This is a genomic window from Streptomyces sp. NPDC058457 (genome assembly GCF_042720695.1).
In the GTDB taxonomy this organism is placed as follows: Bacteria; Actinomycetota; Actinomycetes; order Streptomycetales; family Streptomycetaceae; genus Streptomyces.
Map to the genome: position 1 here is coordinate 1 of NZ_JBHXLU010000036.1, position 57671 is coordinate 57671.

Annotated in this window: 38 protein-coding genes (1 of these 38 running past the window's edge); 26 read left to right on the forward strand and 12 right to left on the reverse strand. The window is 71.4% G+C overall.

Annotated features, from left to right (window positions below; translation table 11 throughout):
* The 13 genes from ACFWPS_RS26445 to ACFWPS_RS26505 all read left to right on the forward strand — a co-directional run.
* Window positions 1–4697: amino acid adenylation domain-containing protein (locus ACFWPS_RS26445; RefSeq protein ID WP_383708691.1), on the forward strand; the 4697-nt coding region annotated here is incomplete at its 5' end.
* A 90-nt stretch (window positions 4698–4787) separates the two neighbouring features.
* Window positions 4788–9305, forward strand: a complete 4518-nt coding sequence (locus ACFWPS_RS26450) for an amino acid adenylation domain-containing protein (protein WP_383708693.1) — start codon at window positions 4788–4790, stop codon at window positions 9303–9305.
* Window positions 9306–9343: 38 nt separating this feature from the next.
* Complete coding sequence (locus tag ACFWPS_RS26455) at window positions 9344–11149, forward strand: non-ribosomal peptide synthetase (RefSeq protein WP_383708694.1); 1806 nt, start codon at window positions 9344–9346, stop codon at window positions 11147–11149.
* The gene (locus ACFWPS_RS26460) at window positions 11146–11940 is read left to right on the forward strand and encodes a thioesterase II family protein (RefSeq protein WP_383708696.1); all 795 of its coding nucleotides are present in this window, start codon (window positions 11146–11148) and stop codon (window positions 11938–11940) included. The genes ACFWPS_RS26455 and ACFWPS_RS26460 overlap by 4 nt, the downstream gene beginning before the upstream one ends.
* Complete coding sequence (locus ACFWPS_RS26465; protein WP_383708698.1) at window positions 11910–13142, forward strand: cytochrome P450; 1233 nt, start codon at window positions 11910–11912, stop codon at window positions 13140–13142. Before ACFWPS_RS26460 ends, ACFWPS_RS26465 begins: the two co-directional genes overlap by 31 nt.
* 135 nt (window positions 13143–13277) lie before the next feature.
* Complete coding sequence (locus ACFWPS_RS26470) at window positions 13278–13487, forward strand: MbtH family protein (protein WP_383708700.1); 210 nt, start codon at window positions 13278–13280, stop codon at window positions 13485–13487.
* 11 nt (window positions 13488–13498) lie between these two features.
* Window positions 13499–14530, forward strand: a complete 1032-nt coding sequence (locus ACFWPS_RS26475; RefSeq protein ID WP_383708702.1) for a TauD/TfdA family dioxygenase — start codon at window positions 13499–13501, stop codon at window positions 14528–14530.
* A 35-nt stretch (window positions 14531–14565) separates the two neighbouring features.
* A complete protein-coding gene (locus tag ACFWPS_RS26480; protein WP_383708704.1) occupies window positions 14566–21663 on the forward strand; it encodes an amino acid adenylation domain-containing protein in 7098 nt (2365 codons plus the stop codon).
* On the forward strand, window positions 21660–22949 hold the full coding sequence (locus ACFWPS_RS26485; protein WP_383708706.1) for an MFS transporter: 1290 nt from the start codon (window positions 21660–21662) through the stop codon (window positions 22947–22949). Before ACFWPS_RS26480 ends, ACFWPS_RS26485 begins: the two co-directional genes overlap by 4 nt.
* Window positions 22950–22955: 6 nt before the next feature.
* Window positions 22956–23798, forward strand: a complete 843-nt coding sequence (gene ddaH, locus ACFWPS_RS26490; RefSeq protein ID WP_383708708.1) for a dimethylargininase — start codon at window positions 22956–22958, stop codon at window positions 23796–23798.
* Window positions 23799–23924: 126 nt separating this feature from the next.
* Entirely contained in the window at window positions 23925–24851 is a 927-nt protein-coding gene (locus ACFWPS_RS26495) for a hypothetical protein (RefSeq protein WP_383708710.1), read from the forward strand.
* A gap of 152 nt (window positions 24852–25003) precedes the next feature.
* Complete coding sequence (locus tag ACFWPS_RS26500) at window positions 25004–25732, forward strand: FadR/GntR family transcriptional regulator (RefSeq protein ID WP_383708712.1); 729 nt, start codon at window positions 25004–25006, stop codon at window positions 25730–25732.
* Window positions 25733–25899: 167 nt separating this feature from the next.
* Window positions 25900–27054, forward strand: a complete 1155-nt coding sequence (locus tag ACFWPS_RS26505; protein ID WP_383708714.1) for a DUF3103 family protein — start codon at window positions 25900–25902, stop codon at window positions 27052–27054.
* Window positions 27055–27166: 112 nt separating this feature from the next.
* On the opposite strand, the gene ACFWPS_RS26510 is transcribed toward ACFWPS_RS26505, so the two are convergent.
* Window positions 27167–28654 (reverse strand): FGGY-family carbohydrate kinase, encoded by a 1488-nt coding sequence (locus ACFWPS_RS26510; protein ID WP_383708716.1) that lies wholly within the window; start codon window positions 28652–28654, stop codon window positions 27167–27169.
* Window positions 28655–28956: 302 nt separating this feature from the next.
* Between ACFWPS_RS26510 and ACFWPS_RS26515 the strand changes: the two genes are divergently transcribed.
* On the forward strand, window positions 28957–31710 hold the full coding sequence (locus ACFWPS_RS26515) for a lectin (RefSeq protein WP_383708718.1): 2754 nt from the start codon (window positions 28957–28959) through the stop codon (window positions 31708–31710).
* 198 nt (window positions 31711–31908) lie between these two features.
* Here the strand turns inward: ACFWPS_RS26515 and ACFWPS_RS26520 are convergent, their stop codons facing one another.
* From ACFWPS_RS26520 to ACFWPS_RS26530, 3 genes are all read right to left on the reverse strand, one after another.
* Entirely contained in the window at window positions 31909–32505 is a 597-nt protein-coding gene (locus tag ACFWPS_RS26520; RefSeq protein ID WP_383708720.1) for a histidine phosphatase family protein, read from the reverse strand.
* Window positions 32506–32695: 190 nt separating this feature from the next.
* The gene (locus ACFWPS_RS26525; protein ID WP_383708722.1) at window positions 32696–33808 is read right to left on the reverse strand and encodes a sensor histidine kinase; all 1113 of its coding nucleotides are present in this window, start codon (window positions 33806–33808) and stop codon (window positions 32696–32698) included.
* The gene (locus ACFWPS_RS26530) at window positions 33805–34473 is read right to left on the reverse strand and encodes a response regulator (protein WP_383708724.1); all 669 of its coding nucleotides are present in this window, start codon (window positions 34471–34473) and stop codon (window positions 33805–33807) included. Before ACFWPS_RS26530 ends, ACFWPS_RS26525 begins: the two co-directional genes overlap by 4 nt.
* Window positions 34474–34733: 260 nt before the next feature.
* Here ACFWPS_RS26530 and ACFWPS_RS26535 point away from each other — a divergent pair, with 260 nt between their 5' ends.
* On the forward strand, window positions 34734–35786 hold the full coding sequence (locus ACFWPS_RS26535) for a serine hydrolase domain-containing protein (RefSeq protein WP_383708726.1): 1053 nt from the start codon (window positions 34734–34736) through the stop codon (window positions 35784–35786).
* 66 nt (window positions 35787–35852) lie between these two features.
* On the opposite strand, the gene mgrA is transcribed toward ACFWPS_RS26535, so the two are convergent.
* Together mgrA and ACFWPS_RS26545 are read right to left on the reverse strand one after the other, a co-directional pair.
* Window positions 35853–36896: an L-glyceraldehyde 3-phosphate reductase gene (gene mgrA, locus ACFWPS_RS26540; protein ID WP_383708728.1), complete on the reverse strand. Its 1044-nt coding sequence runs from the start codon at window positions 36894–36896 to the stop codon at window positions 35853–35855.
* Window positions 36897–37262: 366 nt separating this feature from the next.
* On the reverse strand, window positions 37263–38207 hold the full coding sequence (locus ACFWPS_RS26545) for a cupin domain-containing protein (RefSeq protein ID WP_383708730.1): 945 nt from the start codon (window positions 38205–38207) through the stop codon (window positions 37263–37265).
* 112 nt (window positions 38208–38319) lie between these two features.
* Here ACFWPS_RS26545 and ACFWPS_RS26550 point away from each other — a divergent pair, with 112 nt between their 5' ends.
* Together ACFWPS_RS26550 and ACFWPS_RS26555 are read left to right on the forward strand one after the other, a co-directional pair.
* Window positions 38320–39174: an NmrA family NAD(P)-binding protein gene (locus ACFWPS_RS26550; RefSeq protein WP_383708732.1), complete on the forward strand. Its 855-nt coding sequence runs from the start codon at window positions 38320–38322 to the stop codon at window positions 39172–39174.
* 2 nt (window positions 39175–39176) lie between these two features.
* Window positions 39177–39629 carry a nuclear transport factor 2 family protein gene (locus tag ACFWPS_RS26555; protein WP_383708734.1) on the forward strand — a complete coding sequence of 151 codons (453 nt, stop codon included), beginning with the start codon at window positions 39177–39179 and terminating at the stop codon, window positions 39627–39629.
* 806 nt (window positions 39630–40435) lie between these two features.
* Here ACFWPS_RS26555 and ACFWPS_RS26560 read toward each other — a convergent pair.
* Complete coding sequence (locus tag ACFWPS_RS26560) at window positions 40436–41554, reverse strand: fatty acid desaturase family protein (protein WP_383708736.1); 1119 nt, start codon at window positions 41552–41554, stop codon at window positions 40436–40438.
* A gap of 7 nt (window positions 41555–41561) precedes the next feature.
* Window positions 41562–42617 (reverse strand): ferredoxin reductase, encoded by a 1056-nt coding sequence (locus ACFWPS_RS26565; protein ID WP_383708738.1) that lies wholly within the window; start codon window positions 42615–42617, stop codon window positions 41562–41564.
* 87 nt (window positions 42618–42704) lie between these two features.
* Between ACFWPS_RS26565 and ACFWPS_RS26570 the strand changes: the two genes are divergently transcribed.
* Both ACFWPS_RS26570 and ACFWPS_RS26575 read left to right on the forward strand, forming a co-directional pair.
* Entirely contained in the window at window positions 42705–43844 is a 1140-nt protein-coding gene (locus ACFWPS_RS26570; protein WP_383708740.1) for a PucR family transcriptional regulator, read from the forward strand.
* A gap of 563 nt (window positions 43845–44407) precedes the next feature.
* A complete protein-coding gene (locus tag ACFWPS_RS26575) occupies window positions 44408–44746 on the forward strand; it encodes a thioredoxin family protein (protein WP_383708741.1) in 339 nt (112 codons plus the stop codon).
* 95 nt (window positions 44747–44841) lie between these two features.
* Here ACFWPS_RS26575 and ACFWPS_RS26580 read toward each other — a convergent pair whose 3' ends face one another.
* Complete coding sequence (locus ACFWPS_RS26580) at window positions 44842–45048, reverse strand: hypothetical protein (RefSeq protein WP_383708743.1); 207 nt, start codon at window positions 45046–45048, stop codon at window positions 44842–44844.
* Between the two features lie 156 nt (window positions 45049–45204).
* Window positions 45205–46170 carry a ketopantoate reductase family protein gene (locus ACFWPS_RS26585; protein WP_383708745.1) on the reverse strand — a complete coding sequence of 322 codons (966 nt, stop codon included), beginning with the start codon at window positions 46168–46170 and terminating at the stop codon, window positions 45205–45207.
* A gap of 69 nt (window positions 46171–46239) precedes the next feature.
* Between ACFWPS_RS26585 and ACFWPS_RS26590 the strand changes: the two genes are divergently transcribed.
* Window positions 46240–46869, forward strand: coding sequence for a TetR/AcrR family transcriptional regulator (locus ACFWPS_RS26590; RefSeq protein ID WP_383708747.1), 630 nt, complete (start codon window positions 46240–46242; stop codon window positions 46867–46869).
* A gap of 29 nt (window positions 46870–46898) precedes the next feature.
* On the opposite strand, the gene ACFWPS_RS26595 is transcribed toward ACFWPS_RS26590, so the two are convergent.
* Window positions 46899–47978 (reverse strand): IS630 family transposase, encoded by a 1080-nt coding sequence (locus tag ACFWPS_RS26595; RefSeq protein WP_383708817.1) that lies wholly within the window; start codon window positions 47976–47978, stop codon window positions 46899–46901.
* Window positions 47979–48495: 517 nt separating this feature from the next.
* On the opposite strand from ACFWPS_RS26595, the gene ACFWPS_RS26600 reads away from it, so the two are divergent.
* From ACFWPS_RS26600 to ACFWPS_RS26615, 4 genes are all read left to right on the forward strand, one after another.
* On the forward strand, window positions 48496–48822 hold the full coding sequence (locus tag ACFWPS_RS26600; RefSeq protein ID WP_383708749.1) for a hypothetical protein: 327 nt from the start codon (window positions 48496–48498) through the stop codon (window positions 48820–48822).
* A gap of 1934 nt (window positions 48823–50756) precedes the next feature.
* On the forward strand, window positions 50757–52772 hold the full coding sequence (locus ACFWPS_RS26605; RefSeq protein WP_383708819.1) for a discoidin domain-containing protein: 2016 nt from the start codon (window positions 50757–50759) through the stop codon (window positions 52770–52772).
* A 560-nt stretch (window positions 52773–53332) separates the two neighbouring features.
* Window positions 53333–54508 carry a cytochrome P450 gene (locus ACFWPS_RS26610; RefSeq protein WP_383708751.1) on the forward strand — a complete coding sequence of 392 codons (1176 nt, stop codon included), beginning with the start codon at window positions 53333–53335 and terminating at the stop codon, window positions 54506–54508.
* Window positions 54509–54650: 142 nt separating this feature from the next.
* Complete coding sequence (locus ACFWPS_RS26615; RefSeq protein WP_383708753.1) at window positions 54651–55103, forward strand: excalibur calcium-binding domain-containing protein; 453 nt, start codon at window positions 54651–54653, stop codon at window positions 55101–55103.
* Window positions 55104–55175: 72 nt separating this feature from the next.
* Here ACFWPS_RS26615 and ACFWPS_RS26620 read toward each other — a convergent pair whose 3' ends face one another.
* Window positions 55176–56510, reverse strand: coding sequence for an NAD-dependent succinate-semialdehyde dehydrogenase (locus tag ACFWPS_RS26620; RefSeq protein WP_383708755.1), 1335 nt, complete (start codon window positions 56508–56510; stop codon window positions 55176–55178).
* A 431-nt stretch (window positions 56511–56941) separates the two neighbouring features.
* On the opposite strand from ACFWPS_RS26620, the gene ACFWPS_RS26625 reads away from it, so the two are divergent.
* Window positions 56942–57064 (forward strand): hypothetical protein, encoded by a 123-nt coding sequence (locus ACFWPS_RS26625; protein ID WP_383708757.1) that lies wholly within the window; start codon window positions 56942–56944, stop codon window positions 57062–57064.
* Between the two features lie 80 nt (window positions 57065–57144).
* On the forward strand, window positions 57145–57671 hold the 5' portion of the coding sequence (locus ACFWPS_RS26630) for a TetR/AcrR family transcriptional regulator (RefSeq protein ID WP_383708759.1). The gene runs 97 nt beyond the window's last position; the window shows 527 of its 624 coding nt (coding positions 1–527); its start codon is at window positions 57145–57147; its stop codon lies beyond the right edge, outside the window.

The window sequence follows — 57671 nt, forward strand, 5'->3', positions numbered from 1 at the left end:
GGACCCTCACCTACGCCGAACTCGACGGGCTGACCGGTGCCCTGGCGGCGGGCATCGCCCCGGGCCAGGTCGTCGCGGTCTCCGGCCGGGACCGTCTCGACCACGTGATCGGGCTGCTGGCCGTGCTGCGGGCCGGCGGGATCCACCTGCCGGTCGACGCCGACGCCCCGGCCGAGCGCGCCGAGTTCATCGTCCGGGACGCCGGGGCGACGGCCTTCCTGACCGACGGCGAACTCACCGCCGGGGCCGCGGGGTCCGGCCCGGCCGGCGGCTCCGGCTACCTCGTCCACACCTCGGGCACCACCGGCCGCCCGAAGGGCGTCCACGTCGCCGCGTCCGTGCTGGCGGAGCACATCGAGGCCGCCACCGCCCGGTTCGGCATCACCCACCGGGACGTCGTCCTGCACATGGCGCGGCCGTCCGTGGACGTGGCGGTCGAACAGATCCTGACGTCTCTGACGACCGGCGCCTGCCTGGTCGTACCGGAGCGGGGACTCCTCGCTGCCGGTGAACTGCTCGCCCTGCTGACGGCCGAGGAGGTCACGGTCGCCAACCTGTCCGCCGGCTACTTCCAGGAGGTCGTCGCCGCCCTGCGGGCCGGCGCCCGCGTCCCCGGGTCGCTGCGGCTGATGATCTCCGGCAGCGACCGGCTGTACCCGGAGACCGCGGCCGCCTGGACCGAACTCACCGGCGTCCCGCTGCTGAACGCGTACGGCCCCACCGAGACGACGGTGACCGCCACCGTCCAGGACGTCCACGAGCTGACGGACCCGGCCGACGGCGAGCGCCGCGTCCCGATCGGCGAAGCTCTCGGCGACCGCGCCCTGTACGTACTGGACGACGCCCTGCGTCCGGTGCCCGACGGCACCGCCGGTGAACTCCACGTCGGCGGCCCGCTGCTGGCCTCCGGCTACTGGGGCCGACCGGCGGCGACGGCCGAGCGTTTCGTCGCCGACCCGTTCTCGGCCGTGCCGGGTGCCCGCATGTACCGCACGGGCGACCTGGTGCGGCGGGCCTCGGGCGCCCTGGAGTTCGTCGGGCGCACCGATCACCAGGTGAAGATCCGCGGCTTCCGCGTCGAGCCCGGCGAGGTCGAACAGGCGCTGGCCGCCCACCCGTCGGTCGCCGCCTGCGTGGTGACCGCCCACGACGGCCGGCTCGCCGCCTACGCCACCACCACCGCGCCGGTGCCGCCGGAGTACCGCGAGGTCCGCGCGTTCCTGGCGGACCGCCTGCCCGAGCACATGGTCCCCGGCAGCCTCACCGTCCTGGACGCCTTCCCGCTGACCGCGGGCGGCAAGATCGACCGCACGGCCCTGCCGCACCCCGGCGCCGGGAACACGTCGGTGCGGGACGGGTACGTCGCCCCGCGCACCGAGGCCGAGCGGCTGCTCGCCGGGGTGTGGTCCGACGTCCTGGGCGTGCCCGACGTCGGCGTCCACGACAACTTCTTCCACCTCGGCGGCGACTCGCTCACCGCGGTGCGGGTCGTCGGGCGGGTCGCGGACGTCTTCGGCGTGGTCTCCCCGTACGCGATCTTCGAGGCCCCGACGCTCGCCGAGTTCGCCGCCGTGGCCACCGCACCCGAGGGCGAACGGCTCCCGGCCCTGACCCGGTCGGGGCGCACCGAGGCACCGCTGTCGGCATACCAACGCGGCCTGTGGTTCCTCGACCAGTGGAACCCGGGCTCGGCCACCTACAACGTGCCCTGGGTGTTCCGCTTCGCCACGGACCCCGACCTCGGCCTGCTGCACCGGGCCCTGCAGACCGTGGTCGCCCGGCACGAGAACCTGCGCACCTGCTTCGTCCTCGACGACCACGGCCCCCGCCAGGTCGTCCGGGAGCGCGTCACCGTCCCGTTCACCGTCACCGAGGCATCCCGCGAGCGGACCGGCGAGCTGATCGCGGCGGCCGCCGTCGAGCCGTTCGACCTGGAGACCGGACCGTTGCTGCGCGCCCACGCCCTGCGCGTGCCGGACGGCGGGACCGTGCTCCTCCTGGTCATGCACCACATCGTCTGGGACGAGGGCTCGTTGTCGGTCCTGGAGACCGAACTCAAGGAGGTCTACGAGGCGTTGCGGGCCGCCCGCCCACACCGGCTGGCCGAACTCGACGCGCAGTACGCCGACTACAGCGCCTGGCAGTACGACGACGCCGTGGCCGCCGCCACCGAGGCCCAACTCGCCTACTGGGATGGGCAGTTGGCGGAAGTGCCGCAGACCGCCGCGCTGCCCACCGACCGGCCCCGCCCCGAACTCCAGGCGTTCCGGGGCGCCCACCACGGCTTCACGATGCCGGACGCGGTCGCGCGGGCGGTGCGCGAGCTGGCCCGCGAGGAGGACGCCACCCCGTTCATGGTGCTGCTCGCCGCGCTGGCGACCACGCTGCACCGGCGCTCGGGGGAGCGGGACATGGTCATCGGCTCCCCGGTGAACGTGCGCGGCCGGGCCGGGGCGGCCGGCCTGATCGGCTACTTCGTCAACCTGCTGCCGCTACGGCTGCGGGTCGATCCCGACCTGTCGTTCCGCGACCTTCTGCGCCACGTCCGGGACGTCTCGGTGGGCGCCTACCGCAACCAGGACGCCTCCTTCGACGCGATCGTCGACCGGGTCGTCACCGAGCCGCCCCGGGACCGCAACCCGCTCTGCCAGGTCCTGCTCGAACTGCATCCGCTGGACACCCGGCCGCTGGAGGTCGACGGCATCCCCGTCACCCGTGAGCTGCACATGCAGGGGGTCTCCCGGTTCGACCTGTCGGTCTCCGTCGACGACCTGGGCACCGGTTTCACCGGCCGGTTCGAGTACGACAGCGACCTGTTCGACGCGGAGACCATGGCGGCGCTCTGCGACAGCTGGCTGGGCGCCCTGGCCGCGGCCGTCGCCGCCCCCGCGCACACCCTGTTCGAGGCGGCCGCCGCCCGCACCCCGGACGCCACCGCCCTGATCGCCGGAGACGAGGAACTCACCTACGGACAGCTCAACGCACGGGCCAACCGGCTCGCCCACCACCTCGCGGAACAGGGCGCCGGGCGCGGCACGGTCGTCGCCGTGCTCGTCGAGCGCGGCTTCGACCTCGTCGTGGCCCTGCTCGCGGCGCTCAAGACCGGCGCCGGATACACCCTGCTGGACCCCGACTTCCCGGCCGAGCGGCTCGCCGGGGCCGCCACCGACAGCGGCGCCGGGCACCTGATCACCCATCGCGGACAGGAAATCCCCTTCGCCTGGCAGGGCGCCCACATCGACCTGGACGCCGTCGCCGGGGAGCTGGTCCGCCATCCGGAGCACGACCCCGGGCTGCCCGTCACCGGCGACGACCTGGCCTGCGTGATGTTCACCTCCGGCTCCACCGGCCGCCCCAAGGGCGTCGCCGTGCCGCACCGCGCCCTGACCGGCACCTACGCGGGCCAGGACTACGCCCGGTTCGGCCCGGACGAGGTCTGGCTCCAGTGCTCGCCCGTGTCCTGGGACGCCTTCGCGCTTGAGCTGTACGGCGCCCTGATGTTCGGCGGCACCTGCGTCCTCCAGCCCGGACAGCGGCCCGACCCGCAGACCGTCGCCGAACTCACCCGCCGCCACGGGGTCACCCAACTCCAGCTCTCCGCCAGCCTGTTCAACTTCCTCCTGGAGGAGTTCCCGGACACGTTCGCCGGACTGAGCACCGCCTTCACCGCCGGCGAGCGCGCCTCGGTGACCCATGTCGCCAAGGCGCTGGAGATGTTCCCCGGCCTCCGGGTCGCCAACGGCTACGGCCCAGTCGAGAGCCTCGGCCTCACGACCTGCCACACCGTGGTGCCCGAGGACGTCACGACCGCCTCCATCCCCATCGGCCGTCCGCTGCACGGCAAGGACGTCCTCGTCCTCGACGAAACCCTGCGGCCCGTCGAACCCGGCGTCACCGGCGAGCTCTACACCTCCGGTTGCGGCCTGGCCCTCGGCTACACGGGCCGGCCCGGCCTCACCGCCACCCGCTTCGTCGCCGATCCCGGCGGCTACGGGGTACGGCTGTACCGGACCGGGGACCTCGGGCGCCGCACGGCGGACGGCACGCTGGAGATCACCGGCCGGGCCGACGACCAGGTCAAGATCAGGGGCTTCCGGGTCGAACCGGGCGAGATCGAGGACGTCCTCACCCGGCACCCGGACGTCCGGGAAGCCGTCGTCACGGTGTACGAACCCGCCCCGGGGGACCGGCGGCTCGCCGCCTACATCACCACCGGCACCACCGTCTCGACTGTCACCACCGCCACCGCCACCGCCACCGCCACCACCGCCACCACCGTCACCGACGGCTCTGCGACCGCCGACCCCGATGCCCTCCTCCGGTACCTGTCCGGACGGCTCCCGGAGTACATGGTCCCGGCCACCGTCGACGTCCTGGACGCGCTGCCCCTGAACGCCAACGGCAAGGCCGACCGCCGCGCTCTGCCGGCTCCGGCTCCGGCTCCGGCCACCGCCACCGCAGGGGACGGAGCCGCCACCCTGGCCGGCAGGGAACGCCTGGTGGCCGACGTGATGCGGGAGATCCTCGGCCTGGACGAGGTGGGCCGCCACGACAGCTTCTTCCGGATCGGCGGCAACTCCCTGTCGGCCGTACGCGTCGCGATGCGCCTGTCCCGGGAGACCGGTACCCGCGTCCCGCCGCACCTGGTGTTCCGGGCCAGGACCGTGAGCGCGATCGCCGAACTGTTGCCGGCCTGAGCACACGGCACACCGCGTGTCCGACACGCGCCCCGTGCCGGTTCCACGACGGACCGTCACCCCGCCCCCGACAAGGAAGGCAGAAGGACAGTGAGTTCGCCCACGGACACGGCCCCGCCGCCGGTTCCCACCCCGCCGCCCGTTCCCACGCCGCCGTCGGCTCCGGCACCCGCCAGGACCGCACCGCTCTCGGGCCTCCAGCGCGGCCTGTGGTTCCTGGACCGCTGGCACCCCGGGACCGCCACCTACAACACCCCCTGGGTCTTCGAGTTCACCGGCCCCCTCGACACCGCGCTCCTGGAGCGCTCCCTCAACACCGTCGTCGCCCGCCACGAGGCGCTGCGCACCACCTTCGCCCTGGGGCCGGAAGGCCCCCGCCAACTCGTCCACCCCGGCCTCACGATCCCGCTGACCCTCGTCGACCTGCGGGACCTGCCGGCGGGCGAGCGGGAACGGCAGGCCGGGCAGCGGCTCGCCGCCGAGGCGTCGGCCCCCTTCGACCTCGCCGCCGGACCGCTGCTGAGGGCGACCGCCCTGCTGCGGTCGGACACCGAGACCACGGTCGTCCTCGTCGTCCACCACATCGTCTGGGACGGCTGGTCGGCCGACGTCTTCGAGACGGAACTGGCGGAGACCTACACCGCCCTGACGGAACGCCGCGAACCCCGGTTGCCCCACCTGGCCGTCCAGTACGCCGACTACGCGACCGGGGAACAGAGCCGCTCCTTCGAGGACCACCTGGCCTACTGGAAGGACCGGCTGGACGGCGCCCCCGGCCTGCTGGAGCTGCCCGCCGACCGGCCGCGCCCGGCGGAGCGCGGCCACCTCGGCCGCACCGAGCCCTTCGACCTGCCGGCCGGCACCGCGGCGCGGGTCCGCGCGCTGTCCGAGAGCGAGGGGGTGACGCCGTTCATCGTGCAACTGGCAGCCTTCGCGCTCCTGGTGAACCGCCACACCGGCGCCCAGGACATGGTGATCGGCACTCCGGTGACCACCCGCGACCGGCCGGAACTGGAGAACCTGGTCGGCTACTTCGTCAACCTGCTGCCGCTGCGCATCCGGCTCGGCGCCCGCACCACCTTCCGTGAACTCCTCGCACACGTCTCGGACGTCGCCTTCGAGGCGTACGGCTATCTGGACGTGCCGTTCGACACGATCGTCGACCAGCTCGCCCCGGACCGCTCCGCCGCCCACCCGCCGCTCGTCCAGGTCGTGTTCGGCTCCCACACCGAGAACCGGGCGCCGTTGGCGTTCGGGCCCGCCTCGGCCGACCGGCGGGTGCACTCCAACGGCACCAGCAAGTTCGACCTGACCTGGTCCGTCTACGACGACGGCGAGCTGCGCGGCGAGGTCGAGTTCAGCTCCGGCCTCTTCGACACCGCGACGGTACGCCGGATGACCGACGACTGGCGGGCCCTGCTGACCGCCGCCCTCGACGACACCGGCCGTACCGTGCGTGAACTGACCCGGGCGGCCGACCCGCAGCCGCCCGCCGCCCCCGTCCGCATACCCGAAGGCCGCGGCCTGCACCGGCTGTTCGAGGAGGCGGCCGACGCGCACCCCACCCGCACGGCCCTCACCCACGGCAACCGGTCCCTGACCTACACGGAACTGGACGAGCGGGCCAACCGGCTGGCCCACGCGCTCATCTGCCGCGGCGTCCGTCCCGGCGACCGGGTCGGCCTGCTCCTCGACCGCACGCACGAGATCCCCGTCTCGGTGCTCGGCGTGCTGAAGGCCGGCGCGGCCTACGTGCCGGTGGACCTGACCGCCCCCGCCGACCGGGCCGCGATGGTCTTCGGGGACACCGGGGTCCGGGTCGTCGTCACCGACCGTCCCGACCGCGTCCCGGACGGACCCTGGGAGCTCTTCGAACCGGCCCTCCGGGAAGCCGAGTTGGAGACCCTTCCCGCCACCCGGCCTGCCCTGGCGGTCCGCCCTTCGGACACCGCGTACATCATCTTCACCTCGGGCTCCACCGGCCGGCCCAAGGGTGTCGCGGTCGCCCACGAACACGTCAGCCGCCTGATGGATGCCGGCGCCCGGCACTTCTCCTTCGGCCCCGACGAGGTGTGGACCCTCTTCCACAGCTACGCCTTCGACTGGACGGTCTGGGAGTTGTGGGGCGCCCTCCTGCACGGCGGACGGCTGGTCGTGGTGCCGTACCTGACCAGCCGCTCGCCCGAGGAGTTCACGGAACTGCTGGCCGCCGAGGGCGTCTCGTTCCTGTGCCTGACCCCGTCCGCGCTCCGCCAGCTCGAACTCGCCCTGCGGCAACGGCCGCGCGCCCTGCCTGCGCTGAAACAGATCATGCTCGGCGGCGAGGCGCTCGACCCCGCCGTGGTCCGGCGCTGGAACGCCCTCGGCCCGCTGCCCCCGGCCCGGCTGTGCAACCTGTACGGGATCACCGAGACCACCGTCCACGTCACCACCCACGACCTCGGCCCCGCCGCCGACTTCGACCGCAGCCTGATCGGCACACCGATGCCGCACCTCGGCGCGATGGTCCTCGACGACTGGCTGCGGCCCTGCCCGGTGGGCGTCCCCGGCGAGCTGTACATCGGCGGCGGCAGCCTCGCCCACGGCTACTGGGACCGGCCCGGCCTCACCTCCGGGCGCTTCGTCGCCGACCCCTACGCCACCGCTCCCGGGGCCCGGATGTACCGCACCGGGGACGTGGCCAGGAGGCTGCCCGACGGCGGCCTGGAATACCTGGGGCGCGCCGACTTCCAGGTGAAGCTGCGCGGCTTCCGCATCGAACTCGGCGAGATCGAGAACGCCCTGGCCGCCCACCCCGACGTGGACACCTGCGTGGTCACCGTCCACCAGCAGCGGCTGGCCGCCTACGTCACCGGCCGCGAGCCGGGCGCGATGCGCGAGTTCCTGGCCCGTTCCCTGCCCGACTACATGATCCCGGCGACCGTCACCGTCCTGGACACCCTGCCGCTGACCGTCAACGGAAAGGTCGACCGCCGCGCCCTGCCCGACCCGAGCCCGCACGGCACCGCACCCACCGGCTCCGCGACCGGACACGTGGCCCCCCGCAATGACACCGAGCGGGACTTCGCCGCCGTCTGGTCACGGGTCCTGGGCGTCACCGGTATCGGCGCGCACGACGACTTCTTCCACCTCGGCGGCGACTCGATCCGCGCCGTGCAGCTCTCCGGAGAGCTGCACGAGGCCGGCTGGACGGTCACCCTGCGGGACATCTTCAACGCGCCGACCATCGCCGCCCTGGCGCCGCTGGCCCGCCCGGCGGCCGGTGCGGACACCGCCGACGGACCCTTCTCGCTGATCGACGCCGAGACCCGGGCCGAACTCCCGGCCGGCGTCGTGGACGCGTACCCGATGGTGTCGATGCAGCTCAGCATGGTCTTCCACATGGAGATCGCCGGATCGACCGACAGCTACCACAACGTCAACAGCTACCGGATCAGCGCACCGCTCGACGAGACGGCGTTCCGCCGGGCCGTGACGGAGGCGATGACCCGCCACCCCGTCCTGCGGACCGGCCTGGACATCTCCGGCTACGCCGAACCCCTCCAACTCGTGCACGGCGAGCTGGCACCGCCCGTCACCTTCGACGACCTGCGGGGGCTGGGCCCCGACGAGCGGGACGAGGCGGTCACCGCGGTCTTCGAGCACCACCGGCAGACCCCCTTCGACCTGCTGGAGCCGCCGCTGTTCCGGATCACCGTGCAGCGGTTGACGGACCTGTCCTTCCAGCTCACCGTCGCCGAGCACCACGCCATCCTCGACGGCTGGAGTTTCACCTCGCTCCTCGCCGAACTCCTCGCACGCCACACCGAGTTGTCGGCCGACCCGGACAGCGCCCCCGCCGCCCTGCCCGGCTCCCGCTACCGGGACTTCGTGGCCGTCGAACGGAAGGCGGCGGCCGACCCCGAATCCCTCGCGTACTGGCGCGGCAAACTCGACGGCGTCAGCGGCGAGCTGTGGGACGGCGCCGGCGAGACCCACGAACTGGCCCGCATCGTGGAGTGGGTGCTGCCCGAGGCCCCTGGCCAGTTGCGCCGCGTCGCCGACGCCACCGGCGTGCCCGTCAAGTCCGTGGCGCTCGCCGCCCACGTATACGCGCTGGGGGCGATCACTGGCCGCCGCCGGATCACCACGGGCCTCGCGATGAACGGCCGCCTCGAACGGCGCGGCGGTACCGAGGTGTACGGGCTCTTCCTCAACACCGTTCCCCTGGTCGCCGGAACCGGCGCGGACCACGACGATCCGCTGGCGCTGGTGCGCGAAGTGCACCGCGAGGAGCTGGACATGATGCCGCACCGCCGGGTCCCGATCGCCCGGCTGGCCCGGCTGATGACCGGCACCCGGCTGGACAGCCAGTTCGGCTTCCTGCGCTTCCACGCCCTCGGACACCTCGGCGACGCGCGGATCGAGGACGACCGGATCGGCTGCGAACCCACCATGCGCCACGAACCCAACAGCTTCGCCTTCGGCGCCTCACTGATCCAGGACCCCGTCTCCGACCGTGTCCTGCTGGCCGTGGACCACCAGCGGTCCGTGGTGCCCGACGCGCTCGCCGAGGCCTACCTCGACGCCTACGAGACAGCCCTCCACGCGATGGACGGGGCCCTGTGACCACCCGCGCAGACCGAGAAGAGAGCGAGACAAGCCCCATGACCGACACCCACGGCCCCCGTCCGGCGGACCCGCTGGCCCGGTTCCTGGCCGTCGCCGACGCCACACCCGGGCGCACCGCGGTCGTGGCCGCCGACGGTCGGCTCACCTACGCCGAACTCGACCGCCGCACCGCGGAGCTGGCGGGCGCACTGCGCGCCCACGGCATCGGCCGCGGCGACCGGGTGGGCATCCACCTGCGCCGCACCACCGACCTGCCGGTGGCGCTGCTCGCCGTGTGGCGGGCGGGAGCGGCCTACGTACCGCTCGACCCCGCCTACCCGCGAGAACGCCTCGCGTTCATGGCCGAGGACTCGGGCCTGGCCCTGCTGCTCACGGCCGAACCGGGCACCGTCCCGCTGCCCGACGGCGTGCCGGCCCTCGGCCCCGACACGATGGGGGACCTCGGCCCCGACACCCCGGTCACCGCGCTGGACGCGGCCTACGTCATCTACACCTCCGGCTCCACCGGCCGCCCCAAGGGCGTCGAGGCCACCCGCGGCGGCGTCGCCGCCCTCCTGGCCGGCCTGGAGGAACGAGGTATGTACCGGTCCGAGCCGGGCGTGGTCGGCTGGAGCGCGAGCGTGTCCTTCGACGCTTCGGTCCAGCAGTGGGCGCGGGTCTGCCGGGGCGACACCGTCGTCGTGGTCGACGGCACGACCCGCACCGACCCGGTCCGGCTGGCCGCCCTGCTCGACGAGCACGGCGTCACCGACCTGGACCTCACCCCCTCGCACTGGGAGTTGCTGCGCGAGCCGCTGGCCGCCCGCCCGGTCCGGCTGTTCATGGGCGGCGAGCCCGTGCCCCGGGCGATCTGGGACGAGATCACCGTCGGCGGAACCGACGCCCTCAACCTGTACGGCCCCACCGAGTGCACCGTCGACTCCACCGCCACCCGCATCGGCGGGCCCCGACCGCACATCGGCGACGCCCTGCCCGCCGTGACCCTGCACCTGCTGGACGGGGAACTGCGACCGGTGGCCCCCGGCGCCACCGCGGAGCTCTACATCTCCGGTCCCGCGGTCGCCCACGGATACGTCGGCCGCCCCGGCCTGACCGCCGAACGCTTCGTGGCCAGCCCCTTCGCGCCCGGAGCACGGATGTACCGCACGGGCGACCTGGCCCGCCGCGGCCCGGACGGCACCCTGGAGTTCACCGGCCGCGCCGACCGCCAGCTCAAACTGCGCGGTTTCCGCATCGAACCCGGTGAGATCGAGGGCGCCCTGACCCGTCATCCGCGGATCCGCGAGGCCGCCGTCAAGGTCCACGAGGCCGCCCCCGGAGACCAGCGGCTCATCGCCTACGTCACCACCTCCGGCACCCCGGACCTCGCCACCGACGACATCCTGGCCCACGCCCGCACCCTGCTGCCCGCCCACATGGTCCCGGCCGCGGCCGTCGTCCTCGACACGCTGCCGCTCACCCCCAACGGCAAACTCGACCACGCCGCGCTGCCCGCCCCGGCGCCCGCCGCCGCGTCCCGGCCGGAGCCGGCGGACCGGTCGGGGACCGGCACCGGTCCGGTCGGCACCGGCCTGGCGGAACAGGTCGCCGACGTCTGGCGGACCGTCCTCGGCCGCGACGACATCCGCCCCGACGACGACTTCCTCACCCTCGGCGGCCACTCGCTCGCCGCACTGCGGGTCATCCACATCCTGCGCCGCACCCTGAGCATCGAACTCCAGCTGCGCCACCTGCTCGACGCCCGCGACCTCGCCGACTTCACCGAGGCGGTCCGCACCGCAGGGCAGGCCCCGGCGCCCCGGCGGCCGGCCCTCGTCGGCGGCGCGGCGGCTGCCCGATGACCCCGCCACGGCCACGGATCGAGGGGGACTGGCTGCTGGTCCCCGCACCCCAGGACCACCGCCCCTACCGGCTGTTCTGCTTCCCGCACGCCGGCGGTGACGCCACCGCCTTCGCCCCGCTGGCCCAGGCGCTCGCCCCGGCCGCCGAGGTGTGGGCCCTGCGCATGCCGGCCCGCGGCGGACGCAGCCGCCACCCGATGCCCGCCACCTTCGACCAGCTGGTGCGGACGGTGAAGGACGCCCTCCTCCCGCACCTGAGCGGCCGCTTCGGGTTCTACGGACAGAGCTTCGGTTCCCTGCTCGCCTACGAGGTGGCACGCGCCCTGCCCGCCGGGCACCGCCCGGAGACGGTGGTCGCCGCCTCGGCGTCCGCGCCCGGCACCTGGTCCGCCCCGACCCCGCCGCAGCACGGCGCCGAGGATCTGCTGCGGACCTGCGGAATGGGCGAACTCGTCGCGTCGGAACCGGAGTTGCGGGAGCTGGCCCTGCGGGCCATCCGCAGCGACCTCACGGTGCGCGACACCTACCGGTACCGGCCCGCCCCGCTGCTCGACACCGCCCTGCACGCCGTCGCCGGCGACGCCGACCCGCTGCTCGACGCCGCCCTGCTCGCGGCCTGGGCCGAGCACACCTCGGGCGCCTTCGACCTCACGGTCGTTCCCGGCGGCCATCTGCTGGCGACCGTACAACGGCCCGGACCCGTGGGCCTGCTGACCTCGATCGTCGGGCACCGGCCCGATCCGACCACCAGGGAGCCCCGATGGCCACGAGCACAGCCCCTCGTCCACTGACCTCCGGCCCGGCGCCGGCCGCTCCCGTCGACCTGAGCGACCCCGCCCTGTGGACCCGCCCCGACCTGCCCGCCGTCGTCGACCGGCTGCGGGAGGCGGGCCCCGTCCAGCGCACCGGGACCGCCGACGACGGACCGGTCTGGTCGGTGCTCTCCTACGACCTGGCCGTCGAGGTCCTCAAGGACGCGGCCACCTACAGCTCGGAAGGCGGCTCGCTGCTCGGCGCCGGAGCCGGGAACACACCCGTCGGCGCGGGCCGCATGATGGCCCTGACCGACCCGCCCCGGCACCGTGAACTCCGGGCGCCCGCCACTCCGTTCCTCTCGCCCGGCGGGGCCCGCGGCGCCGCCCCCGGCATCACCGAGCTGTCCCGCCGGATCGTCACCGCGGCCGTGGAGCGGGGCGAGGCCGACCTCGTCGACGTCGTCTCCCCGCTGCCCCTGACCGTGATGTGCGACCTGCTCGACGTCCCGGACCAGGACCGCGAGATGGTCGTACAGGTCTGCGACGACGCCTTCCTCGGCCGCACCGCGCAGGAGCGCAGAGCAGGTCATCAGCGGCTCATCCCGTATCTCATGCACCAGGTCATGAAGCGGCGGGCCGACCCCCGTGACGACCTCATCAGCATGATGGCCACGTACCGGATCGGCGGGCGGTTGCTGCCCGTCGAGGACGTGGTCCTCAACCTGGACAACATCGTCGTCGGCGGCGTCCAGACCGTCCGCCACACCGCCGTGATGGGGCTGCTCGCGCTCGTACGGCACCCCGAGCTGTGGCACCGGCTGCAGAGCGGCGAGGCCGCGATGGGACCGGCCCTCGACGAACTGCTGCGCTGGACCTCGGTCGGACTGCACACCCTGCGCACCGCCACCAGGGACACCGTGCTGGGCGGCCACGACATCCGGCGCGGCGAACGCGTCGTCGTATGGACCTGGGCGGCCAACCACGACCCGGCCGCCTTCGACCGCCCGCACGACATCGTGCTCGACCGCAGCCCCAACCGCCACGTGGCCCTCGGCCTCGGCGCGCACTACTGCATCGGGGCCCCGCTGGCCAAGACGGAGCTGAGCGCACTCTTCACGGCCCTGCTGGACCGCGTCGAGCGGATCGAGCCGACCGGACCGGTCCAGTACAACCGCTCGATCATCAACTTCGGCCTGGACCACTTCCCGGTGCGCCTGCTCGCCCGCCGATCCCGCTGAACTTCCGCTCTCCTGCCGGAATTCCTGCCTGTCGGCCGTATAGGGCGCCGATAACTTCGAAAAGCCCGGACGGCAGTTCTACATCGCGGATTTCCGCGATTTCCGCCCCGCTCACGACGGAGGAAATAAGCCATCATGACGAATCCCTTCGAGGACGAGAACGGCGCCTACAAGGTGCTTGTCAACGACGAGAACCAGCACTCCCTCTGGCCCGCGTGGATCGACGTCCCGGCCGGCTGGACGGTCGCCTTCGGTGAGGCCGACCGGCAGGCCTGCCTCGCCTGGATCGAGGAGAACTGGACCGACATCCGCCCGGCGAGCCTGCTCGCCGCCCTCGGCCGCTAGGAGGCCCCGCCGTGTCGACCGCACCGACCGCACCGCGCTGGGAGACCGCTCCCGGCCGCCCGGCCCTGACCCGCGTGACCGGCGTCCACGACATGGACGCGGCCGTCGAATGGCTCCAGGACAACAGCCCGCAGCTGCGCGCGGCCCTCGCCGAGCACGGCGCGATCTTCCTCCGGGGCCTGCCGGTCACCGGCAGCGAGGACGTCGCCCGGGTCCGTGACGTGCTGCTGCCCGAGCCCACCCCCTACCGGGAGAAGGCCACCCCGCGCAGCGACTTCGGCCACGGGGTCTTCTCCTCGACCGACCTGCCGCCCCACCAGTCGATCCGCATGCACAACGAGAACAGCTACACGCTCACCTTCCCCGGCAAGCTTCTCTTCGCCTGCCTGACCGCCCCCGCCGAGGGCGGTGCCACCCCCGTCGTCGACTGCCGCAAGGTCCTGGCGAACCTGCCCGCCGCCCTCGTGGACCGGGTGCGCGCGGCCGGCTGGACGCTCACCCGGAACTACTCGGAGTACGTGTCCCTGGACTGGCGCACGGCCTTCGCGACCGACGACCCGGCGAAGGTCGAGGAGTACTGCGCCGAGAACCTCGTCTCCTGGGAGTGGCGGGAGGACGGGCGACTTCGGACCCGGCAGCTGCGCCCCGGCACGATCACCCATCCGGAGACCGGCGAGGAGGTCTGGTTCAACCACCTCGCGTTCTGGAACGAATGGTCGCTGGACCCGGTGATCCGCGAGGCCCTGACCGACGAGTTCGGCCCCGACGGCCTGCCCTTCAACACCGGCGTCGGCGACGGAGCCCCCCTCACCCGGGACGACGTGGACACCCTCAACGCCGTCTACGAGGCCGCCACCGTCCGCGAACCGTGGCAGCGGGGCGACGTGATGCTCGTCGACAACATCCTCGCCGCCCACGGCCGCGACCCGTTCCGCGGCGACCGCAAGATCGCCGTCGCCATGGGATCGCCGGTCGACGTCCTGGACTGCCGGCCCGGCGTGCCGCCCGCGGCCTTCCGCGCCGCACCTCTGCCCACCGCCTGACCAGCCCCCGTGGCCCGTGACGTAAGGACAGATCCGTGATCCCGGTTTCCTTCGCGCAGCAGCGTCTGTGGCTGACCGACCAGATCGAAGGGCCTGGCCCGCTCTACAACCTGCCGTTCGCGGTCCGCCTGCGCGGCGCACCGGACCCGGCGGCCCTGCGCGCCGCGGTCGTGGACGTCATCACCCGGCACGAGGCGCTGCGCACGGTCTTCCCGGCCGTGGCCGGCGTCCCCGTGCAACAGGTGGTGCCCGCCGGGCAGGCGGCGGCGGATCTCTCCTTCACGGTCGTCGACTGCACGGCCGACCCCGACGGCTATCCCGCGCGGCGCGACGCGGCGTCGGCCGAACCCTTCGACCTGCGCGGGGAACTCCCCGTCCGTATATGGGTGTTCGTCCTCGCGCCCGACGAGTACGTGCTGCTGACCGTGCTGCACCACATCGCCGGCGACGGCTGGTCGAAGGGGCCGTTCCTGCGCGACCTGGCCACCGCCCACACGGCCAGGCGCGCGGGCCGGGCCCCCGACTGGGAGCCGCTGCCCGTCCAGTACGCCGACTACGCCCTCTGGCAGCGCGAGTTGCTCGGCAGCGACAGCGACCCGGACAGCCTGATGGCACGTCAACTCGACTACTGGCGGGACAAGCTGACCGGTCTCCCCGAGGAACTGACCCTGCCCACCGACCGGCCCCGCCCCCGCGCCCTGGGCGGCGCCGCCGACGCGCTGCCCCTCAGCTTCGACGCGGACCTGCACGCCGGACTGCTGGAGTTGGCGCGCACCCACCGGGTGACCCCGTTCATGGTGCTCCAGGCGGCCCTGGCCGCGCTGATCTCCCGGCTGGGCGGCGGCACCGACGTGCCGGTCGGCTCGGTCGTGGCGGGCCGCTCGGAGGAGGCCCTCGACGACCTGGTCGGCTTCTTCGTCAACACACTGGTGCTGCGCACCGACGTCTCCGGCGACCCCTCCTTCACCGAACTCCTCGCCCGGGTCCGGGAGACCCACCTGGAGGCCCACGCCCACCAGGACGTCCCCTTCGAACGGCTGGTGGAGGAACTCAACCCGGTCCGCTCGACGGCCCGCCACCCCCTGTTCCAGGTGATGGCCGTCCTCCAGAACAACGAGAACGCCGCCCTCGGCCAAGCAGGCCCGGACAGCCTTGACTTCACGCCCGAACCGCTGGGGATCAGGGTCGCGAAGTTCGACCTCAACATCGGAATGGAGGAGAACCACACCCCGGACGGCACCCCGGCCGGGATCACCGGCTCCATCGAGTTCGCGGCCGACCTGTTCGACCCCGGGACGGTCGCGGCGTTCGCCGCCCGCTGGGAACGGCTGCTCAGGGCGGCCACCGCCGACCCGGACGCACCGGTCGGCCGACACGACCTGCTGGGCGAGGAGGAACGGGCCCGGATCCTGGGGGAGTGGAACGACACCGCACGCCCGGTGCCGGGCGACGGCACCCTGACGGAGGCGTTCACCCGGCAGGTCGCGCGCACCCCGCACGCCGTCGCCGTGGTGTCGGACGAAGTCACCTACACCTACGCGCAGTTGCAGACCCGCGCACAGAGCCTCGCGGCCCGGCTCACCGCGCTGGACGTGGGCCCCGAGACGCCCGTGGCGATGCTGCTGGAGCGCTCGGCCGAGGTCGTGGTCGCCACACTGGCGATCGTGCTGGCGGGCGGGGCGTACGTGCCGTTGCACGCCTCCCAGCCGGCGGACCGGCTGGAGCGGGTGCTGGCCCAGGCCGGGGCTCCGGTGCTGCTGACGGACCGCGACGACCTCGGCTTCGTCCCGGACGCCCTGGTGATGCGGCCCGAGGGCGACCCCGTGCCCGGATTCGAATCACCGGCGGCCCACCCCGACCAACTCGCGTACGTGATGTACACCTCCGGCTCCACCGGGCAGCCCAAGGGTGTCGCGGTCCGCCACCGCGACGTCGTCGCCCTCGCCACCGACCACCGCTGGCACGGCGGGAACCACCGCCGCGTCCTGCTGCACTCACCGCACGCCTTCGACGCCGCCACCTACGAACTGTGGGCGCCCCTGCTGTCCGGCGGCACCGTCGTCGTCGCCCCGCCCGGCCACCTCGACCCCGCCGTCCTGCGCGACACGATCGAACGCCACGCGGTGACGGCGGCCTGGCTCACCAAGGGCCTGTTCGACGTCGTCGCCGAGGAGAGCCCGCACTCCCTCGCCGGCCTGCGCGCCGTCACCACAGGCGGCGACGCGGCCGCCCCGGCCCTGCTGCGACGGGTCCTCGACGCCTGCCCCGGCCTGGTCCTGGGCAACGGGTACGGCCCGACCGAGACCACCACCTTCGCCACGTTCCGCCGGATATCCGAGGAGGACCTCCGCAGAACCCGGGTGCCGATCGGCACCCCTCTCGACAACATGCGCGCCTACGTCCTGGACGGCGGCCTGCGCCCGGTGCCGCCGGGCGTCCACGGCGAGCTGTACGTGGCCGGAGCCGGCCTCGCCCGCGGCTACGCGGACCGACCCGCCCTGACCGCCGAACGCTTCGTGGCCTGCCCCTTCGAGCCGGGCGAGCGGATGTACCGCACCGGCGACCTGGTACGCCACCGCGCGGACGGCACCATCGAGTTCCTCGGCCGCACCGACCACCAGGTCAAGATCCGCGGCTTCCGCATCGAACCCGGCGAGATCGAGGCCGTACTCGCCCGGCACGAGGGCGTCGGCCAGGTCGCCGTGGTGGTCCGCGAGGACGACGGCGAGAAGCGGCTGGTGGCCTACTGCACCCCCGCGGGCGAACGGCAGGACCTGGCAAGCGGGTTGCACCGGTACGCCGTCGACTCCCTGCCGGGCTACATGGTGCCGCTCGTGATGGTCCTCGACCGGCTTCCGCAGACCGCCAACGACAAACTGGACCGTGCCGCCCTGCCCGCCCCCGAACTGGGCGGACCGGCCGGCGGACGCGCCCCTCGCACGCCCCACGAGGAGATCCTGTGCGGCCTGTTCGCCGAACTCCTGGGCCTCGCCTCGGTGGGCGTCGACGACGACTTCTTCGCCCTCGGCGGCCACTCCCTGACGGCCACCCGCCTGGTCAGCCGCATCCGCACGGTCCTGGGAGCCGAGATCCCGCTGGCCGAAATGTTCCAGGCACCGACGCCCGCAGGCCTCGCCGACCGTCTCCCCGACGGCACCAAGGGAACCAAGGGCACCACATGCACCCCGGCCCGCCCGGTACCCCGGCCGGCCGAACGGCCGGAGCGACTTCCGCTCTCCTTCGCCCAACAACGGCTCTGGTTCATCGGCCAGGCCGAGGGCCCCAGCGCCACCTACAACGTCTCCCTCGCCCTGCGGTTGCGCGGCACCCTGGACGCCACGGCTCTGGAGGCCGCCCTGCGAGACGTCGTCGGCCGCCACGAGGCCCTGCGCACCGTCTACCGCACCATCGGCGGCATCCCCTGCCAGCACGTCCTCGACGAGCCGCCCGCCGGGCTGCTGACCGTCGCGGACATACCCGTCGCCGTCGCCGCGGGCCATGTCTTCGACCTCGCCACGGACGTCCCCGTGCACGCCCACCTGATCCCCGGCGGACCCGGCGAACAGATCCTCGTCCTGGTCGTCCACCACATCGCCGCCGACGGGGCCTCCCTGCGCCCGCTGTTCGACGACCTCACCACCGCCTACCGGGCCCGCCGCGCGGGCACCGTCCCCAACTGGCGGCCGCTGCCGCTGCAGTACGCGGACTACGCGCTCTGGCAGCGGGAACTGCTCGGCACAGACCAAGACCCCGACAGCCTCCTGACCCGCCAGCTCGCCTACTGGAAGCACGCCCTCGCCGGACTCCCCGACGAACTCGGCCTGCCCACCGACCGGCCCCGCACGGCGGTACCCGGCCACCTCGGCGACACCGTCCGCTTCGAACTCGACCCCGCCCTCCACACCCGTCTCACCGAACTGGCCCGCACACACGGTGCCACCCTGTTCATGGTCCTCCAGGCCGCGTTCGCCACCCTCCTGCACCGCTTCGGCGCCGGTGACGACATCCCCATCGGCACCCCCGTGGCCGGCCGGGCGGACGGCGCCCTGGACGACCTGGTCGGCTTCTTCGCCAACACCCTTGTCCTCCGCACCGACCTGTCGGGCCGTCCGAGCTTCACCGAGCTGCTGACCCGCGTCCGCACCGCCGACCTCGCCGCCTACGCCCACCAGGACGTGCCCTTCGAACGCCTGGTGGAGGAGCTCAACCCGGTCCGCTCCCCGGCCCGCAACCCCCTGTTCCAGGTGATGCTGGCCTACGACAACACCACCGAGGCGGACATCGCCTTCCCCGGGGTGCACGCCGAGCACGAGACCACCGACTTCACGACCTCCCCCTTCGACCTGTGCCTCAACGTCACCGAACGCCACGGTCCCGACGGCGCCACGACCGGACTGGGCGGCGCGCTCGAATACGCCACCGACCTGTTCGACCGCGAGACCGCCGAGCGGCTCACCACCGCCCTCACCGCCGTGCTGAGCCAGATCGCCGAGGACCCCGGCCGTGCCGTCGGAAGCCTGGACGTCCTGACGGCGGACGACCGTACGGCGCTGGAGCGCTGGAACGCCACCGCCCTCCCCGCCTCTGCGGCCCTGCTGCCCGAGCTCTTCGCGGCACAGGCCGCCCGGACCCCCGACGCCATGGCCCTGGTCAGCCGTGACACCTCGCTGACCTACCGGGAACTGGACGCCCGGGCCGACGCCCTGGCCCGGCGGCTGGCCGCCGCCGGTGTCGGACCCGAGGAGGTCGTCGCCCTCGCCCTGGACCGCTCGGCCGACTCGATCGTGGCGCTCCTGGCCGTGCTCAAGGCGGGCGGCGCCTACCTCCCGCTGGACGCCGACTACCCGGCAGACCGCCTCACCCACATGCTCCGCGACACCGCCCCGCTGCTCGCCCTGACCCACGCCGCCTGGCCTCTGCCGGACATCCTCGACGGACTGGCCCAGCTGCCGATCGACGAGCAGGACTCCGTGACCGGCCACCCGGGCCCGGCCGCGCCCCGGGCCGGCGCCCGCAACGCCGCCTACCTCATCTACACCTCCGGCTCGACCGGCCGGCCCAAGGGCGTGGTGATCGAGCACCGGGGCGTCGCCAACCTGTACGCCTTCCACCGGGCCACCACCATCGCGGAGGCAGAACGCGCCCATCCGGGACGGCGGTTCAGGTTCGCACTGACCGCCTCGCTGTCCTTCGACACCTCGTGGGAGGGAATCCTGTGGATGGTGGCCGGGCACGAACTGCACCTGCTCGACGACGACTGCCGACGCGACGCCGCCGCCGTGGTGCGCTACGTGGCCGAGACCGGGATCGACGCCATGGACGTCACCCCCACCTACGCCGAGCAACTCCTCGAGGAGGGGCTGCTGGAGCGGCGCCGGCTCCCGGTCCTGATGCTCGGCGGCGAGGCAGCCGGACCGGCCCTGTGGACCGCCGTGCGCGAGACCCCCGGAGTGACCGGCCACAACCTCTACGGCCCCACCGAGTACAGCGTCGACGCCCTCCACGCCCGGCTGGCCGAACACGAAACCCCGCTGATCGGGTCGCCGTTGACGAACACCCGGGCCCATGTGCTGGACGAGGGTCTGCGTCCGGTTCCGGTCGGTGTGGCAGGCGAGCTGTACCTCGCCGGCGCGGGCATCGCGCGCGGCTATCTGAACCGCCCCGGCCTCAGCGCCGAGCGGTTCGTGGCCGATCCGTTCGCGGCGGGGGAGCGGATGTACCGCACCGGCGACCTGGTGCGCCGCCGCCCGGACGGCGAGGTGGAGTACCTGGGACGCACCGACCACCAGGTCAAGATCCGCGGCTTCCGCATCGAACTGGGCGAGGTGGAGGCGGTGCTGGCCCGCTGCCCCGGAGTGACCCAGGCCGTGGTCGTCGCCCACGAGGGGCGGCTGGCCGGCTATGCGACCGGCGAGGCCGACGGCACCGCCGTACGGGAGTTCGCGGCGGGTGTGCTGCCCGGGTACATGGTCCCGGCGTCGGTCACGGTGCTGGACGCGCTGCCCCTGAACGTCAACGGCAAGCTGGACCGCCCGGCGCTGCCCGCACCGCGCTTCGCGGGAACGGCAGCCGGACGGGCGCCCGCGAGCCCCCGCGAGGAGACCCTGTGCGGCCTGTTCGCCGACGTGCTGGGCCTGGAGTCGGCCTCCGTGGACGACGACTTCTTCGCCCTGGGCGGCCACTCGCTGCTGGCGACCCGGCTGCTGAGCCGGATCCGCGCCGTACTGGGGGAGGACATCGGGATCCGCGCCCTGTTCGAACACCCCACCCCCGCCGGCCTCACCCGCCACCTCGACACCGAGCGCGGACCGCAGGACTCCCTCGGGATCCTGCTGCCGCTGCGGACCGGCGGCACCGCGACCCCCTTGTTCTGCGTCCACCCGGGAGCCGGCATCAGCTGGGTCTACTCCGGCCTGCTGCGCCACATCGACACCGCCCACCCGGTCTACGGCCTCCAGGCCCCCGGCCTGCGGGGCGCCACCCCCGGCAGCGTCGGCGCACTGGCCGCGACCTACCTGCGGCACATCCGGTCCGTCCAGCCCCGGGGCCCCTACCACCTGCTCGGCTGGTCCTTCGGCGCCGTCGTCGCCCACGAGATGGCCGTACGGCTCCAGGCGGACGGCGAAGAGGCCGGGTCCCTGATCCTCCTTGACGGCTACCCGCCGACCCCGGCCCCCGATCGCCGCGACACCGCGGGCCCAGAGGAACGGCCGGACCCGCTCGCGGCGCTACTGGCCTCACTCGGCTACGCCACCGACGGCCAGGCGGCCGGCGAGGACAGCGAGGGAGGCGAGGACGGCCATGGCGGCGATGGGGGTGTACCGGAGGCCCTGCGGGCCATGCTCGGCGACGCCGCCGACGTCCTGCCCCGGGTCTTCGCCGACCACGACAGGCTGCTGGCCGCACACGTGCCCGGTGTCTACCGGGGCGATGCCCTGTTCATCGGCGCCGCGCTCGACAAACCCGCCGACTGGCCGTACGAGAGCGCCTGGCGGCCGTACGTCACCGGCCTGATCGAACACGATCTGCTCGCCTGCGAGCACGGCGCGATGACCCGGCCCGGTCCGATCGCCCTGATCGCGGAAGCGGTCGCCAAGAGACTCCGCACCGCACAGCCGGGAGAACACCGATGAGCCGCGCGTACGCCGATCCCGCCGCACCCGGGCGGGAGGACGAGCGGCCCGCCCGCGGCCGCCTGGGCCTGTGGGCCGAACGGAACTTCCGCAGGCTGTGGCTCGGTGAGACCGCCAGCGGCCTGGGCACCGCGGTCGGCCATGTGTCCCTGTCCCTGGTGGCGGTGGTCACGCTGCACGCCTCCCCGTTCATGATGGGCGTGCTGACCGCGGCGGCCTGGACACCGTGGCTGCTCATCGGTCTCCCGGCCGGCGCCTGGGTGGACCGCTGGCCCCGCCGCCGCACCATGCTGGTCTGCGACCTGGCGCTGATGCTCCTGTTCGGCAGTGTTCCCGCGGCCGCCTGGCTGGGCGTGCTCACCCTCACCCAGGTCGTGCTCGTCGCCCTGCTCTCCGGCGCGGCGAAGGTGTTCTTCAGCACCGCCTACACGGCGCTGCTGCCCGCCCTCGTGACCGACGACGACATGCTGGAGGCCAACGCCAAGCTGCACGGCGCCGAATCGGCGGCGGACGTCGCGGGACCCGGCGTGGCGGGCCTGGTCACCCAGGCCTTCGGCGCGGTCACCGGGGTCTTCCTCGACGCGGTGACCTACCTGGTCTCCGCGCTCTGCCTCGGCGGGATCGGCGTACGCGAGAATCCACCGGAGCCGTCCCAGCGCAGGGCGCTCCGGCGGGAGATCGCCGAGGGCGTCCGGTTCGTGGCCCGCGACCCGTACCTGCGGACGCTGGCGGGCTTCGGTGCCCTCGCCAACCTGGCCCTCAACGGCATCCAGGCCGTACAGACCGTCTTTCTCGTACGGGACGTCGGCCTCCAACCGGGCGCCGTCGGCACCGTGTTCGCGGTGGTGAGCGTCGGCGGCCTCGCCGGGGCGGCCGTCGCCGGCCGGATCGCCCGGTGGTTCGGCACCGCCCGCGGACTGCTGGTGTGCATGCTGGTCGTGGCGCCCTTCATCTTCCTGCTGCCCTTCGCGGGACGGCAGTTGCCGCTCATGGTGAGCGCCCTCGCCTGGGGTGTCGCGGTGTGCGGCGTGGTCGCGGGCAACGTCATCGTCGCCGGGTTCTACCAGACGTACTGTCCCTCCCACCTGCTCGGCCGGGTCCGGGCGAGCGCGTCGACCGTCAACTACGGGGCGATCCCCGTCGGCGCCCTGCTCGGCGGCTGGCTGGGCGGCGCCGTGGGCAGCAGACCCACCATCTGGATCATGTCCGCCGTGCTGCTGACCGCCGCCCTCGTCCTTCTCGCGAGCCCCCTTCGCACCCTCCGCAACCTTCCCCGGATGTCGTAAGGACTGATGACCGCCATGGAACTCCGCACCCAGCGTTCCGCCCGCCCCCGGCACTACCTGATGTGCCGCCCGACCCACTTCGAGGTCACGTACTCGATCAACCCGTGGATGGACCCCGCCAAGCCGGTGGACACCGAACTCGCCGTCACCCAGTGGGAACAGCTCGTCGCCCTGCACCGCGAGCTCGGCCACCACGTCGAGTTCATCGACCCGCTGCCCGGCTACCCGGACATGGTGTACGCGGCGAACGGCGCCACCGTGGTGGACGGCAGGGTCCTCGGGGCCAGGTTCCGCGACGCCGAGCGGGCGGCCGAGGGACCCGCCTACCTGGCGTGGTTCCGCGAGCGCGGCTACCGGGTGCACGACCCGGTCCACGTCAACGAGGGCGAGGGCGACTTCCTGCTCGCCGGCGGCCGGCTGCTCGCCGGCACGGGCTTCCGCAGCACCCCCGAGAGCCACGCGGAGGCCGAGGAGTTCCTCGGCCGCCCGGTCGTCGGCCTGGAGCTGGTGGACCCGCGCTTCTACCACCTCGACACGGCCCTGACCGTCCTCGACCACGACGAGATCATGTACTACCCGGGCGCCTTCGCCCCGCACAGCCTGGCCGTCCTGCGGAGCCTGTACCCCGACGCGATCCTGGTCGACGAGGCCGACGCCGAGCACTTCGGCCTCAACGCGGTCAGCGACGGCCGCCACGTCATCCTGCCCGAGTCGGCCGCCGGGGTGGCACGGCGCCTGCGCGACCGCGGCTTCGAACCCGTCGGCCTCGACCTGTCCGAACTGCTCAAGGGCGGCGGCAGCGTGAAGTGCTGCACCCTCGAGATCCGCGACCGTCCCGCACTCGACTGACATGCGACGGACACCCAGGTACCGGACAGATGGCGGGATCGAGCGTCCATCCGCTGTAGATCGCCTCCCGGTTTCATCGACCGACGAGGGTCTCCGACGGGGGCGCCCGGAGAGGAACGGCCAGGCATGACGACCGAGGAGTTCACCCACCCCCCCACCGAGGAGGAGGCCCGTGCCGCCTTCGTGTCCCGGGCGGCCGGGCCGGCGGCGGACGCCGGGGAACTGATCGACCGGGCGGCGGCCCTGCTCCCGCCCGCCGTCACCGGTGGCCGGGCGGCCCGGACCGGCGGCGACGAAGAGGACCTGAGCGCGGTGCTGGCCGCGCTGGCGGGACACCTGGCCGGCCGGTCCCGCCTCGGCGCGGTCGCCCCCCGGTCCGCGGTGTGGGGGCTGGACCTGGACACCGGCGTCCTGCTCCGGGTCCCGGCCGGGCGGCTGGCCGTCCCGGCCGGCCGACCGGGGCACCCGCCGATGGGAGTGGCGGCGGGCCTCACCTGGGTGAGCGCCCTGGAGGCCGGCATGACCGCGCACTGCGAGGCCCTGCTGGCCCGGCTCCTCGCCGAGCCCGGGACACGCGTGCCGCGCCTGTGCCTTGCGGGCCTGTGCGACGGCCGCTGTTCCCCCGACGACTGCGCGAAGAGCGCCACAGGCGCGGCACGGCGGCTCTACGCGGCGGGCGAACCCGTCGCCCACGACCTGTCCGGCCTGCTCTCCCTGCCCGGCTGCGCGATCCGGGTGGGCTCCCGCCCGGACACGGTCGTCGCCACCGGCGCCAGCCGCGCCGAGGCCGTCCGCCGCGCCATCGCACGCGCCCTGCGGGCCCTGACCGCCGCCGCGGACCCCGGCCCTCGCACCCTGCCAGCGATCGGCCCGGACCAGGAACTCCCGCCGCCCGGAGCCGGACCGTCCAGCCCCGTCCACTGGTCCCGGCCCCTCGACGCCCTGCGCGCCCAGGGCCTCACCCCGGTAGCGGTACTGCTGGACCAGGACCCCCGCGTCAACGAGGTACTCCCGTACCTCGTGCACGTCGTGCTGCTCGACGGCCCTCGATGACGACGGGAACTCTCCGGTCGCGGACCGTGCACAACTGCCCTGCGCCATCAGGTAATTGACGGCGCGGTCGGGGTACTGCTTCACTGGTCCGGTGGCTGAGCCACTGGACCAGTGAGCCGCCGAACCACCGACCGAAGCCTGGGAGATCCTCCGTGGCCGTCGAGAACATTGCGCGCCGAACCGTGGTCGACCTGCTGGAAGCACGGCTGCGTGACGACATCCTGAGCGGCACGCACCGCCCCGGAACCCTGCTGCCCCCCGAGCGGGAGCTGGCCGCCGGGTACGGAGTCACCCGCACGACTCTGAAGCACGCGCTGACCCGGTTGGAGCAGGCGGGACTGCTGAGCACCCGGCACGGCATCGGCACCCGCATCCTGGACTACCTGCGGATCGGTGGCGCCGACCTGCTTCCGATGCTGGCCGCACAGGACCCCACGTGGCTGCGGGAGGTCTTCGAGGTACGGCGGCACATCGGCACCCTGATCGCCGGCCGCGCGGCCGACCGGCGCACGGAACGGCAGGCCCGGCGGCTGGAGCACCTGCTGCGTCAGGTCGCGGACGGCCCGCACGCCGACGCCGTCCAGCTCGCCGACGTGGAAGTGCACCGCGAACTGGCGCGGGCCACCGGGAACCGGGTCTATCTCCTCCTCACGAACACGCTGTTCAACGCCTACCTTCCGGTACGGGCCTCGCTGCGGGCGCCGTTCGAGGACGCGGCGCGGGCGACGGACCGGCTCGCGCCGGTGGTACGGGCCGTGGTCGACCGGGACGCCGAGGAGGCGCGGCGCGCGGCGGCGACGTATCTGGCCGACACGGAGAAGACCATGCTCGGTTCGCTGAGCAGCCCTCACGGGCGACCGACCCCTGACAGCCCCCGGTAGCCGGGTTTCCCGGCCCCGGCGAGGCCCCGATCAAGCGCGGACGCATGTTCATTCCACGTTTGTCGTCATGTCATGAACAGGACAATGTCGGCCTCGATCCGGGCCCAGCCCCCTATGACGGCCGCCCGTTCACCGTGGGCGCGGCGGCGACCGACAACACGAGGAGCATGGTGAGCAGATCACGCAAGAGACGCGGCGTCCTCATCGGCGTCATGCTGTCCGCGGTCATCGGCGGCACCGTCCAGCCGGCGATCGCCGCGCCGGTACGGGACGCGGGGGACCAGGCCACGCCGTTCCGGAAGTCTCCGGTGCAGTCGACCGAGCAGGAGATCGCGCGGGCGCTGTCCGCCTCGCTGCGCGACCCGCGGTGGCGCGAGCAGGTCCGTGCGGCCGCGCTCGGCACCGAGGACGTGGACCTCCAGGCGCTGGCGGCCAGGACCGCCGCTCCGCAGGGCAGGAACCTGTTCGCCTCCGTCGCAGCCGCGGACCGCCGCATCGCGGGCCTCAAGGGCCTGCCCGCGTCGACCGGGTCGCTGCTGCGCCTCCGGCTGGGCGCGCCGTCCATGCGGTCGCACCTGGACGCCGCAGCCACCCCCTGGATCGCCGTCGCCGCGGCCGACGACGACGCCGAGAACATCACGGCGTACGACAGTCAGGGCCACGCCCACGCCGTCGACACCGCGCGCGTCCCCGACCGCCCGCTGTACATCCTGGACATCGACGTCACCAAGGCCCACCGGGCCGGCCTGAAGGTGCTGCAGAAGGCCCTCGCCGACAAGGGTTTGACCTCCCTCCCGCCGAAGGCCGCGAACAGCGCCGCCGCCGGCGCGGCCGGCTGGTGGGCGACCAAGGTCACGGCCGTCGAGGTGAGCGACGACCAGGAGCCCTGGTTCAAGGGCGCCGCCGAGATGTTCTCGCTGGTGACCGGCTTCGGCCAGGACGGCACGGCACGCGTCGACTCGGTCGACATGCCCTACCTGGACTACGACGGCACCGTCTACTACCCGAACCAGATCCTGGTCAACTGGTCGAACTACAAGTACAACCTGGCCGACGTCGTCATGATGGAGGACGACGACGGCACCAACTACCGTGCGCTGGCGCAGGCGATCACCACGGCGCTGCTCACCGTCACCGACCAGGGCACGTACATCCCGCTGGTGAACGCGGTCCTGAGCGCGATCCCCGACAGCTGGTTCACCGACGACCCCGACTACGTGGAGTCCTGGTACACCCTCGCCCAGAACTCCTCTGGCCGGCTGAACGGTGCCTCGGGCAACGGCTGGATGACCGTCGAGCCCTACTTCGTGGAGGAGTTCTAGACCCCGCACACGAGAGCGGACCGGCCGCCGCACGCCGATGAACGCGCCGGTCCGCGCCGAGGACGCGGCCGTCCGGGCGCACGCCCGGACGGCGCGCAGGGTGTACGTGACGTCACTGGGTACCTTCGTCACCGCCGCTGTTCTGGTCGTGGGCCAGGGCGTGGGTGACCGCGGTGGTGCTCTCGTACAGGATCCGGTACTGGGTGAACCGGCGGTCGTAGACACCCGCGTTGGCGGGATCGGGGCGGACCACCGATTCCGCCGGATTCCAGTCCGTGATGTCCGGTCGGCCGATCAGCCCGGCGGCGAGGAAGGCGGCACCGTAGCTGGCACCGATGGTCGTGCGGGTGACGATCTGTTCGAGACCGGTGACATCGCTGACGATCTGAGGCCACAGCCCGCCCCGGGTACCGCCGCCGACCGCGACGATCCGCCGGATGTCGGCGCCGGCCGCGAGCATCGTCTCGACGTTGTGCCGGACACCGTAGGCGGTGGCCTCCAGTGCCGCCCGCATCAGGTCGCCCCGGGTGTGACCCAGCGTCAGGCCCGCGATCACGCCCCGGGCGTCGGGGTCCATCACCGGTGTGCGTTCTCCGGCGAAGTACGGCAGCATCACCAGGCCGTTTGCACCCGGGGGTGAGGCGGCCGCCTCGTCGAACAGCACGCCGGGGCCGACGCCGCCGAAGAGGTGCCCCAGCCAGTCGGTGACGGCTCCGGAGGTGGCCATGCCGCCTGCCAGGCAACGGGTGCCGGGCAGGGCGCCGACCGTGGACCACATCGACGGGCTGGTCACGAGCCGGTCGACGGTGTTCACGAGGAACATCGTGGTGCCGTACATCAGCATCAGGTCGCCGACGCCGTGTCCGCCGACGCTGACGGCCTCGCTCCAGGCGTCGATCGTCCCCACGATGACCGGTGTCCCGGCCGGGATGCCCGCGACGGGCGTGTTCACCCGGCCGGCCTCCTCGCCCGGCCAGCGCAGCGGGGGGAGTTCGATGCCGGGTGCGATGTGCCCGGCCCATTCGGGGATCCAGCGCTGCTCGTGGATGTCGAACAGCGGGGTGCACTGGCTGGCGGAATGCAGGTCCAGCACATAGGTGCCGGTCAGCCGGTGGGCGAGCCAGGACGCGGGCATGAGGAGGCGGCGGGCGCGTGTCCACGCCTCGGGCTCCCGCTCGCGGATCCAGGCGAGTTTCGGCCCGACGGCCTGGGACGACAGCATCGACCCGCACCTGCGGAAGATGGTGTCCGGCCCCAACTCCCGGTTCAGCCGCGTGATCTGTTCCTCGGCGCGGGTGTCCACGCCGTACAGCACCGCCGGACGCACCGGCTCTCCCGCGTCGTCGACCAGGAGGGTGCACGGGCCCATGCCGCTGACTCCGACGGCCCGGACGGTGATGTCGTCGCGGTCGAGCAGTTCGGCCGCGAGCGAGACGAACTCGTCCCACCACACGCGTGCGTCCGTCTCGACGTGCCCCGGCCGGGGACGGTCGACCACGTGACCGCGTACGGCCTCGCCCAGGATCCGGCCGGCGGTGTCGACCACCACGCCCTTGGTGCTGGAGGTACCAACGTCAACTCCGAAGACGACGTCGATCATGCACTGCCTCCCTATCCGTTGCAGTCGTTGACATGCCCCTGCCTTGTGGCTAGCTTCACGAACAGTTCCCCCCTGTACTCCCCGGGCGCTCACATCTCAGGGCCCCATCCAGGCGTTCGCATCTCAGGCACCTCGTCTCCACGGTTGGACAACGTTGTCAGCCTTTGGTGATCAAGACATCTCGGCACGCCGTTCATCACCCGGGGCCGCGTTCTCGACGCGGAGACAACGTTGTCGGACCTCCATTTCCGAGTAGAGGAGCAAACCCCGTGCTCACACGACTGTCGAGACCTCCCGGAACCATGGCGATCGGTCTCCTCGCCGCCGCGGCGCTGGCCGCGGCCGGGCTGTGCACGCCTGCGTGGGCGGCCGGGAAGGCCGCGCTCGTCACCTCGCCGGCGACGCTCGTCAATCCGTTCATCGGGACGTCGAACCAGGCAGACGACTTCCCGGGTGTCGACGTCCCGTTCGGCATGGTGCAGTGGAGCCCGGACACGCCGTCGCGTCCGGACGGCGGGGGCTACGAGTACAACGACTCGTCGATCACCGGTTTCAGCCTGACCCACATCGCCGGTCCCGGCTGTGGCGCGGCCGGTGACGTACCGGTGCTGCCCACGGTGGGAGCCGTGAACACCGGCGCCACCGACACGTTCTCGCATGCCGACGAGTCGGCGTCCGCCGGGTCGTACAAGGTCACGCTCGACAACCAGGTGACCACCGAGCTGACCACCACGACACGCAGCGGCATGGCCCGCTTCACCTTCCCGTCCACCAGTCAGGCCAACCTGATCTTCAAGTTGACGGGCAGTCAGAACGGCGCCAGCTCAACCCAGTTCACCAAGGTGTCGAACACGGAGGTGAGCGGGCAGGTCACCAGCGGCCACTTCTGCGGCGCGGGAAACACGTACACCGTGTACTTCGACATGGTCTTCGACCAGCCGTTCGCCTCGCAGGGCAGCTCGCTCGCCAAGACGTCGACCACCACTCCCACCGCGCCGGTCGAGGCGTCGAAGAACGCCGCAGAGAAGCCCAACCAGCCGGTACTGCACGGCAGGACCCCAGGCACCACGCACCCGAAGTCGACGAAGTCCACCAAGGACAGCGTTTCCCCCGACGCCGCCGCCTCGAACGGCTACGTCACCTTCAACACCACGAGCAACCCGGTCGTGCAGGCCAAGGTCGGCATCTCCTACGTGTCGGTCGCGAACGCGGTCGCCAACCGGACCGCGGAGAACACCGGTTGGGACTTCAACGCGACGCGCACCGCCGCACAGAACGCGTGGAACAGCACGCTCGGCAAGGTGCAGATCGCCGGCGGGACGGCCGCGCAGCAGCAGACCTTCTACACCGCGCTCTACCACTCGCTGCTGCACCCGAACGTGATCAGCGACGCCAACGGCCAGTACTACGGCTTCGACGGCAGGACGCACACCGTGGACGCCGGCCACAGTGCGGTGTACGCGAACTACTCCGGCTGGGACATCTACCGCTCACAGGCCCAGCTCGAAGCCCTCGTAGCCCCCCAAGTCGCCTCGGACACCGCGCAGTCGATGGTCGACGACTACGCGCAGACCGGAGTCTTCCCCAAGTGGTCGGAGAACAACGGCGAGTCGTACGTCATGGTCGGTGACCCGGCCGACGCCATCATCGCCGACTACTACGCCTTCGGCGCCCGGAACTTCGACACCACGACCGCCCTGGCCGACATGGTCAAGCAGGCGAGCACCACCAACAACGACCGTCCCGGACTCGGCTACCTGAACTCGCCGGGATACATGCCGCACGACGGCAGCTACGGCTGCTGCAACTTCTACGGCCCCGTGGCCACCACCCTGGAGTACGACACGGCCGACTTCGCGATCTCCGCGATGGCCGGAGCGCTCGGCGACACCACCGACCAGAAGACCTACGCCAACCGCGCGCAGGACTGGCGCAACGTGCTCAACCCGGCCTCCGGCTTCGTGGAACCCCGCAACGCCGGCGGCTCGTGGACCGGAGGCTTCGACCCCACCAGCGGCACGGACATGGTCGAGGCCGACTCGTGGATCTACACCGGAATGGTCCCCTTCGACATCGGCGGCCTGGCCCACGCCAAGGGCGGCAACACCGCGATGAACCACTACCTGGACACCGTGCTGCGCAGCTACACCGGCGCCGGCGGCTACGCCTGGGTCGGCAACGAGCCGAGCATCGAGCTCCCGTGGGAGTACGACTACACGGGCCAGCCCTACCGGACGCAGGGCACGGTGCGTGCGATCCAGGACCAGATCTGGTCGAACACCCCCGGCGGCCTGGCCGACGGCAACGACGATCTCGGCGCGATGAGTGCCTGGTACGTGTGGTCGGCGCTCGGCATGTTCCCCGAGACGCCCGGCACCTCCGACCTCGCCCTGGGATCACCGCTGTTCACGCAAGCCGTGATCACCCTCCCCTCGGGCGGGTCACTGACGGTCAACGGCAACGGCGCGGCCGACAACGCCCCCTACGTCCAGTCCGCGGCGTGGAACGGCACGGCGTGGAACAACGCCTACGCTCCCACCACGGCGATCACGTCCGGCGGCACCCTGGACTTCACGTTGGGCACCAGCGCCAACACGTCATGGGCGACCGCGGCCACCGCGGCACCACCCTCCTACGCCGGGGACACCACCGCACCGGCCTCACCACGGATCGGCCCGCTCACCTCGGCGGTGGCCTCGAACCTGTGTGCGGACGACGCCTCCTCCAACACCTCCGACGGCACCCACGTCCAGATCTGGGGTTGCAACAGCACCTACGCCCAGGACTGGATCATCGCCGGTGACGCAACGATCCGGGCCCTGGGCAAGTGTCTGGACGCCGATCACAGCGGGACCACCAACGGCACGCTGATCCAGCTGTGGACCTGCAACGGCACCGGCGCCCAGCAGTGGACCGCCGGCACCAGCGGGTCGCTGGTCAACCCCGAGTCGGGGCTGTGCCTGGACGACCCCAACTCCTCGACGGCGAACGGCACCCAGCTTCAGCTGTACACCTGCAACGGCACGGCGGCCCAGAACTGGAAACTGCCGGGCTGACCCCGTCGGCGTAGGAGCTGACAGCCCCGCTGGTACGCCTCGGTGTGGCGCGTTCCCGTGGGTCCGGAGCGATTGGGCCGGGACACACGGGACACACGGGAACGCGCGCAGGCGCACGGCCCCCAGCCGCCGAAAACCGGACTGCGGAGGTGGAACGCCCTTCGGCGCTGGCCCCGCCCCTGGCCTCGAATGCGCTGGTCAGACCCTGGAGAGAAGCCGGCGCCGGGGCTCCTGGGGTGAGACGCCGCCGAACTGCACGTCCCAGCGGCCGCCTCGCCAGGTGAGGAAGACCGCGCACAGGGGTGGCACGGCGAGATGCCAGAAAGCTCTTGCCGGTACGGCCAGCGCATCGATGAGCACGGCCCGGACGACGGCTGCCTCGGTGATGGCCACCGCGTGGTCCGTGTGCGGCACCACGCTGCTCAGCCAGTCCGCCGACCGGCGGCACAGCTGTCGTACGGACTCTCCGTCGTGCGGTGTGGCGTCCGGATCCGTGAGCCAGGCGGTGAACCCGTCGGGGTCGGTCGCGGCGACTTCGCCGACAGTGCGACCGCACCACCTGCCCACGTTGAGATCGCGCAGCATGGGCTCGGACGATGCCACGAGACCGATGGCGTCAGCGGTCTCCGAGCAACGGATCGAAGGCGCCCGGACGGCCGGCTCGCGGGGAGAGAGCACTGCTCTCGCAGCGCCTGCCATGTGGATGCTGTCCTCGCTCAGATGGGCGTCGCCGAGGAGCGGATCCAGAGTGGGGTCACCGCCGGGCGCGCACAGGAGCGTCAGGCCGATCGACATGGGACCCACCTCTTTCCTGGCCGGGCGTGGCTTCGGACGGTGCGGACGGCTGTCGGCACGTCGTGCCTCACGTGTTCCACAGTCGGTGCAGGCCCCCCTGCGGCACCATCCGCCAGGTGTCCGAAACCACCCCGCCGACCGGCCGGCCGGCCCACCCCTGCGGCCAGGCCCGGCCGGAACCAGGCACGGGTCACCCGTTCGGCTCATGGGGCAGTTCGAGCCGGAGCTCGTAGCCACCCTGATCCGTGGGGCCGGATGTGACGGTACCGCCGAGGAGCTCCGCCCGCTGGGCCAGACCCGCCAGGCCGTGGTGGGCACTGGGCAGGGCGAGCGCGCTTCGGGTGGGGGCGGTGTTGGTGACCGTGGTGCGCAGAACACCCTCCCTGAGCCCGATACGGACGGTCACGGCGGCGCCGGGGGCGTGTTTGCGGACGTTGGTCAGCGCTTCCTGGACGGTCCGGTACACGGCCCGCTGCACCGTGGGCGGAAGCTCCTCGGGCACATCGGTCTCCAGCTTGGCCTCGATGCCGCCGGCGTCCAGCAGGTGCTCCAGGTCGGCGAGCGAAGGCTGCGGGGTGAGCTCTGTGGGCCTGCTGCCGGAGGCCCGCAGCACGCCGACCATGTGCCGCAGCTCCTCCAGGGTCTGCACGCTCAGGCGGCGGATCGTGGCCGCGGCCTGTCTCGTCTCGGCGTCCCGGCCGCCCACCTGGAGCGCACCGGCCTGTACGGCGATGAGACTGACCTGGTGGGAGACCACGTCGTGCATCTCCCGGGCAAGCTGGGCACGCTCCTTCGCCAGCACGCTCTGAGCGGTCAGCAGCCGTTCCTGCCTGCGGGCCTCGGAGATGTCGGCGAGCCGCAGCGAGAGCTCGCGCCGGGCCTGGACGAGCTGGCCCAGGAAAACGGGAGCGGCAGCGGTGGCCAGCGTGTAGCTGAGGTGGAACAGGCTGTTCGTCTGCGACAGCTCGGTGGCGTCGAGGGACGACCACGGCCAGGGCAGGAAGTCGATGATCGCGTAGAGCAGCGCGCAGCCGCCCAACAGGAAACGGTGGCGGTTGAGGGAGGACAGTGTGTACAGCGCCGCCGTGGGCGCGACCACCGCATCGGTGACCAGGCCGGTGGGGAGCGTGAGGACGAAGGTGGTCAGGGGCAGCCGGTGACGCAGCACCAGGGCGAGGGCACCGAGCAACGCGCAGGCAGTGGTCGGCCGGTCCTCGATGTCGACGTGAGCCCATGCGTCCGCCAGCGCGATCCCGACGAGCCCGATGTCCATGAGCACGGCCCGCGGCTGTCGCCGGGTCATCGGACACCCTCGTCCTGTGCGTGAGAGAGCAGGCCCGCGCGCTCGGCGATCAGAACCGCCTGGACACGGCTGCTCACCTGCAGTTTGCCGAGCACGTTGGTGACATGCCCCTTGATGGTGCCGGTGCTCAGATGCAGCCGTTCGCCGATCTCGTTGTTGGCGAGTCCTTCGGCCATCAGGACCAGCACCGCCCGCTCGCGCCCGGTGAGGCGAGCGGTCAGGCGGACGGCGGTGGGCTCACGGATGCTGTTGTCGAGGTAGCCGCCCACCACCAGCCGGGTGACCTTGGACGACAGCACGGTCCCTTCCTCGGCCAGGCTGCGCACCAGGTAGGGAAGCTGCTCGGGATCGGTGTCCTTGAGCAGGAAACCCGCGGCGCCCGAACGCAGGGCGGTCGCCACGTACTCGTCGGTGTCGAACGTGGTGAGCATGGCGACCACCGGGGCCTTCGGCATACGGCGGATTTCGGCCAGGACCGTCAGCCCGTCCACGTCCGGCATCCGGATGTCGAGCAGGACGACGTCGGGGCACAGCTCCCGCACCGCCCGCACGGCCTGGCCACCGGGTACCGCCGCGACGACTTCGATGTCGTCCGCCGCTTCGAGGATGTGCGTGAAACCCGTACGGATCAAAGCTTCGTCGTCGACCACCAGTACCCGGATCATGTGCGCTCCGCTCCTCGCATGCCCGGGTCGATGCCTACCCCCGCGGCAGCGGGCCTCCGGGCGACCGGTTCGCAGAACCCGCCGGTTGGCGGCGCGACCTCAGCCGGTCGGCGGGCGGTGCCCGCGCGCCGACCCGGCGGCAGGCGCGCAACCTCGGTGAACAGCACGGCCCGCTCGTCGTGGCGCAGCCGGGACCTCCCCGCTCGCCTCACTACGCTGAGCGACGGGAGACCACACGGCCCAGGACAGATCGGGAGACCATGGCCCTCGACCTCGACATCGACCGTATCCGCCATGCCGTCGGCGAAGGCGCCCGCGACAAGGTCTACCCGGGTGCCGTCTGGGCCGTCGGTGACCGCTCCGGAAACATGACCTTCGGCACCCAGGGGGTCCCGGATCCCGACCAGCCCGACGACCCGATGCGGCACGACACCGTCTTCGACGTCGAAGGCCTCACGGAGATCCTCGCGGTGTGGTCGTCCATCGGATCCCTCGTCGAAGCCGGCAAGCTGCACCTCGACGAGCAGCTGGGTGACTTCTGGTCCGAGGTGCGCGACCACCCGCTGGGCCGGGTGAGCACACGCCACCTGCTCACCCATACGGCAGGCGTCCCGCTCGGGACCGGCCCGACGAACCTGTACGACACCGAGCCGGGGGACATGCGCGACGGGGTCCTCCACGAGGCCCTGCGCCGCCCGCCCGGGACGGCCGTGGAGTACTCCGACCGCGCCGCCCTGGTCCTCGGCTATCTCGCCGAAGAACTCTCCGGCCAGAGCCTCGACGTCCTCGCGGCGACCGGAGTGTGGCAACCCCTCGGCATGACACGCACCCGCTACGGCCCCTTGCCCGGCGAAGCGACCGCCCGGTGCGCGCCGACCGAACTCGACGACAGCACCGGGACTCGCCTCAGGGGCACCGCCCACGGATGGCCGGCGCGCCTGCTCGGCGGAGTCTGCGGCACCTCAGGAGTGTTCTCCGTCCTCCCCGACCTCGCGGCCTTCCTCCGCCACCTGCTCCAGCCGGGACAGAACGGCAGCCGGCCGGGCTTCGGCACCGCCTGGATCAAGGAGTCACTGCGCACCCAGACCGGCGAACTCGCCCCCGCCGGCGGACTGTTGTGGCGCCCGGCCTCGGGAGCGACCCCCGGGACCGACGGCATCTGGGAGCACTACGGCTCCTTCGCGGCAAGCGCATGGCTGTCCCCCAAGCAGGGCCGCTGGGCGGTCCTGCTCACCAACACGGGTTACTACACCAGGGACTACGGATCCCTCATCCGCGTCCGCAACGCGTTCCGCTCGCTTGCCTTCGCCTGACCGCGCGCCGACGAGGCCCGGCACGGCCACCCTGAGACCAGTCCCGTGGTCGTCGCAGGTGTGGCCTCAGTTCATTTTTCCGGTGCGGGCGTCGTGCCACAGGTCGACGCCGCCGTCGACAGCGTACGTGTCGATTTCGGTCAGCTCCTCGGTGGTGAACTCCAGGTTCTCCAGCGCGGCGACGTTCTGCACGAGCTGTTCGGTACGTGACGCGCCGATGACCAGTGAGGTGACCCGCTTGTCACGCAGTGCCCAGGCGAGTGCCATCTGCGCGAGGGTCTGCCCACGGCGCTGGGCGATGGCGTTGAGCGCGCGGAGCCTGTTCACCATGTCGTCCGACAGCCAGTTGGTGTCGAACGACGTCCCGGCCGCGGCCCGCGAGCCCTCCGGGATGCCGTCGAGGTAGCGCCCGGTGAGCAGGCCCTGCGCGAGCGCCGTGAACCCGATGACGCCGAAGCCCTCTTCCTGCGCCGCGTCGAGCAGCCCGTCCGTCTCGATCCAGCGGTTCACCATGCTGTACGACGGCTGGTGAATGAGGAGAGGCGTCCCCAGTTCCCGCAGGATCGCGGCGGCCTGCCGGGTGCGCTCGGCGTCGTAGGAGGAGATTCCGACATACAGGGCCTTGCCCTGGCGGACGGCGGTGTCCAGCGCGCCCATCGTCTCCTCCAGGGGCGTGCTCGCGTCGAGGCGGTGGGAGTAGAAGATGTCGACGTAGTCGAGGCCGGTGCGCTGCAGGGACTGGTCGAGGGAGGCCAGCAGGTACTTGCGGGAGCCGCCGCCCTGGCCGTAGGGGCCGGGCCACATGTCCCAGCCGGCCTTCGTGGAGACGACCAGCTCGTCCCGGTACGGCGCGAGGTCCTGCTTCAGCAGCCGCCCGAAGTTGAGTTCCGCGGAGCCGTAGGGCGGGCCGTAGTTGTTGGCCAGGTCGTGGTGGGTGATTCCGAGGTCGAAGGCGCGCAGCGCGATGTCCCGCTGGCTCTCGAACGACCGGTCGTCACCGAAGTTGTGCCAGTAGCCCAGGGACAGGACGGGCAGGTCGAGGCCCGAACGCCCGGTGCGCCGGTAGCGCATCGTGCCGTTGTACCGCTCGGGGTCCGCGACGTGGTTCATGAGGGTCTCCGCAGGCGACAGTGGGTTTCATACCGTTCGGGGGGCGAACGTGCCTACTGTGCCCTGGCTCGATTTCCGAGTCCAACAGCTCACGCACATCGCATTCATCGGTGTCACTTCTCAAAGGGGGCCTCGCGGAGCAGGCCGTGGCCGCTGCCGGGTGGACCAGGTGGGAAGGGCCGGTCAGCACAGTGTGTCGGTGTTCTCGCGTTCGGCTGCGCGGGTTGCTGTTCTTCGCGGGCAGTGGGATCAGCGCTGTCTGCTCGTCGTCCGTGGGGTTCCCTCTGCTGGGCATGACTGGAAGAGCGACTCGGCTGGTCGAGGAGAGGCTGCCTTGCTGGGGGGTCCTGCCGGTTGTCTCGGGTGTCAGTGGGGTCGGGTGTTGTGTGGTTGGGGTTGGGCGTTGTGTGCTGATTCTTGTTGTCGCCAGGTGGTGGGGGGTTGGTTGTGGTGGCGGCGGAAGGCGGTTGTGAAGGCGTAGGGGGAGGTGTAGCCCACGCTGTGGGCGATGTCTGCGATGCCGAGTTCGCCGGTGCGCAGATGGTCGCGTGCGAGGGTCATGCGCCAGTCGGTGAGGTACTGCATGGGGGTTTGGTCGAGCGCCTCGTGGAAGGTGCGTGCGAAGGCGGCCCGGGACAGGCGGCTGATCGCTGCGAGTTCGGGGACGGTCCAGGGGTGGCTTGGGTTTTCGTGGATGGCCTGCAGCGCGGGGCTCAGGCGGGGGTCGGTGGATGCGTGGTACCAGCGGGGTGCGTTCGGGTTGTGGCGGAAGTCGTTGCGGATGGCGAGTACGAGGAGGACGTCGAGGAGCCGGTCGAGGACGGTGGGCTGGCCGGGTTCGGGGTGGGCGAGCTCGTGGGAGAGCAGGGCGATCACGTCCCTCAGCGGGTCGCCGACGGCTGCTTGCAGGGTCAGGACCTGGGGGAGGGCTGTGAGCAGCCCGTTTCCGATGTCGCCGGAGAACCGGTAGGCGCCGCAGAGGAACACGGTCGCTGCGGGGCTGTCCGGCTCCCCGTCGGTGGCGTGCCGGGCCCTGAACTCGTCCGGTTCGAGGCAGTCGGTGCCGGGCTCGTGGCCGATGTAGTGGTCGGTGCCGCCGCGTACGAGGGTCACCTCCCCAGGCACGAGTTCCACCGTGCGTCCCGGGCCGTCGGCACCGAACCACAGCCATCCCCGGCCCCGGACGACGGTGTGCAGGGACAGCTGGATCGTGCCGGCCAGCCGCAGACCCCACGGGGGCTCGGCGACCGTACGGGCGAACACCGCGCCGCCGGCACGGGCCCGCGCGAGGTGATCACGCAGTAGGTCCATGTGGCCAGTATCAGCAGGGCGACCGCTGCGGGCAATGATCAGAGCGTTTGACGTAAAAGAACGAGTGAATCACACATTGATCCGCTCCGATGGCCTCGCTCACGATGGGGTCATGACTGAATCTCCGCAGACCACGCTCGTTCTCGGCGGCACCGGCCGCACCGGTTCGCTTGTGGCGAAGAGGCTCGCCGAGCGGGGGCGCGGCGCCCGTACCGCGGCCCGTCACGGCGCCGACGTGCTGTTCGACTGGGACAGCCCGGCCACCCACGCCGGCGCCCTGCGCGGCATCGACAGCCTCTACCTCGTCACGCCCGTCATGCGCATCGCGTATGCCGGCCAGGTGGCGGCCTTCCTCGACCTCGCCGAGGCCGCCGGCGTTCGCCATGTCACCTATCTGAGCACCTACGGCGCCGACGGCGTACCGCCGCAGATCGACATCAGGGCCGTCGAGGCCGGCCTGGCCGCCCGTTCGGCCTTCACCCACTCCGTCGTGCGCCCGGCCTGGGTGATGCAGAACTTCGCCGACGAGCATCTGCCCGTCGTCGACGGGGTGATCACGGTCCCCACCGGCAGTGGCACCGAGGCCTTCGTGGACGCGGCCGACATCGCCGCCGTCGCGGCCGAGACGCTGCTCGCCCCCGAGGCTCATGCCGGGGCCGTGTATGCGCCCACGGGCCCGCAGGCCCTCACGGTCGGTGAAGTCGCCGGTATCATCACCGCCGTGACCGGACAGTCGGTCAGGCACCGGGACCTCGACCCCGAGGTGTGGATCGGCGGTGCCGTCGCCGCCGGAATCGTGCCCGCCGGCTACGCGGTGATGCTGCGGTGGCTGACCGGCGCCATCATCTCGGGTCACGGCTCCGTGCCCAACGACGACATCGAGAAGGTCACCGGCCACAAGGCGACGACCTTCCGTGAGTTCGCGCGGCGCAACGCCCGTGCCTGGACGGCAGCGGCGGCCCTGTGACCATGGCCAGTGAGAACGCCATCGAGAACCTTGAGGATTTCGCAGCCTTGGAGCCGTTCTTCCGGATCGTCCAGGAGGGCCTGGCGGGCCTGGCCGACGGGGAGCACTTCTTCGACCTTTTGGCCGAGGACGTCGTCGTCGAGTACGTGGTCTCCGTCCCCGGTTACCCGCGCCGGGTCGAGGGCCGACGCGCGGTCGCCGACTTGTACCGCGGCTACGGGGATGCGATGGTCCTGGCCGGCGCGGACGGGCTGGCGGTCCACCACGACACCGGCACGTCCGTGGTCGTCCTGGAGTACGCCGTGCACGGGCGGGCGGTCCGTACCGGGCGCGCCTACGACAACCACTTCGTCTCCGTGATCACCATCAAGGACCGCCGTGTGACGCGCTGGCGCGACTATCTCGACCCCGTCGCCGTCTTCCGGGCCCTGGGCTGGCCGGCAGAGCCGCGCTGAGAGGCTGTTGCCGTTGCGGTCTTGCGGGGTGTTGGCCGGACGGGGGTCTCGTTCGGGTGATCGCGGCGAGTGCCGGGCATGGAGAACAGGGTCCTGGGCAGCCGGGTGGGTGTCTGGGCCGACGGGCTGTCCAGGGGGCCCCTGTTGTCGCATGGGTGCGGCCTCGGGCCGGTCGGGTCCGGTTCGACTGGCCCTGCCGGGGGTGACTGCCTCGCGGGCCGGTTCGGGAACGCCGCGGGCAACGGCAGGTGCGAGCGGGGCCGTCCCACGGGCATGACGGACGGGGAGGGGGCCGTGGTGCGTCCGCCGTTGCTGCAGGCCGCGGGACCACCTGAGCACGTACTGATGCCTCCGGTACCTGTCATCCGGGAGCCGCTGTGTTTGGGCTGTGACGCGTAGAACTCGCAGCTCGGCGCCGCTTCCGGGGCTGCGTCCTGCACAGTCACCGTGAGCTCGGGCGGTCCCGGATTCGGTGGTGGGGCTGCCGCGCGGTCTGAGTGCTGGCGGCGACCAGTGCCACGACACGCTCGACTTCGGCTGACCAGCCCATGGACAGGCCCGGAACACCGAGTGCGCGTACGCACCCGACTACCGGCCCGACCACGGCAGGTCAGCGCACCACAACAGCTCGCCGGGGGCTGTGTGCTGAGCTCCTGGCGCACGTCCAGGCAGCGCAGCCGGACACCGGGCTGCCCGGATCCCGTGTCGTACGGTCTGCTGTCGCGGCCGCCCACCGTCCGCAACGGATCTCGCCGAACCCGGCGATGCCGCCGGTACGGCCGAACGATCTGAACCCATACCGGGAATCAGGCCGCGACGAGCTCCTGCTCGCGGTCCGGCGTTTTGACCTTGGGCTTCTTGTTCGGCAGCGAGAGCCGGAAGACCTTGTGCCACGCGGAGAACACCTGCTTGGGCAGCGGCCCGGTGACGTACTCCAGCTCGTACTTCTCGAACAGCGCGCGCACCTTCACCGCGACCTCGGCGTATCGGTTGCTCGGCAGGTCCGGGAACAGGTGGTGCTCGATCTGGTGCGACAGGTTGCCGGTCATGAAGTGCATGGCCCTGCTGCCGCTGATGTTCGCCGAGCCCATCATCTGGCGCAGGTACCACTGGCCGCGCGTCTCGCCCTTGATCGACCGGCGCTCGAAGACCTGCACGCCCTCGGGGAAGTGCCCGCACATGATCACCGAGTGGGACCAGATGTTGCGGACCAGGTTCGCGGTGAACGTGGCGGCGAGCGTGGTGAGGAACGACGGGCCCGACAGCAGCGGGTGGATCACGTAGTCCTTGAGCACCTGCTTGCGGATCTTGCGGCCCACGGCCTTGGCCCGCGCGCGGAACTCCGGGTTCTTGCGGCGGCGCTTGTGCAGGTTCTTGCCGAGCTCCAGGTCGTACGCCGCGATGCCGTACTCGAAGAAGCAGGCGTTGATGAAGTTCCACAGCGGTTGGCCGAGGTGGAACGGGTGCCACTTCTGGTCCTCGTCGACGCGCATGATGCCGTAGCCGAGGTCGTTGTCCTTGCCGATCACGTTGGTGTACGTGTGGTGCAGCTCGTTGTGCGAGTGCTTCCACTGGTCGGCCGGCGAGACGTGATCCCACTCCCAGGTGGTGGAGTGGATCTTCGGGTCCCGCATCCAGTCCCACTGGCCGTGCAGGATGTTGTGGCCGATCTCCATGTTGTCCATGATCTTCGCCACGGACAGCCCGGCCGTGCCGATCAGCCACGCGGGCGGGAAGATCGAGAACAGCAGCACGCCCCTGCTGGCCAGTTCGAGCTTACGCTGCGCCGAGATGACCTTGCGGATGTAGGCGGCGTCCTTCTCGCCGCGGCCGGCGATCACCTCGTCGCGGATCGCGTCCAACTCGCGGCCGAGCTCCTCGATCTGCTCCGCGGTCAGGTGGGCGGTGGGGTCGATGGCGGTCAAGGTGCTCCTACCGTTCGATGTCGCAGGGGCCCGCCGCGGCGGACACACAGGTCTGGATGAGGACGCCCGGCTCGGCCTCGGTGATCTCGCCGGTGCGCAGGTCGCGGACGGCGCCCGCCTTGAGCGGCGTGACGCAGCCGAAGCAGATGCCCATGCGGCACCCGGAGGGCATGAGCACGCCGGCCTCCTCGCCGATGTCCAGCAACGGCGTGGCGCCGTCCGCGTCGACGGTCTTGCCGGTGGCGCTGAACGTGACCTCGCCGCCGTCGCCGGCGACGACGATGCCGGGGCGGAAGCGTTCGGTGTGCAGGCGCTCTTGTACGCCGTGCCCGGTCCAGTGCTCTTCGGCGGCGTCGAGCAGGCCCGCGGGCCCGCAAGCCCAGGTCTCGCGCTCGGCCCAGTCGGGCACGAGTTCGTCGAGACGGGCGATGTCGAGCATGCCGTCCGTGTCGGTGTGCACCTCGGTGAGCCGCAGCTTCTTGTCCGCGACCAGGTCGTGCAGTTCGTTGCGGAAGATCACGTCCTGCGGCTGTGGCGCGCAGTGGACCATGACGACGTCGTCGAACTCGGTGTCGCGCAGCATGCCCATCACAGGCGTGATGCCGCTGCCGGCCGTCAGGTAGAGCACCTTGGCGGGCTTGGCCTGCGGCAGTACGAAGTCACCGGTCGCCTGGTCGAGTTGGATCAGCGTGCCCGGTTTCGCCCTGCGGACCAGGTGGTTGCTGACCTTGCCGTCCGGGATCGCCTTCACGGTGATCGTGACGCGGCCGTCCTGGCGCTTTGCCGGTGAAGTGAGCGAGTACGCACGCCACAGGCGCACCCCGTCGACGTCGACCCCGATCCGCACGTACTGACCGGCCGTGTGGCCGCGCCAGCCCCGTCCCGGCCTGATCACGATGGTCGCGGCGTCACCCGTCTCGAGGTGCACGGCCTCGATGCGCCCACGCAGGTCCGCGCCCGCACGCAGCGGGCTGACCAGGTCGAGGTAGTCCGACGGCAGCAGCGGCGTCGTGACCATCTCCAGCAGTTTCCACGCCCTACTGCGGAGGGCCGCACTCGTCATGACTCCAGCTTGCTGCGCCTCAGGGCGTAAAGTCCTGACCGCAGGATGTGAATCTGGTCGGCTGAATTGTTCGTAGGGAACAAAAACGTGAGTCATGCAATCCAGAGGGCCAGCGAACTGGCCCTGGATGAGACGACGGTCACCGCACTTCGGGCCGCGCTGAGGACCACTGCCGACGAGGTCGTCCAGGCGATCATCGACGAGGTCCCTCCCTACGCCAACGCCCTTTCGGGCCGCATGGGCGGCACCATCCGCCGAGCCGTCCGCACCGCCCTGGGGCACTACCTGGACCTCGCGAGCGGGAACGCCACAGGCGGCGACGCCGGTGACGCAGCCTACGAGCTGGGCCGCGGCGAAGTCCGGGACGGCCGTTCGATGGACGCCCTGCTCGGCGCCTACCGCGTCGGCGCCCGTGTGGCCTGGCGCTGCCTGGCAGCGGGTGCCGTACCCGCAGGTCTGCCCGCCGCCGAGGTCGCCAAGTTCGCCGAGCTGACCTTCGCCTACATCGACGAGCTCTCCGCCGCGAGCGCCGCGGGCCACGCCGACGAACTGGCCGCCCGGGGCAGGGCCCACGAGCGCCACCTGGAACACCTGGCCCGCGACCTCCTCGCCGGCGCGAGCCCGGACGTACTGCTGGCCTCTGCTCAACGGGCCGGGTGGCAGCCTCCGGTTTCACTGACCGCGGTCCTGCTGCCCGCCGCCCAGGCCCGGCCTGCCTACCGCACGCTCGACCCGGGCACCCTCGTCCTCGACGATCTGCCGGACGCCACCGGTGTGCTGCTCGTCCCCGATGCCGACCGATCACATCTTTTGCGGCAGCTGACCGACCGCACCGCCGTGGTCGGCCCGGCCCGGCCATGGGCTCGTGCGTCCGCCTCGTACGCACGAGCCGTACGCGCGCGTTCCCTCTCCTCTGATGTCCGCGACACCGAGGACCACCTGCCCGAGCTGGTGCTGAGCGCCGACGCGGCCGCGTTCGCAGACCTGCGTGCCCGAGCCCTCGCACCGCTGCTGACCTTGCCTGTCGCCACCGCACGGCGGCTGGAGGAGACGTTGCGGGCGTGGCTGCTGCACCAGGGCAGGCGGGACGAGGTGGCGGCGGCGTTGTTCGTCCATCCCCAGACAGTCCGGTACCGGATGTCGCAGCTGCGGGAGCTGTTTCCGGATCTCGCATCGCCACACCGGGTCCTTGAACTGACGCTGGCGGTCGGTCTTCGGGTCAGCTGACGCGTACTTCGACCGTCCACGACCGCGTCCGCGAGCGGTCCAGGAATCGTGCCTCGTTCTCGGTGCCATCAGAGCTGGCTCATGCGGCCCGGGAAGAGCGGTATGAGCCAGCTGAGACCGGGGGTTGATGTGAAGACCGGACAAGGCCTCGGGAAGCCCGTCGGGGGCGCTGTCTCCGAGAAGCGCGGTGACGGATACGGCTCGACTGGATCCGGTGGACGATGCGCACCGGCCCGCTCGGCGACGCGCTCATCGAGCAGCTGGTCGATGATCTGGGCCGCTGGGCCCTGGAAAACGGCATTCATGTCTTCGCGGAGACCGCTGTCCTGGCACGAGCTGACCCGCGGGCGCGCGGCGGGCTGCAGCTGGGTGACCGGCGGGGCGGCCAGGCCGGGTCACCGGGGCGCGGGGGCCCGGCCGCTCGCGCCGGGGACCACCGTGGTTCTGCGACGGCCCCGTGCCTCCCTTCCGACAGGTCAACCGGACGACCAGCCGAGCCGGCCTGGCACACCGCGCGAGAGATGATGGGGATGGAATGACGGAACGTGAGGGCAGGAGCTTCCATGACGAAGCGGGTTCACCGACCCCGTGAGGACGCGGAGTTCGATTTCATCCTCGGGATGAGCGGAGTTCCGGTCCTCGCATACTTCACCGGGACATGGCCCAAGGCAATCGAGCCCTGCCGGGTGATGGACCTCGTCGTGGGTGGCATCGCCGACGACTACACGGGCCGCCTGACGGTCGTCCGCGCCGACATCACGCGTTGTCCGGCCGCAACCGAGCGGTACGGGATCACCGGAGCCCCGTCCTGCGTCCTGCTGAAGGAGGGAGAGGCGGTGGCGCACGGCACGGGGCCTATGACCATCGCCGAGGTACGGAAGTTCCTGGACGGCCACCTGTGAGCGGCCGCTGCGGCACGTGGCCGCGACGCCCGTCACGTCTCGTCCATGGGAGCTGCGCGGCCTGAGACACCTTGGGGCTGAGACACCCCCACAGGTCACATAACGCCGTCCAGGACCAGGCCGGGCGGTAGGCGCATCGCGGCCATGGCCAGGTCCATCCAGAGCGCGGTGACGTCGCGGCCGGTCCTCGACTGCAGCCGAACAGCTTGCGTCGGCCGATCGGCGGCCGCCCGTCGGCCGGCGGCCAGCACGGCGGGCTCGTGGGGAAAGCACTCGCTGCTCGATCCCTCCGGCAGGGACACTGCGGGGTAATGAGTGAAGGGTGACCTGCTGGCGCCGCATCAACCAACGTTCGCCCTGTAGCGCCGCGCTATTTGAAGGACCTGGCCGCGAGGGGGGAGAAAGGCACGCCAACTCCGAAGGCCGGACGCTCCATTGCTACCGAAACGGTCATGAGGTCAGCGGTCGCCGTCCGTGGAGCCAGCGGAGCCGGGTTCGATGACTGTGGGACTGGCGGTGGTGTGCGTGGTGAGGTTTTCGCCGTCCTGGGTCGCTTGGCAGGCTCCCGCAGGGGCACGGAGCTGTTCGGCCAGCCGCTCGAGTTCGGCCGCCGTGGCAGGCGAGTGGTCGCTGAGTCCGCTGTGCACGGCCGTCGGGCTCTTCAGGAAGCGCCGGAGCACGGCCACGAGGAGCCCTTGCGGCAGAGCCCGCAACGCGGCGAACGCGCGAGGTACCGGCGGCGTCTCCATTGCGGCGAGGTTCTGCCGCATGAGGTGGAGCATGCCGCGGACCGCGTCCGGGTCGTCGGCCAGCGCTACCGGTCCGCCCGCCGCGCGTACCGCCTGACCGAGCGGGACCTCGAACGCGGCGTGCGTCCTGAGCCAGGCATCCATCTGCGGCTCGGCCTCGGCGTTGATCCCGGTGGTACGGAATGTCTCCACGATCCGTTCCAGTCGCGGGGTGGTACGGCCGTCGGGCTCGCCGATCGGCATCGCGACCCGGCGGGTGATGAAATTGGTCTTGCGGTAGCGGACCACGTCGCCGTCCATCGTGCCGCCGGTCATGGGGAAGCCGAGCAGCACCCGCTCGTGGCCGATCACCGCACCCAGCGTCTTTGGGCCGGCTGCCCAGTTGAGCAGGAACAGCACGTCACCTTGGACACCGGCGAGTGATTCCAGCGCTGCATCCACCTGGTGGGTGCGGACGAAGACGGTGATCAGGTCGTACCCGCCGTCCGGGTGCTCTGTCACCGGTACCGGCACCCGCCTGACAGGGCCGTCTTCCTCGGCGAGCTGCACTCCGTGCCGGCGCAGGGCGGTCAGGCGTTCGCCCCGGGCGAGGAGCGAGACGTCGTGGCCTGCCTCGTGCATGCGGGCGGCGAACAGGCTGCCGCAAACCCCGGCGCCGTACACGAGCAGCTTCATGACAGTCCTCTTCCATACGGTCGTTTGATTCATACGTTCGTTTCATTCAAACATATGTATAGTCCTGGTGTGGCGACCCCAGACACCCGCACCCAGATCCTCGACGCGGCCGAGCACCTCTTCGCCGAGCACGGATACCGCGGCACCTCGGTCCGAGCGATCACCAAACTCGCCGGAGCGAACCTGGCCGCCGTCGGCTACCACTTCGGCTCGAAGGCGGAGCTGATGGCCGCAGTCGTCCGCCGCGTGGTCGAGCCCATCACCGCTGCCCAGTGCGCCGGGCTAGACAAACTGCTCGCCCGGACCCCCGACCCGCCGGTCGGCGAACTGGTGGAGGCATTCGCGGGGCCGCTGTTCGACGAGATGCCGGCCGGCGACGAGGGCGGCGCCCGGACGTCCCGGCTGATCGTGACGATCCTCAGCGACCCGGCCGAGGAGGCGCGCAGCTGGACCGGCCCGGCCGAGGACTCGGTCCGCGAGCGCTACTTCGCAGCCTTCGCGCGCGTACTGCCCGGCCTTTCCCCGGAGGAGCTGTGGTTCCGGATGCGGGGGATCTTCGCCGTGACGGCCGTCGACCGCCTCCAGGTCCACCAGCAGCCCTCCCCTGGCTGCGTGTCCCCGGTAGCGGGCGAGGCGGCCCGGCGATGGGCGATCACGTTCCTGACGGCAGCGATGAGTGCGCCACCGATCCGGCCCTGACGACCCAGGACAGACCCCGGCGGCGCGGGTCAGGCGGCATTCGCCCTGCGGACGAGGGCAGCGAGGCGCTGGTCGGCGGCGTTCTTGTTCCGCCAGACGATGTGTCGGCGGACCATACTGCCCTCGGCCCCGATCCTGTTCAGCCAGGGGCTGTTGGTCGGGGTGTAGACGATCTCGGCGTTATTGGCAGCCGCCCACGCGCCCACCCGCTGGCAGCGCTTGGTCGTCAAGTGCGGCGCGTAGTTGTCACAGACGATCGCGATGCGTACGTCCGCCGGGTGCAGCGAGCACAGGTAGCGGCAGAATTCCAGGAACTTGCTGCGGTTCTTGGTCTTCTTGATGTGGCCGTAGAGCTGGTCTTTGCCCAGGTCGTAGGCTGCGAAAAGGTGGCGAACGCCGTGCGGGCGGGTGTAGGTGGCCCGGCGGCGCGGTCGAGGTTCGCGGCAGGGGTCCTTGCCCTTGCCGCCGCGTTCAGTCCACTGGCGTCCGGAACGGGGCTGGAGGTCGAGTGGGCCGAACTCGTCCATGCAGAGGACGACTTCGGGCTCGCCGGGTTCAGGTATCACTTCGCCGTCGGCGATGGCGTAGAGGTGATCGACCCGGGCCTTTTTGGCCTCGTAGTCCGGGTCTTTCGAGGTCTTCCAGGTCTTCACCCGTTGAAAGGTGACGCCTTCCTCGTGGAACAGGATGCGCAGTCCCTCGTGGCTGATGTCGTCGACCACCCCCTCGTGGACCAGGAAGTCGGCCAGTTTGACCAGGCTCCAGGTCGAGAACGGCAGGCTGTGCTCGGTGGGCTTGGGCTTGGGCTTGGCGATCTTCTTGATCTCCCGCCGTTCCAGGAGTGTGAAGGTCTTCGAGCGCCCGCCCCGGTACTTGGGGTAGAGCGCCTCGAAGCCGTCGGCGTCGAAGTTGTGCATCACGTCCCGGACCCGGTCCGGGCTTGTGAACGTCACCGTCGCGATGTTGTCGACCAGCATGCCCTGCGCGGACAACAAGACCATCTGGGCCCGCCGCCAGGTCACCACCGACCCCGTGCCCCGGCGCACAATCCGCAGCAGCCGCTGCCCGTCGTCGTCATCGATCTCTCGCACCCGCACACGCTCAGCCACGTCGTCGTCCAGCGGCGACGTGCCGCCCGCGTAGTACGCGGCCGCCGCTCTGACGGCCTCCTCGACCGCCTGCGCGTAGGCGGCGGCATCCATGAGCTCTGCCGCAGGTGTTGTCATGACCGGCATCCTGCCGCCCACCACTGGCGACGTGCCTTCCCGGGCTTCCCGAACCGACGGGGGAGCGCGGGTCTGGCGCCGTCCGCGGTGTTCTGTCCCGCTGCGGACCACCAGCTGGTCGTGTCCCCCGGGTGACGGGAACTCACCGTTCGCATCGCGCTGCGTGGAAGACAGGGGTTTGAGTGAGTGTCAGGTCCATCATGCCTGCTCGGACATGGTTTGCGGTAGGACGGAGCGCACGTTCGTTGAGGCTTGTCCGGGGTGGTGGCCTGCCCGCAGACTCGTCGTCATCCGCTCTCCGACGTCCGTGTCGGCATCCGTTCTGGGGTGTCGGCGCGTTCGTCGTGCTGTCTCGTCGTGGGACGGGTGCAGGTGGGGGTGGGGGAACGGAGGGGGATCGATGGACCAGGACATGGTCATGCGGGCGAGGGTCCGGTTGCTCAGTGCCAACCGGCGGGTGGTGCGCGGCGCCGAGGGGTTGTGGGTCTACCGCCTGCTGACGCAGGTCGAGCCGGAGGTGTACGGGTCGAAGCTGGCGTACGTTCTGGTGGAGGCCAGCGCGTCGTCGCTGGTGCGGGAGCTGCCTGAGCAGCGGCTGGCGCTGTTGGACGAGGCGGTTGCGGTGGCGTCGGCCCTGGGTGCCGCGAATCCCTACCGGGACAAGGTGCTGGCGAAGGCGTTTGCCGCCAGGCGGGAACTCGAGGGGCGGCAGCCACAAGGGATGTGAGACAGGTGCCCGTGCGCCGCAGGCCCCCTGCGGCGCACGTGAGCACCCAGACGCCTACGGTCGGCATGGAGGGCCCGCACGGCGACGTGGTCGTCAGCCGCGTGCGGCACGACTCCGCAAGTCATCAGGTGGCCCGAGCCCCGTGGACAGGGGACTCCGGGCGGCAGCGATCGATCAACTTACCCGGAATTCTGCAATCGCCCTGCCGGAAACTCGACGAGGCGGTCGCCTTCGCCTCGTCATCACCGTCAACGAGCAACCATCTGCCCCCATGGCTGTATGAGGTGTCTCGTCAGTGTTTCTCCGGCGGCGAAAGGATCCCGACAGACCAGGAGTCCGCAGTCCGGCTCTTCCTGTGGAAAGTGTTCGGTTGCACCGGATCGCACAAGGCAACCAAGACGTCCCCCTCCCGCAGCTCCACGGCTCCCCGGAACGAGCTGGTCCTGCTTTCCCTCGGGCGACGCACCAGAAATTCCATGTCATGGAGACCTGGCGCAAGTTCGAGGAATTGCGGTGCTTTCACGAAACGGTCTCGAGAACAAACCTCCAGGCCGTTCTCGCGGATGGACACGGTACCCGCTCTGTAGATGAAACTTCGGATCGGCTCTCTGGTTTCAGCAATCAGAAGAACCCCCGTTCTGCCGCTCCTCTGTGCTCTGCGCAGGCGCCTTCTGGCCCGCCAGGGCATCCGCCTCGCCTCATCGAGGGTTACCACGCAGAGAGCCGCATCGGATCTTTTCGTGGTCCAGTCGTCCTCGCGTCTGTCATCGCACCTCGAACACGGAGGCGGCGGCCGAGGGGTGCGTCCTGGGTGCCGCTGACAGTTCGGAGTCGCGAGTCCTGCAGTCTTGCTCGACCTGCGCAAGCCGATGAGACAGCGGCATCGCGTGCTCGGGTTCGGCAGCGGCCGGACCATCGACCGCCGAGGCGCTCGTCGCGGGGCTGAGGACGGGAGCGGCAGTAGCCGCAACGGGGACAACGGAGTTGAGCCCGGCAAGAAGGAGCAATCACCACTCCGGCTCTGAGCAGCCTGAAGCGCCGTAAGTCCATGAGACAGCCCCTGAGTCCGAACGGTTCCTGACGCCGCGACAATCAGCAGGTCATGAAATTGCCGCGGCCCGATCATGCCTTGGCACCTGTACCGAACAAGATCCCCTTTGTGCACAGAATTGCCCGTGACGTCTTTGCGTCACAGTGAACCTTCGGACCGACAACGGCCCTTCCCTCCCGAAGGGAGTCTTCCGCTCAAGGACTCCCGGGTATCGACTTCGAGGACCTGGTGGTGACGAAGCAGTACATCGTGGTCTGCCCCGGCAGATTCACCCTCGCCGTGCGCTCGGCGACCCTGTCGGTGACCCAGGCGCATCGGTGGCAGGCGTACGGGGCAGCCACTGGGCAGCCTCTCGGTGGGGTTCTTGTCGGCCTTCCAGCGGTTGGAGGCTGCGGAGACCGCGATCAGTGCGCGGGAGTCGTCGAGGTGGTTGGCGTAGGCCTCGTGTTCCTCGGTGGTCCAGGCGGAGGCGCCATGGTTCCAGACCTCGGCGAGCCTCTGCGTGAGCGGTGTGCTGTCCGGCACGGCAGTGACATGCGAGATGCCCCTGGCGGAGGGGGCGCGAGTGTGCCTGAGCAGCGGGTGGTCGCGGCTCCTGCAGTGGTGACCGGATCGGTCGCCTGCAGCGCGGCCACCCCGCGACCGTGGACGCGCGCCGTCCACGCGACCTCCGCCGGTATCGGTGACGGCACCGGCTGCCCCGGCATGTCAGGTCAGGCTTCCCGGACCCTTGACTCCGTCGGCGAGCAGCATGATCCTCGTCCCAGGTATTGCGCGGTTCATGACAACCCCATGGTTTCGCCAATCGCGCCCTCCCGACGACCGAGGGACGTGGACCGTGACGCCGACCGCGCGCTCGTACCGCAGACGCAAGCACGTCACCATGCTGTCGCTGCTGCTCCTGGTGCTGACCATGGCGCTCGGGCCCACCCCGAGTGCCGCGGCCGGCAACGAGTGGTGGATCCCGACCGCACGACCCGCCCCGGACGTCGAGATCGACGTCACCGGCGAGCCGTTCACCGGCACCGACTCGGCAGGAGAAGTACAGGGGTTCGTCGACGCGCACAACCACCTGTTCGGCAACGAGGCCTTCGGCGGCCGGCTGATCTGCGGCAAGGTCTTCTCCGAGGCCGGGGTGGCCGACGCCCTCAAGGACTGCCCCGAGCACTACCCCGACGGCACCCTCGCGCTCTTCGACTACATCACCCACGGCGGCGACGGCAAGCACGACCCGGTCGGCTGGCCGACCTTCGAGGACTGGCCCGCGTACGACTCGATGACCCACCAGGCCGACTACTACGCCTGGGTGGAGCGGGCCTGGCGCGGCGGCCAGCGCGTACTCGTCAACGACCTCGTCACCAACGGCATGATCTGCTCCGTCTACCCCTTCAAGGACCGCAGTTGTGACGAGATGACGTCGATCCGGCTGCAGGCGAAGATGACCTACGCGCTCCAGGCGTACATCGACAAGATGTACGGCGGCACAGGCAAGGGCTGGTTCCGGATCGTCACCGACAGCGCTCAGGCGCGGCAGGTCATCGAAGAGGGCAAACTCGCCGTCGTCCTCGGGGTCGAGACCTCCGAACCCTTCGGCTGCAAGCAGATCCTCGACATCCCGCAGTGCGGCAAGGAGGACATCGACAAGGGCCTCGACGAGCTCTACGCACTCGGCGTCCGCTCCATGTTCCTCTGCCACAAGTTCGACAACGCGCTGTGCGGCGTCCGCTTCGACTCCGGCGGCCTCGGAACGGCCATCAACGTCGGCCAGTTCCTGTCCACCGGCACCTTCTGGCAGACCGAGAAGTGCGCCGGCCCGCAACACGACAACCCCATCGGCAGCGCCGCCTCACAAGCGGAGGCGGACCTGCCGGCGGGCGTGGACGTCCCCTCGTACGACTCGGACGCACAGTGCAACAAGCGCGGTCTCACCGATCTCGGCGAGTACGCCGTGCGCGGCATGATGAAGCGCAAGATGATGCTGGAGATCGACCACATGGGGGTCAAGGCCGTCGGCCAGGCTCTCGACATCCTGGAGTCGGCGTCCTACCCCGGGGTGATCTCCTCGCACAGCTGGATGGACCTCGACTGGACCGAGCGGGTCTACTCCCTCGGCGGCTTCGTCGCCCAGTACATGCATGGCTCCGAAGGCTTCGTCGCGGAAGCCGCCCGGACCAAGGCGCTGCGCGACAAGTACGACGTGGGCTACGGCTACGGCACCGACTTCAACGGCATCGGCGACCACCCCGCCCCGCGCGGTGCCGACGCGGCGAACAAGGTGACGTACCCCTTCAAGAGCGTCGACGGCGGCTCCGTCATCGACAGGCAGACCTCCGGCGAGCGCACCTTCGACATCAACACCGACGGCGCGGCCCACGTCGGCATGATTCCCGACTGGATCGAGGACATCCGCCAGGTCGGCGGCCAGGACGTGGTGGACGACCTGTTCCGGGGCGCCGAGTCCTACCTCGACACCTGGGGGGCCACCGAACAGCACCAGGCCTCGGTCAACCTCGCCAAGGGGCGCCCGGCCACGGCCAGTTCGTCCGAGTCGAACCCGTTCACCAGCTACCAGCCCGGCCGCGCCTCGGACGGCGACGACTCCACCCGCTGGGCCAGCGACTGGAGCGACGACCAGTGGTGGCAGGTCGACCTGGGCTCCACCCACCTCGTCTCCCGGGTGACGCTGGACTGGGAACGCGCCTACGGCAAGTCCTACCGCGTCGAACTCTCCACCGACGGCACGAACTGGCAGACCGCCTGGTCCACCACGAGCGGCGACGGCGGCCTGGACACGGCCCGGTTCACCGGCACTCCGGCCCGCTACGTCCGGATCCAGGGTCTCGACCGCGGCACCGACTGGGGGTACTCGCTGTACGAGGTCGGGGTCCACAGTGCCTGAGGCGACGGCCGCCGACGGCACCCGTCGATCGCCGTCACCACCCCCTTACCCCTTTACCCCGCTCACATCGAGGGCTTCGTGATCTGACGGCTGCCCGCCGCAGCGGCTTCGTCCGCACGCGCCCTGTGCGGCAAGTCCGTCCCGACCACTCCGGCAGTCGCGTCGTACTGGGCCACCGGCTCCGCTCGCCGTTCGGCCCGTTCGGTGACGTGCTGCTGGAGCGTGGAGCGAAGCGACGGAGAACGGCGCCACGGCCGGACCGAGCACGCTCCTCGGCCACCTGCTGCATGCCGCCCGGCGTGGTCCGTCGTCACCGAGCCTGCCCGACGACACGGTCGAGGACGGCCGCCGGTTCGGCACCCCCCTCCGCGCCGGCCCGTACGATCCCGCCCTGAGGAGCGGGTGGGCGCGATGTCGGCCAGGGGGGCCAGGGCGACCCGAGGACGCACCCCGCTCGACTCCGTGGGCATACCGCGCGCCAGGGTCGGTGAACGGGCCGACGGGGCGCCGTGATTACGATGCCCCGTGAACCGTTTTCCTGCTCCCGGCCGGACAGCACGATGAGCACCGCCGACTCGTTCCCCCTCGGAGCCTCGACCACGCTCGCCGAACTCGCCCGGGATCCGCACCCACGCCTGGCACTGCTCCGCGCCCACGAGCCGGTGTCGTGGCTGCCCGAACTGAACGGCTGGCTGGTCACCCGCCGCGACCTCGCGCTGGACGTGATGAGGGACTCCGCCACCTTCACCGTGGACGACCCCCGCTTCACCACCGCCCAGGTCGTCGGACCGAGCATGCTGTCCCTGGACGGCGCCGCACACACCCGCCACCGCGAGCCCTTCACGGCCCCCTTCCGGCCCCGAAGGGTGCACGACAACTTCGCCGCGTTCATAGAACGGGAGACCGACCGCCTCATCGCCGCACTGGATCCCGAGGGCGCCACCGAACTGCGCCGCGCCTTCGCCGGACCGCTCGCGGTGGCCGTCGTCACCGACGCCCTCGGGCTCGCCGGGACGACCACCGACACGGTGCTCTCCTGGTACGACGCCATCGTACGGTCGGTCTCGGACATCACCGAGGGCCTGGCGGCCGGCCCGGCCGGTCCCGCCGCGTACGCACAACTGCGGGCCGCCGTCGAGGCGACCGTCGCCGACCCGCACGCCTCCTCGCTCCTCGTCTCGGCCGCCCAGCAACTGGACGTGCCCGAAGTGGCCTCCAACGCGGCGGTGCTGATGTTCGGCGGCATCGAGACGACCGAAGCGATGATCACCAACGCCCTGCTCCACCTGCTGCAGAACCCCGACCAACTCGCCTTGGTGGAGGCCGATTCCGGCCTGCTGGACGGAGCCGTCGAGGAGTCCCTGCGGCTGGAGCCCGGCGCGGCGGTGGTCGACCGCTACGCCACCCGCGACACCGTGCTCGGCCCGGCCGCCATCCGCCGCGGCGACCTGGTCAGCGTCTCTCTGACCGGCGCCAACCGAGACCCGGCCGTCTTCGCGGACCCGGACCGGTTCGACGTCCGGCGCGCCGAAGCCCGCCTTCAACTGGCCTTCGCCCACGGCCCGCACCACTGCCTCGCCGCCCACCTGGCGCGCCTGGAAACCCGCATCGCCCTCCAGCGTCTGATCGAACGCCTCCCCGGACTCCGCCTCGACCCAGAGCGGCCCGCCACGCCGTACGGCCTGGTCTTCCGCAAGCCGGCCGCCCTCCATGTGCTCTGGGATGTTCCGGCCTGACGATCCTCGACGGCCGAAGGCCGAAGTCCTGACGCAGGGCGCCGCGAGCATCCGTCACGGACAGGTGACTGCTGCCGCAAAGCCACTCCATCACCCCACCTGGCGGCTAACGTCAACGTTCACACAGAAACCAGGGGGGAAAATGAGCAACCCGTACAACATGCCACAACCCACAGGACGCATACCCAAGTGGGCTCGCAAAAGGGTCGTACTGCCCGCTCTCGCCGTGGCCTTCATCGTCGGAATTGTCGCCGGGGGGAGCGGCAGCGACGACAAGAAGGCCGTCGCGGACGACAAGCCCCGGCCCACCGCGACTGCCACGGTGACGGCGACGGAGACCGCCACGGAGACCGCCGCACCCGAGCCGGCGCCCACCGTCACCGAGACGAAAACGGTCAGGGTCAGGGTGACTGTCACCGCGGACTCGGCCGGCGGGGACTCTGTGAGTTCCGACGACGGCAGCGATGGCGGCGGCAGTACCTACTACGCCAACTGCACCGCCGCCCGCGCCGCCGGCGTCACCCCCCTCTACCGGGGCGACCCCGGATACGACTCGCACCTCGACCGGGACGGCGACGGCGTCGCCTGCGAATGACAGCGGCAAGCCCGCCCGGGGCAGGCCCGCCCGGCGGCACGGAACACGAGAAGGGCCTGCCACCGATGCGGCTCAGGCCACCGTGCGGATCAGCTTCTTGTTGGTGAACTCCTCGATGCCGAGTCGGCCGAGTTCCCGGCCGAAGCCGGAACGCTTCACCCCGCCGAAGGGCAGCTCGGCACCCTCCGCGCCGACACCGTTCACGAAGACCATGCCGGCCTCGATCCGGTCGGCGACCCGCGCGGCCTGCTCGGGGTCGGTGGTGAAGACGTAGGAACCGAGGCCGTAGGGGGTGTCGTTGGCGATCCGCACGGCCTCGTCCTCGTCGGCGGCCGGGAAGACCATCGCGACCGGTCCGAACAGCTCCTGGCGGGCTGCCGCGTGCTCGGTGCTCAGCCCGGTGAGCACGCCCGCCGGGAAGAACGCCCCCTGCCGCTCGCCGGAGCCGTGCAGGGTGGCGCCCTCCGCCACGGCCTCGCCGACCTGCCGGGCCAAGGTCTCGGCGGCGGCCGCCGAGGAGAGCGGCGCCCCGGTGGCGGAGCCGAGCAGCTTGGCCGTGAACCGCTCCACGAACGCGTCGTACAGGTCCGCCACCACCACGAACCTCTTGGCGGCGTTGCACGCCTGGCCGGTGTTGTCGAGGCGGGCGGCCACCGCGGAGTCGACCACGGCGTCCAGGTCGTCGGTGGACAGCACCACGAACGGGTCCGAACCGCCGAGTTCCAGGACGACCTTCTTGAGGTGCCGTCCCGCGATCTCGGCGACGGCGGCCCCGGCCCGCTCCGAGCCGGTGAGCGAGACGCCCTGCACCCGGGGGTCGGCGATCACGTCGGCGATCTGCTCGTTGGTCGCGTACACGTTGACGTACGCGCCTGCCGGGAAGCCCGCTTCGGCGAACAGTTGCTCCAGCAGCGCCGCAGTACCGGGACACTGCGGCGCGTGCTTGAGGACGATGGTGTTGCCGGCGGCCAGGTTGGGGGCGGCGAACCTGGCGACCTGGTAGGCCGGGAAGTTCCACGGCATGATGCCGAGCAGAACGCCCACCGGACCGCGCCGCACCACGGCGGTACCGGCGCCGGAGGTGACGTCGAGGGGCTCGTCCGCGAGGAACTCCTCGGCGTGGTCGGCGTAGTAGTGGTAGATGTCGACGCAGAAACCGATCTCGCCCTCCGCCTCGGTGAGTGGCTTGCCCATCTCCCGCACGATGCTCGCGGCGAGTTCGGCGCTGCGCTCGGCGTGCAGGTCGCCCAGCCGGCGCAGCAGCGCGGCACGTTCGGCCACGGAACCGGTCCGGCCCCAGACGCCGGCGGCATGGGCGGCGTCGACGGCCGCGGCGACCTCGGCGTCGGTGGCGGTCGGGTAGGTCTCGACGACCTCGCCGGTGGTCGGGTCGGTGACGGCGTACATGGTGTCTCCAGAGAGTGGGGGACAGAGGGGAAGCCGTGGATCGGGGTCCGAGCCGGCGGACCACACCGCGACCTCACGTGTGTCCAGGCCCGTCCCGGGGGCGGGACCGACGGCCGGGGAGAGTGGCGACGACATCACGAGGTCTTCCTTTCCTCGGCGTGGGGCGTCGGCGCCGGGTCGGCGAGCCTGGTCCTGGGCCCGAGGAAGGGCCTGACGGGCCTGGCTGGGGCGTGGTCGGACGTCCTGGCCACGGGCGGACGCCTCCGGTGACCGCGGACCACGGCGACAGCTCCGCGCGGACCACGGCGACGTGCGACTCCCCGAGGAAGACGACGGCCGTCGCCCAGCCGGCCAGGCCCACAGGGTTGGTCCCAGCGTCCCCCGGTGGCCGTACACGGCGAGGTCACCGCCCTCGGTGGGGAGTCGTTCACGTGGGTCTCCTGACGGTGCCGGCCGACGCGCCGGTCAGCCACACCCTGGCCCGCGGCGGTGCGGCCCGCGGTGACCGCCGAGGCTCGACGCGCACCGGCCGCTCCGTCGCCGCACCGCCCTGAGTGGCGGGTTCCGGCCGATCCTGGTTATTGGTCGGTTGAACAATTGCTTTATTGGTCGCCCACTCAATAGCATTCGCGGTATGACGTCAAGAGCTCCGGGCAGGCGCGTCCGCAAGGCGCCCGCCGAACGTCGCAACGAGATCGTCGCCACAGCGGCGCGGATCGGGCTCACCGAGGGCCTGGAGTGCGTCACCCTGCGCCGGGTCGCCGACGAGCTGGGCGTCCGGCCCGGACTCGTGGGCCACTACTTTCCGGCCGCGGACGAGTTGGTCGCCGAGGCGTTCACCCACGCCGCGATGGCGGAACTCGACGACCTGCTGCCGCAGGAGCCGGACGACCCTCTGCAGACCTTCCGGAGGTTCTTCGGTCTCACGTCGAGCGCCGACTTCGACGACGTCAGCAAGCTCTGGCTCAACGCACGGCACCTGTCGCGCTACCGCCCGGTGCTGCGCGAGCACGTCGTGGAGCAGGAACTGCGGTGGTGCCGGCGCCTGGAGGAGCTCATCACCGCCGGGACGGCGGCCGGGGTCTTCGCCTGCGCGGATCCCTGGGGCGCCGCCACCCGCATCCTGGTCGCGATCGACGGCGCCAGCGCCTACATCAACAC

Excerpts from the sequence above, each read along its gene's own strand:
- ACFWPS_RS26605 (WP_383708819.1), top strand. The coding sequence starts at position 50,757 with ATGCTGTCGCTGCTGCTCCTGGTGCTGACCATGGCGCTCGGGCCCACC.
- ACFWPS_RS26555 (WP_383708734.1), top strand. The coding sequence starts at position 39,177 with ATGGCCAGTGAGAACGCCATCGAGAACCTTGAGGATTTCGCAGCCTTG.
- ACFWPS_RS26510 (WP_383708716.1), bottom strand. The coding sequence starts at position 28,654 with ATGATCGACGTCGTCTTCGGAGTTGACGTTGGTACCTCCAGCACCAAG.
- mgrA (WP_383708728.1), bottom strand. The coding sequence starts at position 36,896 with ATGAACCACGTCGCGGACCCCGAGCGGTACAACGGCACGATGCGCTAC.
- ACFWPS_RS26455 (WP_383708694.1), top strand. The coding sequence starts at position 9,344 with ATGACCGACACCCACGGCCCCCGTCCGGCGGACCCGCTGGCCCGGTTC.
- ACFWPS_RS26585 (WP_383708745.1), bottom strand. The coding sequence starts at position 46,170 with ATGAAGCTGCTCGTGTACGGCGCCGGGGTTTGCGGCAGCCTGTTCGCC.
- ACFWPS_RS26600 (WP_383708749.1), top strand. The coding sequence starts at position 48,496 with ATGGACCAGGACATGGTCATGCGGGCGAGGGTCCGGTTGCTCAGTGCC.
- ACFWPS_RS26505 (WP_383708714.1), top strand. The coding sequence starts at position 25,900 with ATGGTGAGCAGATCACGCAAGAGACGCGGCGTCCTCATCGGCGTCATG.
- ACFWPS_RS26545 (WP_383708730.1), bottom strand. The coding sequence starts at position 38,207 with ATGGACCTACTGCGTGATCACCTCGCGCGGGCCCGTGCCGGCGGCGCG.
- ACFWPS_RS26530 (WP_383708724.1), bottom strand. The coding sequence starts at position 34,473 with ATGATCCGGGTACTGGTGGTCGACGACGAAGCTTTGATCCGTACGGGT.
- ddaH (WP_383708708.1), top strand. The coding sequence starts at position 22,956 with ATGACCGCCATGGAACTCCGCACCCAGCGTTCCGCCCGCCCCCGGCAC.
- ACFWPS_RS26525 (WP_383708722.1), bottom strand. The coding sequence starts at position 33,808 with ATGACCCGGCGACAGCCGCGGGCCGTGCTCATGGACATCGGGCTCGTC.
- ACFWPS_RS26615 (WP_383708753.1), top strand. The coding sequence starts at position 54,651 with ATGAGCAACCCGTACAACATGCCACAACCCACAGGACGCATACCCAAG.
- ACFWPS_RS26610 (WP_383708751.1), top strand. The coding sequence starts at position 53,333 with ATGAGCACCGCCGACTCGTTCCCCCTCGGAGCCTCGACCACGCTCGCC.
- ACFWPS_RS26550 (WP_383708732.1), top strand. The coding sequence starts at position 38,320 with ATGACTGAATCTCCGCAGACCACGCTCGTTCTCGGCGGCACCGGCCGC.
- ACFWPS_RS26470 (WP_383708700.1), top strand. The coding sequence starts at position 13,278 with ATGACGAATCCCTTCGAGGACGAGAACGGCGCCTACAAGGTGCTTGTC.
- ACFWPS_RS26565 (WP_383708738.1), bottom strand. The coding sequence starts at position 42,617 with ATGACGAGTGCGGCCCTCCGCAGTAGGGCGTGGAAACTGCTGGAGATG.
- ACFWPS_RS26485 (WP_383708706.1), top strand. The coding sequence starts at position 21,660 with ATGAGCCGCGCGTACGCCGATCCCGCCGCACCCGGGCGGGAGGACGAG.
- ACFWPS_RS26465 (WP_383708698.1), top strand. The coding sequence starts at position 11,910 with ATGGCCACGAGCACAGCCCCTCGTCCACTGACCTCCGGCCCGGCGCCG.
- ACFWPS_RS26515 (WP_383708718.1), top strand. The coding sequence starts at position 28,957 with ATGGCGATCGGTCTCCTCGCCGCCGCGGCGCTGGCCGCGGCCGGGCTG.
- ACFWPS_RS26535 (WP_383708726.1), top strand. The coding sequence starts at position 34,734 with ATGGCCCTCGACCTCGACATCGACCGTATCCGCCATGCCGTCGGCGAA.
- ACFWPS_RS26620 (WP_383708755.1), bottom strand. The coding sequence starts at position 56,510 with ATGTACGCCGTCACCGACCCGACCACCGGCGAGGTCGTCGAGACCTAC.
- ACFWPS_RS26495 (WP_383708710.1), top strand. The coding sequence starts at position 23,925 with ATGACGACCGAGGAGTTCACCCACCCCCCCACCGAGGAGGAGGCCCGT.
- ACFWPS_RS26460 (WP_383708696.1), top strand. The coding sequence starts at position 11,146 with ATGACCCCGCCACGGCCACGGATCGAGGGGGACTGGCTGCTGGTCCCC.
- ACFWPS_RS26575 (WP_383708741.1), top strand. The coding sequence starts at position 44,408 with ATGACGAAGCGGGTTCACCGACCCCGTGAGGACGCGGAGTTCGATTTC.
- ACFWPS_RS26520 (WP_383708720.1), bottom strand. The coding sequence starts at position 32,505 with ATGTCGATCGGCCTGACGCTCCTGTGCGCGCCCGGCGGTGACCCCACT.